The 57,671-nt window shown below is 33.7% G+C and carries 48 protein-coding genes, 3 tRNA genes, 1 pseudogene and 1 riboswitch (2 of these 53 running past the window's edge); of the genes and pseudogenes, 40 read left to right on the top strand and 12 right to left on the bottom strand.

Annotated elements, in window-relative coordinates; genetic code table 11:
• From FS935_RS16165 to FS935_RS16140, 6 genes are all read left to right on the top strand, one after another.
• Nucleotides 1-41 (top strand) — tRNA-Leu (locus FS935_RS16165) (it extends 45 nt beyond the left edge of the window).
• A gap of 41 nt (nt 42-82) precedes the next feature.
• Nucleotides 83-164, top strand: a tRNA-Leu gene (locus tag FS935_RS16160).
• Between the two features lie 172 nt (nt 165-336).
• On the top strand, nt 337-1,317 hold the full coding sequence (locus FS935_RS16155; RefSeq protein WP_146949680.1) for a tyrosine-type recombinase/integrase: 981 nt from the start codon (nt 337-339) through the stop codon (nt 1,315-1,317).
• Nucleotides 1,318-1,407: 90 nt separating this feature from the next.
• Complete coding sequence (locus FS935_RS16150) at nt 1,408-1,983, top strand: helix-turn-helix domain-containing protein (RefSeq protein WP_146949679.1); 576 nt, start codon at nt 1,408-1,410, stop codon at nt 1,981-1,983.
• Nucleotides 1,984-2,362: 379 nt separating this feature from the next.
• Complete coding sequence (locus FS935_RS16145; RefSeq protein ID WP_146949678.1) at nt 2,363-2,695, top strand: hypothetical protein; 333 nt, start codon at nt 2,363-2,365, stop codon at nt 2,693-2,695.
• A gap of 23 nt (nt 2,696-2,718) precedes the next feature.
• Nucleotides 2,719-2,997, top strand: a complete 279-nt coding sequence (locus FS935_RS16140; RefSeq protein WP_146949677.1) for a hypothetical protein — start codon at nt 2,719-2,721, stop codon at nt 2,995-2,997.
• Between the two features lie 209 nt (nt 2,998-3,206).
• Here the strand turns inward: FS935_RS16140 and FS935_RS16135 are convergent, their stop codons facing one another.
• Complete coding sequence (locus FS935_RS16135; RefSeq protein WP_146949676.1) at nt 3,207-3,797, bottom strand: recombinase family protein; 591 nt, start codon at nt 3,795-3,797, stop codon at nt 3,207-3,209.
• A 339-nt stretch (nt 3,798-4,136) separates the two neighbouring features.
• Between FS935_RS16135 and FS935_RS16130 the strand changes: the two genes are divergently transcribed.
• From FS935_RS16130 to FS935_RS16125, 3 genes are all read left to right on the top strand, one after another.
• Nucleotides 4,137-4,535 (top strand): hypothetical protein, encoded by a 399-nt coding sequence (locus FS935_RS16130; RefSeq protein ID WP_146949675.1) that lies wholly within the window; start codon nt 4,137-4,139, stop codon nt 4,533-4,535.
• Nucleotides 4,536-4,811: 276 nt separating this feature from the next.
• On the top strand, nt 4,812-4,982 hold the full coding sequence (locus FS935_RS23460) for a hypothetical protein (protein ID WP_158638627.1): 171 nt from the start codon (nt 4,812-4,814) through the stop codon (nt 4,980-4,982).
• Between the two features lie 649 nt (nt 4,983-5,631).
• On the top strand, nt 5,632-5,955 hold the full coding sequence (locus FS935_RS16125; protein ID WP_146949674.1) for a hypothetical protein: 324 nt from the start codon (nt 5,632-5,634) through the stop codon (nt 5,953-5,955).
• 563 nt (nt 5,956-6,518) lie between these two features.
• Here FS935_RS16125 and FS935_RS16120 read toward each other — a convergent pair.
• Nucleotides 6,519-7,076, bottom strand: a complete 558-nt coding sequence (locus FS935_RS16120; protein ID WP_146949673.1) for a hypothetical protein — start codon at nt 7,074-7,076, stop codon at nt 6,519-6,521.
• Nucleotides 7,012-7,467, bottom strand: a complete 456-nt coding sequence (locus FS935_RS16115; RefSeq protein ID WP_146949672.1) for a hypothetical protein — start codon at nt 7,465-7,467, stop codon at nt 7,012-7,014. The genes FS935_RS16120 and FS935_RS16115 overlap by 65 nt, the downstream gene beginning before the upstream one ends.
• 549 nt (nt 7,468-8,016) lie before the next feature.
• Here FS935_RS16115 and FS935_RS16110 point away from each other — a divergent pair.
• The 4 genes from FS935_RS16110 (at nt 8,017) to FS935_RS16095 (ending at nt 13,402) form a co-directional block, all read left to right on the top strand.
• Nucleotides 8,017-8,448, top strand: a complete 432-nt coding sequence (locus FS935_RS16110; protein ID WP_338036929.1) for a helix-turn-helix domain-containing protein — start codon at nt 8,017-8,019, stop codon at nt 8,446-8,448.
• Entirely contained in the window at nt 8,445-9,620 is a 1,176-nt protein-coding gene (locus FS935_RS16105) for a macrolide family glycosyltransferase (protein WP_146949671.1), read from the top strand. The genes FS935_RS16110 and FS935_RS16105 overlap by 4 nt, the downstream gene beginning before the upstream one ends.
• A 171-nt stretch (nt 9,621-9,791) precedes the next feature.
• Nucleotides 9,792-9,871: riboswitch (cyclic di-GMP riboswitch) on the top strand.
• A gap of 78 nt (nt 9,872-9,949) precedes the next feature.
• On the top strand, nt 9,950-11,461 hold the full coding sequence (locus FS935_RS16100; protein ID WP_146949670.1) for a sensor domain-containing diguanylate cyclase: 1,512 nt from the start codon (nt 9,950-9,952) through the stop codon (nt 11,459-11,461).
• A 342-nt stretch (nt 11,462-11,803) separates the two neighbouring features.
• Nucleotides 11,804-13,402 (top strand): xylulokinase, encoded by a 1,599-nt coding sequence (locus tag FS935_RS16095; protein WP_146949669.1) that lies wholly within the window; start codon nt 11,804-11,806, stop codon nt 13,400-13,402.
• Nucleotides 13,403-13,842: 440 nt separating this feature from the next.
• Here FS935_RS16095 and FS935_RS16090 read toward each other — a convergent pair whose 3' ends face one another.
• Nucleotides 13,843-15,003 carry an ROK family protein gene (locus tag FS935_RS16090; RefSeq protein ID WP_146949668.1) on the bottom strand — a complete coding sequence of 387 codons (1,161 nt, stop codon included), beginning with the start codon at nt 15,001-15,003 and terminating at the stop codon, nt 13,843-13,845.
• Nucleotides 15,004-15,286: 283 nt separating this feature from the next.
• Between FS935_RS16090 and FS935_RS16085 the strand changes: the two genes are divergently transcribed.
• The 12 genes and pseudogenes from FS935_RS16085 (at nt 15,287) to FS935_RS16030 (ending at nt 30,930) form a co-directional block, all read left to right on the top strand.
• Nucleotides 15,287-17,437, top strand: a complete 2,151-nt coding sequence (locus tag FS935_RS16085; RefSeq protein WP_146949667.1) for a glycoside hydrolase family 52 protein — start codon at nt 15,287-15,289, stop codon at nt 17,435-17,437.
• A 240-nt stretch (nt 17,438-17,677) separates the two neighbouring features.
• Nucleotides 17,678-19,009 carry a xylose isomerase gene (xylA, locus tag FS935_RS16080; protein ID WP_146949666.1) on the top strand — a complete coding sequence of 444 codons (1,332 nt, stop codon included), beginning with the start codon at nt 17,678-17,680 and terminating at the stop codon, nt 19,007-19,009.
• A gap of 241 nt (nt 19,010-19,250) precedes the next feature.
• Nucleotides 19,251-20,750: a xylulokinase gene (gene xylB, locus FS935_RS16075; protein ID WP_146949665.1), complete on the top strand. Its 1,500-nt coding sequence runs from the start codon at nt 19,251-19,253 to the stop codon at nt 20,748-20,750.
• Between the two features lie 28 nt (nt 20,751-20,778).
• Nucleotides 20,779-21,931: pseudogene (locus FS935_RS16070) on the top strand (family 8 glycosyl hydrolase).
• 87 nt (nt 21,932-22,018) lie between these two features.
• Complete coding sequence (locus FS935_RS16065; protein WP_146949664.1) at nt 22,019-22,675, top strand: SGNH/GDSL hydrolase family protein; 657 nt, start codon at nt 22,019-22,021, stop codon at nt 22,673-22,675.
• Nucleotides 22,676-22,809: 134 nt separating this feature from the next.
• Nucleotides 22,810-23,430 carry a polysaccharide deacetylase family protein gene (locus FS935_RS16060; protein WP_146949663.1) on the top strand — a complete coding sequence of 207 codons (621 nt, stop codon included), beginning with the start codon at nt 22,810-22,812 and terminating at the stop codon, nt 23,428-23,430.
• A 597-nt stretch (nt 23,431-24,027) separates the two neighbouring features.
• Nucleotides 24,028-25,809 (top strand): sensor histidine kinase, encoded by a 1,782-nt coding sequence (locus FS935_RS16055; RefSeq protein WP_146949662.1) that lies wholly within the window; start codon nt 24,028-24,030, stop codon nt 25,807-25,809.
• A complete protein-coding gene (locus FS935_RS16050; RefSeq protein ID WP_146949694.1) occupies nt 25,778-26,563 on the top strand; it encodes a response regulator transcription factor in 786 nt (261 codons plus the stop codon). The genes FS935_RS16055 and FS935_RS16050 overlap by 32 nt, the downstream gene beginning before the upstream one ends.
• A 137-nt stretch (nt 26,564-26,700) precedes the next feature.
• Nucleotides 26,701-27,987, top strand: coding sequence for an extracellular solute-binding protein (locus FS935_RS16045; protein WP_146949693.1), 1,287 nt, complete (start codon nt 26,701-26,703; stop codon nt 27,985-27,987).
• A gap of 139 nt (nt 27,988-28,126) precedes the next feature.
• Nucleotides 28,127-29,005 (top strand): carbohydrate ABC transporter permease, encoded by an 879-nt coding sequence (locus tag FS935_RS16040; RefSeq protein ID WP_146949661.1) that lies wholly within the window; start codon nt 28,127-28,129, stop codon nt 29,003-29,005.
• Nucleotides 29,006-29,104: 99 nt separating this feature from the next.
• Entirely contained in the window at nt 29,105-29,920 is an 816-nt protein-coding gene (locus FS935_RS16035; RefSeq protein ID WP_240050930.1) for a carbohydrate ABC transporter permease, read from the top strand.
• Between the two features lie 290 nt (nt 29,921-30,210).
• The gene (locus FS935_RS16030) at nt 30,211-30,930 is read left to right on the top strand and encodes a sensor domain-containing diguanylate cyclase (RefSeq protein WP_338036932.1); all 720 of its coding nucleotides are present in this window, start codon (nt 30,211-30,213) and stop codon (nt 30,928-30,930) included.
• A 141-nt stretch (nt 30,931-31,071) separates the two neighbouring features.
• On the opposite strand, the gene FS935_RS16025 is transcribed toward FS935_RS16030, so the two are convergent.
• On the bottom strand, nt 31,072-31,524 hold the full coding sequence (locus FS935_RS16025; protein ID WP_146949658.1) for a DUF2269 family protein: 453 nt from the start codon (nt 31,522-31,524) through the stop codon (nt 31,072-31,074).
• A 301-nt stretch (nt 31,525-31,825) separates the two neighbouring features.
• Here FS935_RS16025 and FS935_RS16020 point away from each other — a divergent pair, with 301 nt between their 5' ends.
• The 7 genes from FS935_RS16020 (at nt 31,826) to FS935_RS15990 (ending at nt 41,022) form a co-directional block, all read left to right on the top strand.
• Nucleotides 31,826-32,503: a hypothetical protein gene (locus FS935_RS16020; RefSeq protein ID WP_146949657.1), complete on the top strand. Its 678-nt coding sequence runs from the start codon at nt 31,826-31,828 to the stop codon at nt 32,501-32,503.
• A gap of 153 nt (nt 32,504-32,656) precedes the next feature.
• Complete coding sequence (locus FS935_RS16015) at nt 32,657-33,505, top strand: STAS domain-containing protein (protein ID WP_146949656.1); 849 nt, start codon at nt 32,657-32,659, stop codon at nt 33,503-33,505.
• Nucleotides 33,506-34,386: 881 nt separating this feature from the next.
• The gene (locus FS935_RS16010) at nt 34,387-35,283 is read left to right on the top strand and encodes a carbohydrate ABC transporter permease (RefSeq protein ID WP_240050929.1); all 897 of its coding nucleotides are present in this window, start codon (nt 34,387-34,389) and stop codon (nt 35,281-35,283) included.
• Nucleotides 35,283-36,110 carry a carbohydrate ABC transporter permease gene (locus tag FS935_RS16005; RefSeq protein WP_146949654.1) on the top strand — a complete coding sequence of 276 codons (828 nt, stop codon included), beginning with the start codon at nt 35,283-35,285 and terminating at the stop codon, nt 36,108-36,110. The genes FS935_RS16010 and FS935_RS16005 overlap by 1 nt, the downstream gene beginning before the upstream one ends.
• Nucleotides 36,111-36,214: 104 nt before the next feature.
• A complete protein-coding gene (locus FS935_RS16000) occupies nt 36,215-37,504 on the top strand; it encodes an ABC transporter substrate-binding protein (RefSeq protein WP_146949653.1) in 1,290 nt (429 codons plus the stop codon).
• 169 nt (nt 37,505-37,673) lie between these two features.
• Nucleotides 37,674-39,458 (top strand): sensor histidine kinase, encoded by a 1,785-nt coding sequence (locus FS935_RS15995; protein WP_146949652.1) that lies wholly within the window; start codon nt 37,674-37,676, stop codon nt 39,456-39,458.
• Nucleotides 39,430-41,022, top strand: coding sequence for a response regulator transcription factor (locus tag FS935_RS15990; RefSeq protein WP_146949651.1), 1,593 nt, complete (start codon nt 39,430-39,432; stop codon nt 41,020-41,022). The genes FS935_RS15995 and FS935_RS15990 overlap by 29 nt, the downstream gene beginning before the upstream one ends.
• A gap of 307 nt (nt 41,023-41,329) precedes the next feature.
• On the opposite strand, the gene FS935_RS15985 is transcribed toward FS935_RS15990, so the two are convergent.
• The 3 genes from FS935_RS15985 to FS935_RS15975 all read right to left on the bottom strand — a co-directional run bounded on the left by FS935_RS15985 (nt 41,330) and on the right by FS935_RS15975 (nt 45,424).
• Nucleotides 41,330-42,940 carry an MDR family MFS transporter gene (locus FS935_RS15985; protein WP_146949650.1) on the bottom strand — a complete coding sequence of 537 codons (1,611 nt, stop codon included), beginning with the start codon at nt 42,938-42,940 and terminating at the stop codon, nt 41,330-41,332.
• A gap of 3 nt (nt 42,941-42,943) precedes the next feature.
• Complete coding sequence (locus tag FS935_RS15980; protein ID WP_158638625.1) at nt 42,944-43,807, bottom strand: TetR/AcrR family transcriptional regulator; 864 nt, start codon at nt 43,805-43,807, stop codon at nt 42,944-42,946.
• 405 nt (nt 43,808-44,212) lie between these two features.
• Nucleotides 44,213-45,424 carry a two-component system sensor histidine kinase NtrB gene (locus tag FS935_RS15975; protein WP_146949648.1) on the bottom strand — a complete coding sequence of 404 codons (1,212 nt, stop codon included), beginning with the start codon at nt 45,422-45,424 and terminating at the stop codon, nt 44,213-44,215.
• A 179-nt stretch (nt 45,425-45,603) separates the two neighbouring features.
• On the opposite strand from FS935_RS15975, the gene FS935_RS15970 reads away from it, so the two are divergent.
• Nucleotides 45,604-45,882 carry a hypothetical protein gene (locus tag FS935_RS15970; protein ID WP_146949647.1) on the top strand — a complete coding sequence of 93 codons (279 nt, stop codon included), beginning with the start codon at nt 45,604-45,606 and terminating at the stop codon, nt 45,880-45,882.
• Between the two features lie 134 nt (nt 45,883-46,016).
• On the opposite strand, the gene FS935_RS15965 is transcribed toward FS935_RS15970, so the two are convergent.
• Nucleotides 46,017-46,376, bottom strand: a complete 360-nt coding sequence (locus FS935_RS15965) for a hypothetical protein (RefSeq protein WP_193559370.1) — start codon at nt 46,374-46,376, stop codon at nt 46,017-46,019.
• Between the two features lie 330 nt (nt 46,377-46,706).
• On the opposite strand from FS935_RS15965, the gene FS935_RS15960 reads away from it, so the two are divergent.
• Nucleotides 46,707-46,780: transfer RNA gene (locus FS935_RS15960), tRNA-Gly, on the top strand.
• Nucleotides 46,781-46,997: 217 nt separating this feature from the next.
• Here the strand turns inward: FS935_RS15960 and FS935_RS15955 are convergent.
• Nucleotides 46,998-47,666 carry a B3/B4 domain-containing protein gene (locus FS935_RS15955; RefSeq protein ID WP_146949646.1) on the bottom strand — a complete coding sequence of 223 codons (669 nt, stop codon included), beginning with the start codon at nt 47,664-47,666 and terminating at the stop codon, nt 46,998-47,000.
• Between the two features lie 223 nt (nt 47,667-47,889).
• Here FS935_RS15955 and queG point away from each other — a divergent pair, with 223 nt between their 5' ends.
• From queG to FS935_RS15935, 4 genes are all read left to right on the top strand, one after another.
• Nucleotides 47,890-49,029 carry a tRNA epoxyqueuosine(34) reductase QueG gene (gene queG / locus FS935_RS15950; protein WP_146949645.1) on the top strand — a complete coding sequence of 380 codons (1,140 nt, stop codon included), beginning with the start codon at nt 47,890-47,892 and terminating at the stop codon, nt 49,027-49,029.
• A 153-nt stretch (nt 49,030-49,182) separates the two neighbouring features.
• On the top strand, nt 49,183-50,085 hold the full coding sequence (locus tag FS935_RS15945) for an amidase domain-containing protein (protein WP_240050924.1): 903 nt from the start codon (nt 49,183-49,185) through the stop codon (nt 50,083-50,085).
• A 90-nt stretch (nt 50,086-50,175) separates the two neighbouring features.
• Entirely contained in the window at nt 50,176-50,658 is a 483-nt protein-coding gene (gene trmL / locus FS935_RS15940; protein ID WP_193559369.1) for a tRNA (uridine(34)/cytosine(34)/5-carboxymethylaminomethyluridine(34)-2'-O)-methyltransferase TrmL, read from the top strand.
• A 527-nt stretch (nt 50,659-51,185) separates the two neighbouring features.
• Complete coding sequence (locus tag FS935_RS15935) at nt 51,186-53,081, top strand: PrkA family serine protein kinase (protein ID WP_146949643.1); 1,896 nt, start codon at nt 51,186-51,188, stop codon at nt 53,079-53,081.
• A 415-nt stretch (nt 53,082-53,496) separates the two neighbouring features.
• Here the strand turns inward: FS935_RS15935 and yhbH are convergent, their stop codons facing one another.
• Together yhbH and FS935_RS23455 are read right to left on the bottom strand one after the other, a co-directional pair.
• Nucleotides 53,497-54,672, bottom strand: coding sequence for a sporulation protein YhbH (gene yhbH, locus FS935_RS15930; protein WP_146949642.1), 1,176 nt, complete (start codon nt 54,670-54,672; stop codon nt 53,497-53,499).
• A 398-nt stretch (nt 54,673-55,070) separates the two neighbouring features.
• Nucleotides 55,071-55,214 (bottom strand): hypothetical protein, encoded by a 144-nt coding sequence (locus FS935_RS23455; protein WP_158638624.1) that lies wholly within the window; start codon nt 55,212-55,214, stop codon nt 55,071-55,073.
• Between the two features lie 192 nt (nt 55,215-55,406).
• On the opposite strand from FS935_RS23455, the gene FS935_RS15925 reads away from it, so the two are divergent.
• Both FS935_RS15925 and FS935_RS15920 read left to right on the top strand, forming a co-directional pair.
• Nucleotides 55,407-56,963 (top strand): response regulator transcription factor, encoded by a 1,557-nt coding sequence (locus tag FS935_RS15925; protein WP_146949641.1) that lies wholly within the window; start codon nt 55,407-55,409, stop codon nt 56,961-56,963.
• Nucleotides 56,964-56,978: 15 nt separating this feature from the next.
• Nucleotides 56,979-57,671: the start of a cache domain-containing sensor histidine kinase gene (locus FS935_RS15920; protein ID WP_146949640.1), read on the top strand. The gene runs 1,074 nt beyond the window's last position; only the first 693 of its 1,767 coding nucleotides appear in the window; the start codon lies at nt 56,979-56,981; the stop codon falls past the right edge of the window.

Here is a 57,671-nt window from a genome sequence, read left to right as displayed (position 1 = left end):
GGTAGGTGACTACCGTACCGGTTCGATTCCGGTCCTCGGCATCAAAGTTATTTTACCTTAGCAAAAATAACTTACTATCTTTGCCAGTGTGGCGGAATTGGCAGACGCGCACGACTCAAAATCGTGTTCCTTCGGGAGTGTCGGTTCGACCCCGACCACTGGTATCTAATTATATTATAGTCAATTAACAGTGAATTAAGTAATATCAACGTATTCAACGTCTATCTACAGAATTGTAGGTAGGCGTTTTTTGTTGTTTTTAGGGTTATATTTTACACGACAAAATATATTAAAATCGTGTTCACAGGTCGTGTTCACTGTTAAGGAGTGTTTAAAATGGCTAGACGTACAAATGTATTAAATGAAATTGAATTATCTGTATTGGAAAAGGAAACGAAATCCTATGTAGAAACATTTAATGTGGCAATTGATTTATTCATTAAAGACTGTGATTTACGTAATCTTAGACCCCATACTGTTAAATATTATTTGAATGAGTTTAATGCTTTCTTAAATCAACTTAGAGGTCAAGGAATAGATACAACATTGTTAAAGCCATATAACGTCACAGAGGAACATATAAAAGAAAACGTAATACTTTATATGCGAAATTATAAAGGAAATCGGATTGTTTCAATCAATACAAGATTACGTGCATTACGTTCATTCTTTAACTTTCTTTATAATCAGAAACAGATTCCTAATAATCCTATGGAGAATATAAAATTATTAAAGGATAGAAAGACGGTCATTAACACCTTTACTAAGGTGCAGTTACATAAGTTGTTTAAACAACCTGATTTAAAAACCTTTACAGGAGTTCGTGACTATACCATTATGTTACTAATGCTTGAAACAGGTATACGTGTTAATGAGTTAGCTGGACTATCCTTAAATGATATTCGCTGGGAAGATAGCATGATTATAATTAAACATGCAAAAAGTTATAGGGAACGCTTAGTACCTATCCAAACTACCATGAAAAAGCAGCTTAAGAAGTATATAGCTATTAGAGGATATGTCGAAAGTGAAGCATTATTTGTTACTATTGATGGTGGCAGATTTACAAAGAGAGGTATCCAACAAAGGATTACTAAATATGGAGAAATGGCTAATTTAAAAGATGTTCGTTGTAGCTGCCATACATTTAGACATACCTTTGCTAAGTTAAGTGTCCAACAAGGTGCTAACATCTTTGAATTACAGACTATACTTGGTCACACTAGTATGGAGATAGTTAAAACTTATGTGAATTTATTTGGAACAGATGTAAGGGAAAGACATAAGGAGTTTTCTCCATTAAAAGTACTAAAATAAATATTGTCCTTTTTCCTCTTTTTTCTGCAAGTAAGTAATTGAAGGTTTAAAATATTGAACTAACTATCAAAATGAAAAGAGGAAAAAGGAATGTTAAAAGTTAAAAGTAGTGGAATTATTTGCAAAGGAAATTTAGAAGGAAACTTTGAGTTAGTACCAATGGAATTATATGACTATTTAGAAATAGGGTTAATATCAGGAAATGACTTAGTGGTATATATTAGATTACTTAGGTACTATAATCCTGAATATGGATACGCATATCCAACAATTGCACAGTTAAGAATCGATACAGGAATTAAAGCGAAACCTTCAATTCATAAGTGCTTGAGAAATTTAATTTCCGTAGGGCTAATTAAAAAATCAAAGACTAGAAAAGGTAATAACATTTACCTTGTTTACAAGCCACTAGAAAGATCGGTCTTATATGCTTGTGTACCGGACAAAGTGAAGCAAATTGAAGAATTTAAAGCTAGAGTAACTAACCAAGAGGTAGAGGATAAGAATAGATTATTGCACTATAAACAGACGAAAGAGGATAATGAAAAATCAATAATTAAAGCTAAGCAAATTTCCACTGCCTTTAATATAGATATTAATAGTTTATTACCTGAGGAAATAGAGACATTGGAAAAACTAAATAAATTTAATTCTACTTGTGACTAATAGATTAGGAGACCCCTTGATATATATGGATTTATACTATATTTTAATCACAAGTATTTACTTTTAAAATAATGGAGTTCAACTTATTAACTTCTTGGAGTTCAGATTAAATACTTTGAAGGTTTACAATATGAACGTTAAACAGACTTACTTAAACAGACTTATAGTAATAAGACATAATATATAAAGATATTCCTACCTAAGATAAAAGATTAAAAGAAAACACCACTAAGAGAGAAGAGAGTAATTAGTTAAAGTAAAAGAGTAGTAACGTTCATATATTGAACTATGGTCTTAAACTTTTAAATAGACTTATAGTTACTAGCAGGAAATAAGTCTCAATTAGTCGAATTTAGTATGTGAAAGGAAGTGTTTAAATATGGAGATTTTACCTATTAGAGATTTAATTCAAGATGAATTAGGGAACTATTACATTGTAAAAGCTATTAATGGAAAGAAATTAACACTTGTAAATGCTATAATCCATCATTCATTTCGTAGAATTTTGAGTGAAGATTTTGTTGCAGAAGTGAACAAACAATACGATAAAGGCGTTGCAGTAGGTCAGTATTTTACTGATGCACTTAAAAGCAAAATTGAAAGTATATCTACAGGAAAAACTCCTGGGGGAATTTATAAGCTAAGCGATATACAAAAAGAGTATGATATTGAAGTGATTAGCCTTTATGAGAAAGACGTAAACGTAAATTAAGGTAGAAAAGTGAGGTAGAATTAATGGTACATCACAAAAAGCATGAATTAAATTTTAGTTGGGAACTTACAGCACATCCTGACTACAAAATATTTTCTAACAACGAAAATGCAAATGAAAATGAGTACATCCTCCTTGATTTTGAAAACACCGTTCTATTGCGTTTTAGTGTACAAGAAGAATCATTTGAAGTAACAGGTTCAAGTTGGGACACTAAATATAAGGTCACACGTAGTAGAAAAATTATTGTCCTTACTGAACCTGAGGTATATGAGGAAGACGAAGAAGAGGACGAAGAATAATCTGGCACCCATTAAAGGTGCCTTTTATTTTTCTCAAAGAATAGCTGAAAATCGGATGACTTGTGATAGAATATGCAACCCAGAATATCTTTTTGAAACAGAATTCTCATAGAAGTCAATCGTACCAGTTGTTTAAGCATTCTATTCTAAGAATGAAACAATGAACCGTGCACATATAATAATCGACACTATTAGAATGTCGTAAGTGGCTATCCTTTAGTAATACCATGTCTTTTCAATAATCTATAGAACTTCATACGGTTAATATTATGCTGCTCACAAATCAATGTAACAGGTATCTTTCCTTCTAGATATTTTCTAATAGCCTCCTGTACAGAAGGGTCCTCAGGTGTTAAATCTGCCTTTCTGCCTATATGCTTACCATTTTCTCTAGCTAATTGCATACCCAATTTACGCTTCTCATCTAATGTATTTATTTCAAGTTCAGCAACTGCACCTAGAACAGTAATCATAAATTTACCCATTGGAGTAGAAGTATTTACCCTATCTCCATTTAAATCTAAGATGACAAAGGTAACACCCTTAGCTTCAAATTCCTCAGCAATTAATAGTAAATCCTTTACATTTCTTGCTATTCGGTCAATACGAGTAATTACAATAGTATCACCGTCATGTAAAGTATTGAGTAGCTTGGTAAGTCCTTCACGTTCTCTTGTTCTCCCAGTAGCCTTGTCCTCAATTAATTTAACGTTCTCATCATATTGCCTTAATAATTGTCTTTGAGTTGATATGTTTTGCCCAGAGGTACTAACTCTACAATACCCGTATACTTTAGACATGTTCTCATTCCCCTTATCTGTAACATAATATTATGTACTTGTCATTACACACATAGTAACACTAATTTAATTACGTTACAACCTTCCGTTACTTATTTAACAATAGAAATCATTGAAAATAGTAAATTTATAATTGTCGGAAAATAGTGTTCTAAAAGTATACCTTTCGTTACAATATAAAACCTACTAAAGGGGTACATGGGGGAGGTAGGGGGTACGTTGGTGCCAGTCATACATTTGCTATAGATATGCACCAGATTGAAAATCCTTATGGTATAATATTCCTGTAAGTAAGGGTTTTAATAGATTAAGTTAATAATACAAATAAGGAATGATTTGATGAACCAATTAGTAGATTTAATATCTAGCATTTCTTTAAACCAATTAATAGATACTATGGTAATTAAGGTAATAGCTGGGATTTTACTTTTCTTTCTATCCTTGTTAATCAAGCCAATCAGAACACGAATTATTAATCTGTTTAAAAGATTGATTGGTAGGGAGAGACATTCCGTTATAGTAAAGTGCAAAGTTTATCCAAAAGGTAGATATAGAGAAAAGGGAATACCTTTTGAAATTGAATTACCATATGAAGATATTAGTGAAGATTCCATGCCTATAACTAAATCCAATGATTTGATTATTGCAGAAATAAACAGAAAGTATGGTCGAACTTTTAGTCCATATGAAAATGATTTAAATGAAGTATATATTACTAAGAAAAAGTATTATGTGTGAAAATTTAACTAGGGAAATAATGAAAAATCAAAATTTAAATTCCACCCTTTGCATAAATGAAATCATTGTATTCAAGTAAACTATCTTTTGGTAAATTGCTACTGAGTTTCCATTCGACTCGATTACTAGAGGGAAAAGTCCATAGATTAAGTACAGTTTAAAAACTAACTCAATCCCTTTCCACCTATATCTATGAACTTCCTTGGATAAAATAAATTCATATGTCCTAATAATTCATGAAACTGCAAGTACCTAAGTGAAAACATCAAGAAGGGAATGGATATAAAAGTGGAAAATCTTGAATTAGAAAATCAACGTTTACTTAATATAGTTGGTGTGTTAAAACTGGAAATCAAAGTATTAACTAGATTAATTGAAAAATCAAATTATGAAAGCGAATGTATAGACCGTTATATAACGGAAATGGAAGAGTATATGGAGATATAGCTGTAGAAGATGGATTTGGTGCTAATTAAAAATAGCAACAATTAATTCGTTGATAATAAGTATGACTAATAGTACAATGATAATGAATCGTGTGAATAGAATAAATCTTAAGAATTCAATTACTGTAGAATTACTTAATATCACAGTAATTAACTATAATATAAAAGTGATGAAAAGGAACTTTCTGACTCAAAATCGTGTTCCTTCGGGAGTGTCGGTTCGACCCCGACCACTGGTATCATAAAATGAAATAAACCCTTATAGGTCAATGCTTTGAGCAGTCAGAGTATTGACCTTTTTTATGCTTTATATAGGAGAAGAATATCATTAAGTAAAGGAATAATCGTGATGACAATAACTAACGATTATTCCAAGGTAATTTACGATGAAATCTAGAGGCGAGAAGAGGATCTTGCAAAATTGTCCATATAACTATCATTCCAACAAAATGAGAAATTTTCTAATTCTTTAATTCGACTCCAAACTTAAAGTGATAGCTACTGTATGATATCTTTTGGTTTTTAACTTTTTCGATTTCGTGCTGAGTTTCCATATAGTTAATAGTTTGTATCTAATTGTGAAACCTAAAACATTTTTGTACGTATTATAGGAAGAAGTATTTTTTATAATCATGAAAAAGGTGATCATAATGAATAGACAAACAGTGAAGACGTTAAAGTGGATATCAGGTGGACTTGAAGCTTTCCTAGGTATACCAATTATAGGAGGTAGTATTGTATTAGGCTTTGGATGGACTCCATTAGTCATAATGTTAGCTTTTCATATCCTAGTAGTGATATTCTCCAAAAAAGTTGGAGTGAAAGCAACGGGTAACATACTCGGAATTGTAACATCTGCTATCGGATGGATTCCTATTGTCGGTATGTTTATGCATATTATATCAGCAATATTTATTCTTTTGGATGCAGCAAGTAAGGATAAAAATCAGGACATCATCGAAATGACCAAATAAAGAAAAGCATTTGTTTTAAAGGAAGAGCTGTATAAAGAGTAAATAAGGCTAATATCCTGAAGATGGAACTCTGCTTAAAATAGGAGTTTCAATTTGTTCTTAATTTAACTATGAAGACGTTTAAGCTATTGCTGACAGTATTAGTGACGAATTGATTCAAGAATAATTTAAATCCAATTGGATTTTCAACTAGTTAAAGACCTTATCGTTTTAATCGATAAGGTCTTTTTTGAAAGGCTGTTTGCTGAAAGATTGTAGCTAATTTATTTAAATCTATTTGGCATAATACGCATGTCTAGAATCGTTATATTGGTTCAGCTACTGTATTAGCGTTTGTTGTTTATTTGCCGATAAATTTTTCAACCAACGTGGAATTTATATCGATGGATCAAGACAATTAATCTCAATGGTTCTCGTTGCTGTAGAGATTAGCGGTAGTTTTTCGTTATGTACTTATCAAGTACATAAAAAGTAAATGTGATATCGATTATCTTTTATGATCAAAAAAAAGAACTACCATTTTTAAAAGGATAGTCCATTAGTTTGGTTATATGAACTAGTTATCACTCAAAATCAAAAACACTTTTTGCTCCTTGTTTCTCTCTAACAGAAATAACATGTGGAATAAAGTAAATAGTGTCACCTTCATTATTTTCTTTTATCTCCATTGTGCCATTTCTAAGGAACTTTTTGATTGTTCGGTTACTCCTCCATCTTGAAAGAGGTGGCACATGAAAGTCTTCTTCTTTTACTATCCCTTTATTATTAAATGCCCGTTTTAACACAACACCCTCTAACAAACTGTCATGTTTTCGAGAATTCTTTTTTGTATAATGTATTATGATCGTTATACTAATAGCTTCCAAAAGCAATCCAATGATAAAAAGTGTTACATCAAAGGGTTCACTAGGAGAAAAAAAGCTTTCTATTGCCATGACGAGAGGGAATAGAGCAATAGTCATAGAGAAACTAATAGATAAAAATATGATAAAAAATGTCTTGTAGGAGTAAGATTGACCTGCTCCAGCTTTCACAACATTTTGCTGTTGTTGTTTCTTAAAATTCTGATACGCCTTTTGCGGTTTGTTTTTCTTGTTCTGTTGTAATTCCTGTGAAGTCATATATTAATGCACCACCTTCACTGACTTTTATCGTTACATATCCTTTGAGTGCCCATTTTTCAAGCAATGCTTTTGCTTCATCTAATGTTAGGTCTGTGTCCATTGCCAGTTCGATGGGAGTTAAGCGACCTCCTCTGTTTTCAGCTACTTTTAAAATAGTATTCTCTAATACTTCGTATTTTCTCCGTTTATTTTTTCCTGCTTGTATTGCCCACTTGCATAGAAAAAAGCCTCCTAAACCTGGCATGATACATGCAAAAATATAAAATAAGATATTGACCCATAAGGCTTCACTGCTTAAATCAGCAGTAATCCCAATAAAAGCAAACAAACTAAACAGACACAGTGCTATGCCTGATATTAATGCAAGTAATCTAACGACTATTTTCATATAAACCACTCCATACCTATGTAATTGTGTATTCTAATTTAGTAAACATGTTCCTCTTTTCTTTATTTTATAATAATAAGTTGAAGTATATGTCGTCACGAATGCTCCAAAACATATCCTTATTGAACTAACAATCATTTGGTAAAGAAAAATTAAGGATATTGTAAGTATAGAAGTCAATATTTCAATTTTTCACCAGCTGTTTAATAATACAGAAGAATTGACTCAGTCGTCACTCTAACTAAAGTGCTATATACATACTACATTTTCCCTAACATCTTGTTTAAATTATTATAAAACAATATAGACAAATAAAGGAAGACTTTACGGGCATTATTTGAGTTAAAGCTTTCTCATCACCTTTTGTATTGCTAATATATCTACGTTTCTCTTCATAGTATGGTTTCTAGTTAATAACTCCTATTTATAATTTATGAATCTTAATAAAATGCCACAATTCTTAACATAAATTGTTTTAAAATGTTGATAGACTATATCAAATACCTTATATATATTAACTTTATAGGAGTTGATGAAGATATAATTGGAATGAATATACGTGTTTTACGGAAAAGATATAAAATGAGTCAGGAAGTCGTTGCTGAAAAGTTAAATGTATCACGACAAACTGTAGCCAAATGGGAAAATGATGAGGTGTTGCCTGATATTCATAAATGTAAAGTGTTGGCAGGTATTTTTGAGGTGACATTGGATCAATTATCAGGTGATTTGAGTGAAGCTGAAATAGAGCAGATTGCTCCAAAAGGTAAGCAGTTTTTTGGTGTTGTAAAGGTAGGCGAGCGAGGTCAAATTGTTATTCCAAAACAGGCACGTGAAATGTATCAAATTCAAGCTGGTGATAAGCTAGTCGTTTTAGGAGAAGATGCAACAAAAGGAATGGCCATTTTAAAAAGTGATAGCTTTTTAGAGTTTGCCGATATGATTCGTAGGGCGGAATTGGCAGAAGAGGAATCAGAATGAGTAAAATTGTCTTTTTTTCTATTCCAGCACATGGTCATACAAATCCGACTCTTCCGGTGGTATCAGAATTAGTAAGGAAAGGCCATGAGGTATGGTATTACTCCTTCAATGAGTTTCAAGAAAAAATAGAAAACATCGGTGCCGAATTTCTTTCTTGTGATGAGTTTTTACCGCCAATTTCACAGGAGGAATTAAATCGCAAAGTAGGAAAGGACTTTGCGGCATTGATTGAGATGATTGTGGATACAACCATTTCTTTAGATGAAAAGGTATGTAAAGAATTAAGAGAATTTAAACCTGATTGCATTGTGTCTGATTCTTTATGCTTTTGGGGGAAGTTATTTGCTAGTAAGCTAGGAATTCGCTACATTTGTTCAACAACAACTTTTGCATTTAATAAGCATACTGCAAAACTGATGAAACGTAGTTTAAAAGAAATTGTGAAAATGATAACGGGTATGCCACGCATTAATAAAAAAATGCAGCTATTACGATCACATGGGTATGAAGTGGATAGTTTTATCTCAATTGTTCAAAATGATAATGAAACAGACACGATTGTTTATACATCAAAAGAATTTCAACCAATGGCTGATACGTTTTCTGAACGATATACTTTTGTTGGTCCTTCGATCCGACAATCTTGTGATGGAGATCAGAAAGAAAATCGTGAAAAGGTCATTTACATTTCATTAGGAACTGTACTTAATCAAAATTATGATTTTTATAAAAATTGCATGAATGCTTTCTCAAACAGTGATTATAAAATAATCATGATAGTTGGTGAAAAAACAGAGATTGACAACCTTGGCCTCATACCTGACAATTTTACAATTAAACACCATGTGGATCAGGTTGAAATATTAAAGAAAGCAGATGTATTTATTACACATTGCGGTATGAATAGTGTAAATGAAAGCTTGTATTATAAAGTTCCTATGGTTTTATTTCCACAGCATAGTGAGCAAAGAGTAGTAGCTGATCGAGTTGCAGAACTTGGTGCAGGGATAAAACTAAAAGGAAACAAACCTAAACATATAGCCATAACAGTAGAAAATATTTTAAGTAATAGAATATATTCTAAAAATGCACAAGAGCTTTCCGAACAATTTAAAAATGCAGGCGGTGCTGTAAAAGCAGCGAATGTTATACTGAAAAAAATTTCGGGATAATCAATGAACTGAGACCATTGATTATCTTTCTGGTGATATTTAACACATTTCTAAATTGAAATTCTGTTGTATAATAAGTTATTATTTCTATTTAGTTGCATTACATACGAAAAAAGCTAGATAACAAAAGTTGTTTAAAAACTAGGAGAAATGAACTATACTTATGATAACTAAATAGTTTGGCAAACTATGTGAAAGCATAGGACGCAAAGCCACGGGTCTAAACACAGTATGACAGCCGGGTTACCTATAAATTAATGGAAACTGCTGTGATAAGCAGTTTTTTTATTATTGTTTGATCATGAATACATAGTTGGAAGGTGAGTTTTTTGAAGTTATTATTTTATTGCATCTTGTACCTGATTCCAGCATGTATCTTTATTTATATGGCGGGGATGGTGTATAGCCGAAATCGCCATAGTGCAAAGCATATTACATGCAGTTTATTGTATGTGTTCACATCGATGTGGTTCTTAGGGGTATTTACTACTTTTATTGCCTATCCAAAATATTTTGATGGAATTACAATTTATTGGGTGAATGGAGCTATTACTATCTCTTCTTTATTATCCCTTCATCTTTGGTTAATGAATGCTAATATGTACGCTAAGAAAAAAGGAAAATACCTTAAGCTTTTATTTGTCCCTGGTGTTGTGATGTTATTAACGTTACCAATTGATTCATGGATGTTAAGAAGTGATACAAATCTTTTAGAGCCAACATTCATTCCAGGACCTGGTTTATATTTGTTATGGATCGTTGATTTCTCCTATCTTACGTTTAACCTTATTTTAACCGTAATTGAAATGAAAAAGGGAAATAATGCCGCTAAATTATGGTATAAAGGGATGCTATTATATTTCGTGTGGACGTTCATTATGTTAGTGGCAGCTCTAATCTTCCAAAATACAAATCTATATTTCTTCATTTACTTTATCCCTCATGGATCTCTATTTTGGGCAGTTGCTATCTTTCTTAGTATGTCTAAATTTGATTATTTATCATCTTATGAGAAGCGGTATAATATTTTATTTCAACGCTCCCCTCTAGGAATACTTATTATGGATATTGAAGCAAAAGTCCTTGAGGCTAGTCCACAAATCTTTCAATATCTTGGTGTGAAAAGAGAAGAACTTGTTAACAAATCTATTGTTCCGTTTTTAGGTGAGGTTGACAAAGAGATATTTATTAAAAAATACCAAAAGGTATTTATGGAAGAAACAAAAGTCGAAAACTTAGAGTTAACATTTGTTAATAAATTAATAGAAAGAAAAACTTTACTGGTTGATTATGAATTTATTTTGGTAGAAGGAAAAACACTACAGTTTGTGATGTTAAAAGATATTACCGAAGCTAAAACAAAAGAGGAGAGAGTACGGTATTTAGCTTATCACGATATATTAACAGGGTTATCAAATCGTGCTGCATTCGAAAAACAAATATCAGAGCTTTTGAATAGAAAAGAGAAGTTTAATCTGCTATTGATGGATCTAAATAAATTAAAGAGGATTAATGATACATTTGGTCATCAAGCTGGAGATTATGCGATAAAACATATCGCAAACATCTTACAGGAATTTGCGTCAGAGAACGATCATGCAGCACGACTAGGTGGAGATGAATTTGTTATGTTACTTAGTGCTGATGGAACAGAGAACATCATCAAAAAAATTCAGAAGCAGCTGGCGACACCGTTAACGTTATCAGATCAAAATCAACTACATCTATCTGCTAGTATTGGTGTTAGTTCTTACCCTGCCGATGGTGTAACGATGGATCAGCTGTATAGTGTAGCAGACAAACGTATGTATGCAGAGAAACATAAAGGGAAGAACTCATAATCTCAAAAAAACTTAATATCATATTACTGGGGACTCCATTTAAAGTATGGTAGTCTTTTTTTTGTTTTTATAGAAAATAACTTAGCACAGTTAAAGGGAGAAAATAACTAAACATGATCTTGATTGTACGTACAAATTGGAGTATTATAGAGTTATGACAATATACGTGCGTACAAATTATAAGGGTAGTAGATGTGTAGTTAAATAGTTACGTACAAACGTTTCGTAAAGGAGTACATAAAGTTAAGGTTCGTGAAACATGGTGTATTCACGTTATCTACACTTTTAAGTCCATTATATTTGTAAACGGTTACTACTATTATGTTATCGGGGGGAAACAAAATGAGTTACGATGTAAAACATATGATTGAAAATGGTAAAACAGCACTTGGTATTGAACTTGGTTCAACTAGAATTAAAGCAGTTCTTGTTGGTGAAGATAATACGCCAATCGCATCTGGTAGCCATGATTGGGAAAATAGCTATGAAAACAATGTATGGACATATAGTGTTGAAGATATTTGGAGAGGATTACAAGATAGTTATCAAAAAATGTCCAGTGATGTCAAACAGCAATATGGCGTTACATTGAAAACAGTAGGATCAATCGGTTTTAGTGCCATGATGCATGGATATATGGCATTTGATCAAGATGGTGAACTTCTTGTACCTTTCCGTACTTGGAGAAACAATATCACTGAACAATCTTCAAAAACTTTAACAGAGCTATTTAATTATAATATTCCACAAAGATGGAGTATTGCTCACTTATATCAAGCAATTTTGAATCAAGAAGAACACGTTGCTAACATTCATTTTCAAACAACATTAGCTGGTTATATTCATTGGAAATTAACAGGTGAAAAAGTTCTTGGAGTTGGGGAAGCATCTGGTGTATTTCCAATTGACTTAAACACGAAGAATTATAATCAAGAAATGATTAATCAATTTAATGAGTTGGTTGAAGCTGATAAGTTACCATGGAAGCTAGAAGATATTCTTCCTCAAGTTTTAGTAGCAGGAGAAAAAGCTGGCGTTCTTTCAGAAGAAGGGGCAAAACTTCTTGATGTGTCAGGAGAGCTTCAAGCAGGTATCGCACTATGTCCACCTGAGGGTGATGCAGGAACTGGTATGGTTGCAACAAATAGTGTAGCAAAACGTACTGGAAATGTTTCTGCAGGTACTTCTGCATTTGCGATGGTTGTGATGGAGAAAGATTTGTCGAAAGTATATCCAGAAATTGATCTTGTTACAACTCCAACAGGTAATCTTGTAGCAATGGCACATTCTAATAATTGTTCTTCTGACTTAAATGCATGGGTAGGATTATTTGAAGAATTCACTCAAGCATTAGGAATAGAAGTAGATAAAAATAAATTGTTTGAAACGTTATTTAAGAAAGCACTTGAAGGTGATGCTGATGCTGGCGGTCTGTTATCATATGGCTATCTTTCTGGAGAGCATATGACTCACTTTGAAGAAGGTCGTCCATTGTTTGCTCGTTCTTCAGGAAGTAATTTTAATCTAGCGAACTTCATGCGTACACATTTATTTACGGCATTTGGTGCAATGAAGATCGGAATGGATATTCTTATTAAAGAAGAAAAAGTAGAACTAGATGAAATTTTAGGTCATGGTGGAATCTTTAAAACGGAAGGTGTAGGACAGAGCATTTTAGCTGCAGCTTTCAATACTCCTGTTTCTGTTATGACAACAGCAGGAGAAGGTGGGGCATGGGGAATCGCACTGCTTGCATCTTATATGAATAACAAAGAAGAAAATCAAACATTAGAAGAATATTTAAACGAAAAGGTATTCGCAGGTCAAGAAGGAAAGACAATGTCTCCTGATCCTAAGGATGTTGAAGGCTTTGAGAGATTTATGGAACGATACAAAAAAGGACTTGCAATTGAAAGAGCGGCAGTTGAAAATCTTAACTAATGTAAAGAACGCGTAATGAAAATGCGATTGGGACATAAGTATTTAAGCTAAAGATAAACCCGAATTATTAGGTGATATGTCAATTTTACATTCGCCTAATAATTCGGGCTTTTATTTGCAGTCTTCAATAGCTTTTTTGATTTTGTAACCTATTTTTAAGAATTAGTGGAATGGAGTGGAAGACATTTGACTCCTGCGGGTGCTGAGGAAAGGCTGAGACCCCACAGGCGCTTGCGCCGAGGAGGCTTAGCTTCCTCCCCGCGGAAAGCAAATGTCTGTAGCGCAATGGAACGAACTTGTTTCTTTCAGCTTAACTGAATTTAGATTTATTCGTTTTTTTATGACTTCTTTAATTATGTCACATCCTCTTTATTGCATGTCTGCATAAGAAAATCCCTGCTATTCATAAAAAGCAAGGGTTTCTTAAGTACAGAACTTTGTTATATATTTTTTGCTTCTCCCTTAATAAAACTTTCAACAACAAACGCAGATACACCTAATGCAGTTGAATATTTTCCAAGCTTTGAGAAATGTAGCTGTAGTTCTTTTTGATGGTGTGATAATGTGTGATTTTTTATCGTTGTGATAACTGGTTGCTCTATCCAGTTTTTTGCTAATGCCAATCTATTACCGATAATCACTTGATCAGGATTAAACGTATTAATAACATTATTAATCCCAAATCCTAAATATTGACCGATTTTTTCAAATAGTTCTTCGGCATTTTTGTTTTGATTTTCTGCTAATTTTATTAGCGATTCTAGTGTTTCTGACGTTTCACCAGCCATCTCTAATAATGCATTTTCTGATGCGTATGCCTCCCAGCAGCCTTTACTGCCGCAGTTACAGAGCTTGCCGTTAACATCAATAATCATATGGCCCATTTCACCTGAAAAGCCATCTTTCCCTTGGTATAGTTCTTTATTTAAAATAATTCCGACACCAATTCCGATACCAGCACTGATGTATATAATGTTTTGATAATCTTGACCTGCTCCAAACTGTTGTTCACCAAAGGCCCCGGCATTTGCTTCATTTTCGATGATAACTGGTACTTGAAATAAATCCTCAAGGTCTTTTTTCAACATGATGTTCTTCCAGCCTAAGTTAGGTGCAAGAAGGACTGCACCTTCTTTGTTTACAATTCCAGGAACACCAATTCCGATACCGACAATTCCATACTTGCTACTTGGCATTTCATCAATTAGAGAATGGATCATGTTCTGAACGATTTTAATAATGGCATGGTAAGGAGTTTCTTTTACTAATTGATTTTTCTCAATGATGATATTGCCTTTCAAATCTGTTAAAACACATAGTACATAATTAACTCCGATATCAATACCAACGGCATAACCGGAAGCTTTATTAAAATGAAGAATAACCGGGCGACGACCACCACTTGATTCTCCTGGTCCTGATTCAAATATAAGTTCTTCTTCTAATAATTCGTTAACTAGAGATGAAACGGTTGCTTTATTTAAACCAGATACTTGAGCAATGTCAGCTCTTGAAATAGGTTCTTTTTCGATAATTAATTGTAAAACAAGTGCTTTATTGTTTTTCTTTACAACTTGTTGATTCCAGGTAATAGACGCCACTTCTAAAACTCCTCATTTATTAGTAATTATATTTTAACATAAACTTAGTTTAATGGATATACAAACTTAATGTGTGGTGTTATAATGACAAATAGTTAGCTAGTAAGTTTATACTTCAACAAAGGAGGTAAGAATTTTTCTCCACTTTATTGGATAAAAATCCATAACAAGGTGCTTAACAAATAAGATAAATGAAGCCGTTTACATGATGATTCTAACTACTTTATATAGCAATAGTATTTATATTGCTTTCTATATTAATGATAGGAGAGTGAGTAATGATATGACAAAAAATATGTTTTTCAATGCACATCATTCACCAATTGGTGCGTTTTCTAGTTTTACTCTAGGGTTTTATGGTAATGGGGGAGGATTGGATTTAGAGCTTGGTCGATCTCCAAGGAAAAATGTTTATGTTGGTGTTGAATCGATAGAGCAAGAAGGAATGTATCATGCACTTCCTTTTTTTGAAATGGAAGATGACGAAAGTAAGCGTTATGATATTGAGAATATGGATCCTGATCAAGATAAACCAAAAATAGTTCATCCATATTCTAAGGATGAAATAGAAAGAGACTTTCAATTAGGAACAGACTCCTGGAAAGCTAGGGATTTAACTTTCACTATTTATTCACAAGCACAATCTGTTCCAGATCCAGCTTCTGCTTCTGATGAAGAGTTAAAAAAAGCATTAATACCAGCTGTATGGGCAGAGCTTACGATTGATAACACAAAAGGATCAAAAAGTCGCCGTGCATTCTTTGGATATCAAGGAAGTGATCAATATAGCTCAATGCGTCGTTTAGATGATACATGTGACAAAATTGCAGGTGTTGGTCAAGGACGTTTAACTGCTATTACTTCAAATGATTCTGAAGTAAAATCAGCTTTGCATTTTAGTTTAGAAAATATTTTAACGACTCCTTTTGAGGAGAATTGGGCATTTGGGTTAGGACCTGTTGGCGCTCTTATAATGGATGTTCCTGCAGGAGAAAAACGAACATATAAATTTTCAGTATGTTTCCACCGTTCAGGATATGTAACTGCTGGAATGGATACATCTTATTATTACACGAAATATTTTCCAAATATTGAATCAGTAGCAGCTTATGCTTTGGAAAATTTTAATGAATTTACAAGTAGAGCTGTACAAGCAAATAAATTGATAAGTGAATCTGATTTATCTGATGATCAAAAATTCATGATGATCCATTCAATTCGCAGTTATTATGGATGTACGCAATTACTTGATGCTGATGGTGAGCCTTTCTGGGTTGTTAATGAAGGGGAATACCGCATGATGAATACATTTGATTTAACGGTTGACCAAATTTTCTTTGAATTAAAAATGAATCCATGGACTGTTAAAAATGAATTAGATATGTTTGTTAGTCGTTTTAGCTATGAAGATAAAGTTCGCTTTCCAGGTGATGAAACTGAATATCCTGGTGGTATTAGTTTTACACATGATATGGGTGTGGCAAATACGATTTCAAGACCACAATATTCATCATATGAGCTTTATGGTTTAGACGGATGTTTTTCACATATGACTTACGAGCAGTTAGTGAACTGGGTACTATGTGCGTCAGTATATGTGGAGCAAACGGGAGATCAAGATTGGTTAAAAGCGAATTTAGATATTTTTGTTCGTTGCTTTGAAAGTATGTTAAATCGTGATCATCCTGAAGCAGATAAACGTGATGGAATTATGGGACTAGATTCAACTCGTGTAATGGGTGGAGCGGAAATTACAACTTATGATAGTTTGGATGTATCTCTTGGGCAGGCAAGAAACAATATTTACCTTGCAGGAAAGACTTGGGCATCATATGTTGCATTAGAAAAGCTATTTAAAGAAAATGATTATGCTGATTTATCGAAGCAAGCTGGTCTTCAAGCTGAAAAATGTGCAGAAACAATTGCTTCACATGTGACTTCTGATGGCTATATACCTGCTGTTATTAAAGAAGGAAATGATTCTAAAATCATTCCAGCAATTGAAGGATTAATTTTCCCTTACTATACAAATAACCGTGAAGCTTTAGATCTCAATGGTCGTTATGGAGCTTATATGCAAGCATTGAGTACACATTTAAAAACTGTATTAGTTGAAGGTGTCTGTTTGTTTGAAGATGGTGGCTGGAAGATTTCCTCTACTAGTAATAACTCTTGGTTAAGCAAAATTTACCTTAGTCAATTTATTGCTCGTGAGATATTAGATATGAAGTGGGATGAACAAGGAGCTAAGGCAGATGCAGCACATGTTGCATGGCTAACACATCCAACATTATCTGTGTGGAGCTGGAGTGATCAAATTATCTCAGGTGAAATAGCTGGTAGTAAGTATTATCCACGTGGTGTTACGAGTATCTTATGGTTAGAAGAAAGCAAGAAGTTGTCTAACTTAGTTACATCTTCACAAAATGTATGATAGAAGTTTAAGAGGTTATCTATGAAGAGACCTAACCTGAACGTAACCCACATTATTGTGAGGGTTAGGTAATTAATTTTATATAGAATCTAGAGTGTAAAAATAAAAAACATAAAATAACTTAGTTTATTGGATAGACAAACTAAGTGAACGGTGCTATAATCTGATTAAATAATAGTATTGTAAGCAGTTACATTATTTATATATTAAACTAATAACCTACTAATAGGAGGAATAACAATGGCATATTTTGAAACAGTAAATAAAATTAATTTTGAGGGTGCTTCATCAACTAATCCTTTTGCATTCAAATATTATAATCCTGAAGAAAAAATAAACGGTAAAACAATGGAAGAGCTTTTACGTTTTTCAGTTGCTTATTGGCACACATTCACTGCAGATGGCTCTGATCCATTTGGTGCTGGTACAGCAATTCGTCCATGGAATCATTTATCAGGATTAGATCTAGCAAAAGCACGTGTTGAAGCAGCATTTGAACTATTTGAGAAATTAAATGTCCCATTCTTTGCATTTCACGATGTTGATATTGCTCCAGAAGGTAGTACTTTAAAAGAAACAAATGAAAATCAAGATGTTATTGTTGGTATGATTAAAGAATACATGAAAACTAGCAAAGTTAAATTGCTTTGGAATACAGCTAATATGTTTACAAATCAAAGATATGTACACGGTGCAGCAACTTCTTCAAATGCAGATGTATTTGCTTATTCTGCAGCAAAGGTTAAAAAAGCACTAGAAGTAGCAAAAGATCTTGGTGCTGAGAACTATGTATTCTGGGGTGGACGTGAAGGTTATGAAACTTTACTAAACACAGATATGAAGCTTGAACAAGATAACTTAGCACGCTTTTTCCATATGGCAGTAGACTATGCTAAGGAAATTGGCTTGAATGTTCCTTTCTTAATTGAGCCAAAACCAAAAGAGCCAACAAAACACCAATATGACTTTGATGTTGCAACAGGTCTTGCATTCCTACAAAAATATGACCTGACAGACTACTTTAAGTTTAATATTGAAGCTAACCATGCAACATTAGCAGGTCATACATTTGAACATGAATTAAGAACAGCACGTATTAATGGAATGTTAGGCTCAGTTGATGCGAACCAAGGTGATACACTTCTTGGATGGGATACTGATGAATTCCCAACTGATTTATATACAAACACTTTAGCTATGTATGAAATTTTGAAAAATGGTGGCCTAGGTAAAGGTGGCTTGAATTTTGATGCAAAAGTAAGAAGAGGATCATTTGACGCAGAAGATCTTTTCCATGCACATATCGCTGGAATGGATGCATTTGCTATCGGATTAAAAGTAGCAAATAAATTAATTGAAGATAGAGTTCTTGATGGCTTTGTTGAAGAACGTTATAGCAGCTACACAAGCGGAATTGGCTTAGATATTGTTGAAGGAAAAACAAATTTCCGTGAGCTAGAAGCATATGCTCTTCAATTAAATGAAATCAAAAATCAATCTGGTAGAACTGAACGTCTTAAAGGGTTGGTAAATCAATACTTATTAGAAACTCTTTCAGGAGCAAGAGTTTAATCACGGCTCGTTTCTGAATAATTGTTGCTAATATTCCAATTTAGCAGTTGTAACTTTGTTTTAATAGCATAATAGGTACTCATTTAAGAAGAAAAGATGCCACCATGCTTTATGCAATGCTGTTTACTTGGAGTTGTTAGAGCAAGATAGTTTACGATAACAACCTAAATCATTTAAATAATACCAAGTATGCTGGATGTATTTTACTCCAGCATATTTTCATAGAAAAGGAGAATGATAGATGAAATACGTAATGGGTGTTGATCTTGGAACGAGTGCAGTAAAAATATTACTTGTAAATCAAAATGGTGAGGTTTGCCATGAAGTGTCAAAATCGTATCCTTTAATTATTGAAAAGTCAGGTTATAGTGAACAAAATCCAGAGGAATGGGTGGAAAAAACAACTGCTGGATTAGCTGAATTAATTGATGTTTTTGACGGTGATGTGAGTGACATCGAAGGCATTAGTTTTTCAGGACAAATGCATGGATTAGTTTTAGTTGATCATGAAGGTCAAGTTGTTAGAAATGCTATTTTGTGGAATGACACACGAACAACACCGCAATGCGAGGAGATTTATGATGTTGTTGGTAAACAACGTTTATTAGAGATAACAAAAAACCCTGCTTTAGAGGGCTTTACCTTACCAAAAATTCTTTGGGTTAAAGAGCATGAACCAGAAATTCTTGAACGTTCTAGCTTGTTTATGTTACCAAAAGACTATCTTCGTTATCGGATAACTGGACATATTCATATGGAATATTCAGATGCTGCAGGAACATTGCTATTGGATATTGCTAAGCGTGAATGGAGTCAAGAAATTTTAAATTTATTTGATCTTTCAACTGGATTTTGCCCTCCATTAATAGAATCACATGATTTTGTTGGGACAGTTACAGAACAAATTGCAAAAGAAACAGGATTATCCGATAAAACAAAAGTGTTTGCTGGTGGTGCAGACAATGCATGTGGTGCTATTGGCTCTGGTATTTTAAATGAAGGGAAAACACTATGTAGTATCGGAACCTCTGGTGTTGTACTTTCTTATGAAGAGCGAAATGACCTTGATTTTGAAGGAAAGGTTCACTACTTTAATCATGGTGAAGAAAATGCTTACTATACAATGGGAGTTACACTTGCTGCTGGTTATAGCTTAAGCTGGTTTAAAGATACATTTGCAACAGAAGAAGATTTTGATCAATTTTTAGATGGTGTTGATGAAGTAGCGGCTGGTAGTAATGGGTTATTATTTACACCTTATATAGTTGGAGAAAGAACACCTCATGCTGATTCATCGATACGTGGAAGCTTTATTGGCATTGATGCTGCTCATGAGCGAAAGCACTTTGCTCGTTCTGTGCTTGAGGGAATCACTTTCTCATTAAATGAGTCTATTGAGATTTTTAGAAATAGTGGTAAAACAATTGATTCTATTATCTCGATCGGTGGCGGTGCCAAAAATGAAACGTGGCTACAAATGCAGGCAGATATTTTCAACGCAAAAGTAGAGAAGCTTGCAAGCGAACAAGGACCTGGAATGGGAGCGGCAATGTTAGCGGCATACGGCTGTGGCTGGTATCCTTCACTTAAAGATTGTGCACAAGAATTTATTCAAACATCCAAAACCTATTATCCTATTAAGGAAAATGTTGAAGTATATAAAAATCTATTTAAAATTTATCAGCAAGTTTATACGCAAACAAAAGAGTTAAATGATCAGTTAAGAGAATATAGAAAGTAGTTGAAATTTTTTTTAGCGGAGGTGGCAGATGAAAGAAGTAGCGAAAACAAGTGAGGGGTCTTTTTTTACAGGGGAATATCGAAATCTATTTAAAGAAATTGGATTAACAGATGGAGAGATTACTAGAAGAATTAACACTAATTGGGAAGAGTTATTTAGCGGAAACAAAAGTACACGAATTTATCATCAAGTTGATGATGACTTTGGCTATATGCTTGATACGGGTAATCTTGATGTTCGAACAGAGGGAATGTCATATGGGATGATGATGGCCGTACAAATGGATCAAAAAGATATTTTTGATTGTTTGTGGAACTGGACTATGAAATACATGTATATGACAGATGGAGAGCATGCCGGGTATTTTGCTTGGTCATGTCAGCCTGATGGAAAAAAATGCATATGGACCAGCTCCAGATGGTGAAGAGTATTTTGCATTAGCCTTATTTTTTGCTTCACATCGATGGGGAGATGGTGTTGAGCCTTTTAACTATAAAACACAAGCCAAAGATATTCTCAGAACTTGTATTCATAAAGGAGAAGATGGAAACGGCTATCCTATGTGGAATAGAGACAATAAGTTAATTAAGTTTATTCCAGAGTGTGAGTTTTCTGATCCATCGTACCACTTACCACATTTTTATGAATTATTTGCATTGTGGGCTTATGAGGAAGATCGAGAGTTTTGGAAACAAGCAAGTGCTGCTAGCCGAAACTATATTAAAATTAGCTGCCACCCACAAACAGGTCTTGCTCCAGAATATGCTTACTATGATGGGACCCCAAATGATGAAAATGGTTTTGGTCATTTTTATAGTGATTCCTATCGTGTTGCGGCGAATATTGGTCTTGACTTTGAATGGTTTAGAGGAGATATCTCTGAAACAGAAATAGCGAATAATCTTCAGAATTTCTTCTCAGATAAAGAGCCTGAAGATTATCGTCGTTATAAGGTTAATGGTGAACCATTTGATGAAAAATCTCTGCATCCTGTGGGGTTACTTGCAACAAACGCCATGGCGTCGTTAGCAGCAGATGGTCCAAACCGGTTAAAATGGGTAGAACTACTATGGAACACCCCAATGCGTACGGGAAACAGAAGATATTATGATAATTGTCTCTATTTTTTTAGTATACTAGCTTTAAGTGGTCACTTTAAAATATGGATGCCAAAAGATTAATAATAATGAATTGGAAGCCAAACAAGGTATCTATACTTTTGGCTTCCAATATCTATACATTTTGGCGAAAGTTCAGGAGGCAAAAAGATGAAGCTTGAGCAAGGACAGAAATTGTTGTTCATTGGAGATTCAATAACAGATTGTGAAAGAGCTAAACCAGAAGGAGAGGGCTTATTTCAAGCTCTTGGCAAAGGGTATGTTTCATATATCGATGCACTTTTGCAAGCTGTTTATCCTGAAATCGGTATCAGAGTTGTGAATAAGGGGATTGGTGGTCATACTGTTCGAGATCTAGAAAACAGATGGCAGGAAGATGTGGTGAATCAAAAGCCGGATTGGTTAGTGGTGATGATTGGTATTAATGATGTGTGGCGCCAATTTGATACACCTTTCATAAAAGATTGGCATGTGCTAATTGGAGAATATGAGGTGACTCTTAGAAAGCTTGTTGTGGAAACAAAGCCCAATGTGAAAGAAATCGTGTTAATGACTCCATTTTATCTGGAAAGCAATGAGCAGGATAAAATGCGTCAGAAAATGGATCAATATGGACAAGTGGTCAAGAAAATTGCAGAAGAAACCAACTGTTTATTTGTTGATACTCAGGCTGCATTTAATGTCGTTTTGAAAGAACTTTATTCAGCAACATTGGCGTGGGACAGAGTTCATCCAACTGCTGCTGGACATATGGTTTTAACTAGAGCATTTTTAAAAGAAATTAGCTTTAACTGGAATCGTACTTAACATGAGTTACAATCAAGACACTTGTTTTAAAAGATAAGTGTCTTTTAGCTAGATCCCTCAGTGTATCATAATCAACAATTCATCAGTAGTGAGCTCTACATATAGAAGTGGAGGATAGTCAGTTGAATGAAAACATGATAATTAACGAAATTCCTACGGTGGAAAAGGTTATAGCTTTTACATTTGATGATGGACCTGATCCTATATATACAACTCAATTACTAGAGATTTTTCATAGAGTAAGAGGTAAAGCAACATTCTTCATGATTGGTGAAGAAGTGGTTAAATATCCGGAGATTGTAAGAAAAGTTACACAACAAGGGCATGAAATCGGAAATCACACATTTTCTCACCCTAAACTATCAAAGCTAAGTACTGCAAAATGTTTAGCGGAAATTGAGTTAAACGAGATAAGTATTGAGAAAGTTATCGGTCAAAAACCCGTTGTTTTTCGCCCACCTTACCTTGATTATAATGAAGACACACGATCAATCATTATTCAGAAGGAATATCCTCCTATGATAGGTGCTTTAAATTTGGAAGCTCGAGACTGGGAACAGCCTGGCGTTGATCATATTCTTGCAAAATCTAGAGAATGTGTGAAGAACGGTAGCATCTTAATTTTTCATGATGGCTATGGAGACCGCTCACAAACAATCGAAGCAGTGAGAAAACTTGTTACTGAATTAACCCTACAAGACTATCAATTTGTAACTGTAAGTGAACTATTAAAACTTTCTAAAAACCCTATTTAAGTGCTCTCAGCTAGATTTAAATTAAAATCCTCCAAGTATAGAGCAATATCTATATTTAATATCATCCACTTCTAAAGCTTACACTCTCATTTGCATTGGCTACTATTAGTAAATTAGCTGTATTTATTGAAGGATTTACTAATCTATACAATCTAATAGCTTGTTTACTTAGAATAGAATTCTATAAGATTTAAGATAAAGACTATTCTCTGAAAAGGTTACTAATTTAGTAGTAAGAACCTTATAAAAGAGCCCTTCAAGAGGTTGTTGTTATTAAACTAGGTTTAAAAACCATAGTGGAATGAAGCGCAAAACACTCGACTCCTGAGGGTGTAGAGGAAAGGTCGAGACCCCACAGGCGTAGCCGAGGAGGCTCGACTTCCTCCCCGGTGAATGGAGTGTCTGGAGCGCAATGAAACGAACTAAGTAATAAGATATTCTCAACAAGTAAAAGGTTTAATCGTTTACTTACAACAAAAAGACAGTAGAAAAAATGCCTAATAACATTATAATAGTAGAAAGGTTGTAAAACCGTTATCTCCAAAACTATGATAACGTTTCCAATCGCTATCTCTAAATAAGAAGGGTGTTTCAAACATGCTCAAAAAACTCCAAAGATGGAACACACTAAGAAACCAAATCCTAGTTGTTTTTTTAGTTGTTATGGCAGTAGTGTTATTAATAGTAAGCTTACTAACTTTTAATAGAGTATCAACGCTGCTAAAAGATAACGCAGATAAACAAATAAAACAAACAGCAGTTGAAGCTAATGGCAGATTAGAATCTTTATATAAACAAATCAGCACAGCCTCAAAACTAGTGATGACCAATTATAATATTCAACGAGTTTTAACAAAGGGGTATGAGGGAGAAGAAATAAGCTTCTCTGAGCGACAACAAATAGATGGAATTGTTAACACAATTCAGGCCAATACAGATGGAATATTTTCATTTGAGTTATATACAGATGATTTGAATCGTTTACTACCACTAGATAATGCAAGCTTGTTTTCCAGAATTGATAGTAAATGGATTCGTCAGGCTAATAGAGAAAATGGTGGTTTGGTTTGGATAGGTGATGATCCACGTAATTCAGATAACATATTGGCACTGAGACGGGTGAATCTTATGAGTCATGGCTATGCGAATGGTGGATATCTCCTAATTAGTATATATCGAAGTTATTTTGAATTTGCAGATGAAACAGAGAAAAACAATTATAACCAATATTCTATTTTGTTAGATAATAACCGAAAGCCTATCTTATCAAACTATCAAAAGTCTATTCAACCAATCATTAGTAATACTTCACCAACTGTTACATTAGACAATCAAGAATATATGGTGACAAATCAAACCTCGAATGAAACTGGTTGGACAATTATGATTTTAACTCCAATCAAAGCACTTACAGAAGGGGTTAGTGTGTTGAAGGCTGGGATAATTATCTCTGGTATTATCGGATTTATTATTTTCTCGATCTGTTCGTTATTTTTATCAACCTTTATTACAAGTCCAATCCTGAAATTAACTAAAACCATGCAACAAGCTAGCACAGGTTCTTTATCGATGAATCCTAGTGTGACAACCATTAATGAAATAAACGAATTAAATAGTACGTATAATCAACTTGTTAAAGAAACGAATCATTTAATACAAATGGTCTATCAAAAGGAAATTACTCGAAGTCGGAGTGAACTAAAAGCACTTCAAGCTCAGATTAATCCTCATTTCCTCTTTAATACATTAGACGCTTTAAAATGGGCATTAGAAGATAAAGATGAAGAAGAGCTAGCAGAGTTTGTTATTGCTATGTCTGATTTATTTCGCTATACCATCACAAAACAAAGTGATGGTGATTGGGTAACAATTAAAGAAGAAATTCACCATATCGAAAATTACATGGAGATTATGAAAATGAGATTTGGTGATCATTTACAGTGGAATCTTAGGATTTTATCAGAGTTAGAAAATGTTAAGATACCGAAATTATTGATTCAGCCAATTGTTGAAAATGCTGTTCTCCATGGTGCAGGTAACACATTACAACCTTGTATGGTTACTGTTTCCATAGAACAAATAGATAACGAATATTTGCAAATACTTGTGGAAGACGATGGTCCTGGAATTCCTAAAGAAAAGCTAGAATCTATTAGAAACTCGATACAATCAGGAGGAATAACGTCAATAAACAAAGGCAATGGTATGGCCATTTCGAATGTACACAAACGCCTAGAATTATACTATAAAGATCGCTTACAAAAGGGACTTACCATTATTAGTGATGAAGGCAAAGGAACAGTAGTTTCTTTTGTGATACCTGTAAATGGGGAGGAAGAAAACGATGGTGAATACAAAGACAATGCTAATAGTAGATGATGAACCAAGAACACGTCAGGGGTTAAAAAAGACTTTAGATACATGGTCTGATGGAAAATACGACATTTTTACAGCTGCTAATGGTGAAGAAGCCATTGAATTTATGCAAAAACAAAAAGTCCATATCTTAATCACTGATATTAGGATGCCTGAGATTACAGGTTTACAATTACTAAAAGCAGCAAAAGAACAAGATATCAATCCAGTTATCATCGTTATTTCGGCATACTCAGAGTTTGAATATGCACAAGAAGCACTTCGGTTAGGTGTTACCAATTATTTACTAAAGCCAATAAGTAAAAAAGTATTAATTGAGGCAGTCGAAAGTGCTGAACATTCAGTTGCTAAACAAGAGCAGGCTGGGATGATTGAAAAAGTGGTAGATAAAAAGCTTGTTCATTTGTATTCACAAAATCCTTCTAATCCAGAACCGATAAGAGAGGCCATTGAATACATTAATAATTCTTTAAAAAATGAGATCACTCAAAAAGAAGTGGCAGATCATGTTCATTTAAATCCTAGCTATTTAAGTGTGCTATTTAAGGAGCATGTAAAACTAACTTTTAGCGAATATGTAACAAGACGAAGAATACAAAGAGCAAAAGAACTATTGATTACTACAAATCTTCCGATCTATGATATTGCAGAAGAATCAGGTTATAAAACGGCTAAATATTTCATCAAGATTTTCAAAGAAATGGAGGGAGTGACACCAAGTGCATATAGAAAAAACAACAATGAAAGGGCTTTCTAAAAATAGTAGTATTTCTTCTAATCACTGTGACCTATTTTAGAAACAATCGTGATGCTACACTATAAATGTAAGAAGGAAATCAAAAAAGGTCATAGGGGGTAATTATTTTGTTTAAAAAGAAAGCGGTTGCAGTGTTTATGTCTTTACTCATGCTAGTATCTTTAGCGCTTGTAGGTTGTTCTTCTTCTTCAAGTAGCTCTGATGAAGGCAGCACAGAAGATGAAAAAGTAATCAAGTTCATGCATTTGTGGCCAGAAGGTAGTTCAAATGCACAGTTCTCAATTGTTAAGAACATCATAAGTGATTATGAGAAGGAAAATGAAGGAATAAAAATTGAAACAGAAATTCTAAGTCCTGATCAGTACAGAGAGAAATTGAAAATTTTAGCTTCTTCAAATGAATTACCTGATATCGGAATGACTTGGTCAGATGGATTTATTAAGCCCTATGTTGAAGGTGATATGTTAGCTCCTTTAGATGATGTGGTTGAAGGAAATCTTAAGGATGCATTTATCCCTGGTGTAAAAGAATCATATGCTGTTGATGGGAAAACATATGGTCTTCCTCTAGAATTAAATATTTCATATGTATTTTATAATAAGGAAATTTTCGAAAAATATAACCTAGAAGTACCTCAAACATTTAGTGAATACAAAAATGTTGTTAAAACATTAGCAGATAACGGCGTTGTACCAGCGACTGTTGGTGCTAAAGATGGTTGGCCAGCATCATTCTGGTTTATGTATATGGCAGACCGTATTGGTGGATCTACTATCTTAACAGATGTTATTCAAGGAAAAGCAAAAATGGATGATCCATCTATTGTTAAAGCTGCTGAAGAAGTTCAAAACCTTGTAGATATGGGTGGTTTTGTTAAAGGTGCAAGTGCTTTATCAAATGAAGATGCAAAAGGTTACTTTATGAATGAACAGTCAGCTATGTTCCTTACAGCTACATGGGAATTGCCAAATTACACAACAAGCCCTGATGTTACACAGGAATTTAAAGATAAGATCGGCTATTTTAAATTCCCAACATATGAAGGTGGAAAAGGCACTGATATCAATAGTTATGTTGGTGGACCTGGTGTTGGATTATTTGTTGCTAAAGACTCTAAAGTTCAAGATGAAGCAAAAGATTTTGTTGGATACTTAGTTGAAAAATGGGGAGAAAAATCAGTAACTGAAGCAGGAGTTATCCCAGCAACGAAAGTAGATACATCTAGCTTAGATCTTGCTCCGATGTATATTGATATTTTAAAAGATTTAAGTGAAGCATCTAATGTTACAACTTATTTTGATACTCAATCAAGCCCTGCTGTTTCAGAGCTTCACCACAATTTAGTAACTGCATTATTTGGAAAGCAAGTTACTCCAGAAGAGTTCGTTAAACAGCATGTAGATGAACTTGCAAAAGAAGAATAGTCATAAGTGAAATAAGTTTCACTTAATGGAGAGGCTGAATAATAGGTACCAGGCCTCCACATATTACCTTTATAGGGTAGTGGGGTTTGGTACTTTAAATTTGCGATAATCTCCATAAATTTAGAAGGGAGTATAGAAAATGAAAAGTGTAATGTCAAACAAATTAGTAATCACCCTTTATGTACTTCCTGCCTTAATTCTCATTCTACTACTCATATATATCCCTATAGTTTTAACAGGTTATTACGGTTTAATGGATTGGAACGGAATTGGCGCCATGAAGTTTATCGGATTAGATAATTACATTGAATTAGTCCAGGATAAACTATTTTGGAAAAGTACATGGCACTCCCTATTACTGGGAATCTTTTCTACTGCTAGCTTAATAGGATATTTAATTTTATCTCTTATCTTAGCAAGCAAAATAAAGGGAGCAAATTTTTTACGGAAAATATATTTAATCCCAATGTTATTATCATCAGTTGCTATTGGTCAGCTGTGGGCGAAGATCTTTGATCCTACGAATGGAATGCTCAATAGATTATTAGTAATGGTAGGTGTTGAGAATCCACCGCTATGGTTAGCTGATTCAAAAATCGTATTATTCGCAATCTTTATACCGATAGTTTGGCAATATGCAGGATTTTATATCATTATTTTCTATGCTGCATTAAAAAATGTCCCAGAGGAATTAATAGAAGCAGCAAAAATCGATGGTGCAACGCCGATCCAAATTGCTTATAAAATAAAGGTACCACTTATCTCAGATGTTATAAAAGTAATGGTCATTTTAGCTATTGTTGGTTCTTTAAAGTATTTTGATTTAATTTTCGTATTAACCGGTGGTGGACCTAACCATTCAAGTGAGGTTATGGCATCTTATATGTATTCTGAAGCATTTAGTAAATATAACTTTGGTTATGGTAGTGCGATTGGATTTGGATTATTAGTTATCTGTCTAGCTATGACTTGGCTTATTCAAAAATTGCTTTCTTCTAAAGAAGAAGTTGGACATTAATAAAGGGGAGTGAAAGAGTTGACAAAGGTTGAATATGAAACACAAAAAAATACGACCCTACCACCTTCTCAAAAAACGAGTAAAACACTTAGCACAAGAATTGGATTTGGAATTCTATACCTTATACTAAGTGTTATTGCGATTATTCAGGTTTATCCGTTGGTATGGTTATTTCTATTTTCTTTAAAAACCAATCAAGAAGTTTTCGGTATGTCCCCGTTCTCACTTCCGCAAGATCCTCAATGGGGCAATTATGTGAAAGCATGGACAAAAGGTAATATTGATGTATACTTCTTTAACAGTGTGTTGTACACAGTTGTCTCTGTTGTACTAACAGTTATCCTAGCTAGCTTTGTAACATTTGCAATTACAAGAATGTACTGGAAATTAAGTGGAGTTGTTCTTGGATTGTTTATGGCAGGGTATATGATACCACTTCATTCAACATTAATTCCTTTATTCAATTTCTTCAAATCAGTGAATTTAATTGATAATCCGATTTCGATTATCTTATCTTATGTAGCATTTAATTTGCCGATAACAATTATGATTTTAAGCGGATTTTATAGGTCATTACCAAGGGAAGTTGAAGAAGCTGCTGTTATGGATGGCTGTTCGATTCATACAATTTTCTTTCGTATAACACTTCCGATGACAGTACCAGTGCTTTCAACAACTGTTATTATCAACATGATTTACAATTGGAATGAGTTTGTTTTCGTCAATACGTTTATGAGCTCTGACAAGTGGAAGACAATCACTGTAGGTGTAAATAACTTTGTTGGTCAATATCTAACCGATTGGGGAGCTATTGGTGCAACACTTATGATCAGTATTATCCCGGTATTAATTGCTTACTTCATTCTTAGTGATAAGATTGTTGAAGGAATTGCAGCTGGATCAGTTAAAGGATAATGTTATAAACAGAGCTGACTTTTTGAATATTGTGCTCAGTTTAAAGGTAAAAATAATTTAAAATGTATGAGAAACCGCTATTGATGTTCCAATCAACAGCGGTTTTTTGTATTTAGGCTGCTTTCGTTAACACTTATAAAATCTAGATGCAATATAGATAAGGATACTATTGAACACCTTAATGAATGGAAGTAATAACCAATCGAAGTAAAATGGGATAATGTGCAACAAAGGAGATGACGAAAAGAACAAAAGAATCACTTTTCAATTTTTAACAGGTTTTTAACCGCATAAGTTCGGAAGTTGCATTTACAGATATTCACCCGGAGGATTATGAGATACTTATGAAAAAGGTAAATGGTGAGCTTGATTATAGTAAACCAATTATCCAAAGGTGGAAAGATAAAGATGGTCATTATAGGTGCTTTGAGGAATATGCCACACCAATTTATAAAAAGGGAAAGTTAGTTGCTCTTCAAGGTGTGTTAAGAAATATTGATGAAAGAATCGTTCTACAGGAAAAACTCCATTATCAGTTGTATCATGATGCGTTAACTGATATACATAATAGAGCTTATTTTGAATTGATTTTTACTAAGTATAATGAAGAAATCAACTTGCCTGTTGCCATCATTTTGTGTGATTTAGATGAGTTAAAGTTTATTAACGATCATTATGGTCATAAACAGGGAGATACCCTAATAAAAGATACTGCCCGGCTATTAAATGAAATTTCTTCTAATAGTATCTCTGTAGCAAGAATTGGTGGAGATGAATTCATTTTATTTGTAGATGAAAAAAATGATAGTGAAATTAACGTGTTAATATCTACTATTAAAGAAAAGCTAGAACTACATAATGAATATTCTGAGTTTGAAATAATGATATCAATTGGCTATGCTTATACACCGAGATCACAGGGTGAAATGTCACGTTTATTTTCTCAAGCTGATAAGAATATGTATAGTGATAAAAAGAAGAGAAAACAATCATTAATAAAGCTACATTAAACTATGAGCCGGGACAAAAGTTTTTAACAAAATAGTGGTAGCTGTAGTTAAGACACTCCTGAAAATACTCCGCTAAGCTATTAGTCTGTTTGGAATTTTTGTTAATCACTCAAGTCATGTCCCAGCCTAAATTAATAATGTTTAAAATGGTTTCAAGGTCATTAAGATGATTAAAACGATTGCAGAAGCACTTAAAATGTGATTAAGAGGAGCAGCCTTCTTTGCAAGAATAAGATAATCTTCTGGCAGTTCATGACCGTCATGTTCTTCAAGTACCTCGATTTGCAGATTAGCATTTTTAGGAAGTAAGCCTGCAGCAATTGGTTGAACTGCAACATAAATAATGAGGGATGCAATATACCATACTTCCTTGAATAAATATGGCTGGATAATTCCCATAATAATGCCTGTTAGTAACAGGGTAATGCTCCCTATCTTGGCATACTTCTCGATGCCTTGAGATACTTTATGGGCGAACTTTGCTTGTGATGTGTTTTTAACATTTCCTAATAGTACAGGTAAACCAAATGTAGCGCCAAGGCCAACGACTGCTGCTATAAGATGAATAACCAATAAAACTGAGTAAAACGTCATATGTATTCCTCCTCCTTTAAGACTATTTTGTATAGTATGCTGATAATAGATAAAATTAGAATTTGTTTTTAGAGATTAATTGACTATTAGTGAATTATTTTTATATACATAATAAGTAAATACAGACCCATTAGTTCAATTTGTCCTGTATAATGAAATGCATACTGTAATTTATATATCCTACTTATGAGATACAAAAAGCACTAGTTTTATATTCTTTTATTGTAATATGATCTTTAGTTTGTATCTTTTTTACTTTAATCATTTTACTAAGATATGAAATGAAGGAAGGAAGTCAACAGTGAAGAAGAAGGTTCTTATCAGTGTATCTGCTATTGTCATCATATTTATTTCACTTTTTGTAGTAAACCTTATTTCAAACGGAAAAGAAGAACAAGAAGCGCTCAATAGATCTTTATCAACTAAAAATGTGAATTCGGAAGCTACAGAAGAAGAAACACTTGAGCAAAAGAAAAAGAAAGAATATGAAGAAGATGTTAAGAAGCTTGTTGCTAGCCAGTTTGAGTATTTTGATTCAATAGTAAATGGTGACTTTTTTTATCAATCTAGAATTAGTCAATCTTCAGATAATTTGTCAGATGGATGGTTAACAGAACAAATCAAGAAAGAACTATATGAGCGTGCTCTAGAAATTCATCAATTACTTCCAGAGGAATTGAATGAGAATGATCCCAACTCACAAAAGTTAATGCAAGTTTTAATAACAATTAACACAGCAACAAGCTCTAAGGAAAGTCAAAGAAATATATATAATATCCATAAAACACTATACGAGTTAAATGTTCAATTAAATGACTATGAATTAGAAAAATATAATTCAAATGGTAAAGAGAATTTTAATCCAGTAACAGATTGGGTTAGTTTATTCGGAGAAAAAGAGGATCAAAGTGTTAAGACAGAAGCAGAACTAAAGGCAGAGCTTGCTGAGGATTCTGATGGTTCAGATGAAAATGAATAATAATTCCTATAGTAAAAACTGTATAATTTAGGGTAAAGTAGCCATATTGATGCTAACTACTTTCTAACTACTTAAACTCAACGCTTTGAATAGATGAAGTGTTGAGTTTTTTGCTTCTAGAAATGAAAAAACATACCAAGGGGATATCATTTTATGAAGGATGAATTAAGTTATATAGGCAAGAAGATTGTGGACAATTCTTTAGAGCTTGCTAAAAAGGTGATCTTTCATAAGGATACTTTATTAAATGAACAAATTATCCGATCAAGTATGCCTATTACCGAGAGGGTCGATTATCGAGCTAAATTAATTGGCTATTTTGGCGAAGCCTTATATGAAGATTTTGATATAATATCAGATAAAGTAACAGCATGGGCAATCAGAGCTGCAGAAATTGCTATTAATGACCATATCTCACTAAGTAGTACCTTGAGAGGTATTCATGCATATCGAACGGTTATATGGGAGCTATTTACAGAGGAGTTAGAGAAGAGGGAATTTGCACCTGTGACAATGCTGGATGTGTCAAAAATCATTGATCCACTATTAGATACTGTTTGCGGCATTATTGGTGAAGAATACGAAAAGCATAATCACAAATTAATGCAAATAGCATATACAGCACTTGAAGAGTTATCAGTCCCAGTTGTTCCAATTGTTGAGGGAGTTGCTGTTGTCCCACTTGTAGGGGGAATAGATACTCACCGTGCAAAATTAATAATGGATATAACTCTTCATGAATCAGGTCATTTAAAATTAACAAATCTTATTTTTGATGTATCAGGAGTTCCGATAATCGATACAATGGTTGCCAATCAATTATTTCAAATCGTGTCCGCCTTAAGATTAACTGGAGTCGAGGTTAGTATTACTGGAATTAGGCCTGAAATTGCTCAAACAATCGTAAATTTAGGTGTGGATTTTGGTGGGATTACCACTATGGCGAATATGAAGCAGGCATTATCAGAGTTAGGTATTAAACATTATAGAGTGAGTAGTTGATATAAATAAATGCTCTTTTCTGAAAGATAGTTGCTAATAGACGTCATCATCTGTTGTAACCAGTGTGTGATTGCATAAAAGGTACGATTTGTAGAAGAAAAGATGCTACTAGACTTTATACAGAGTTGTTTCCAACATGATTCTAAAAACAACCAAGTATACGAAACAGCCTAAATAAAAAACGTTCCTTAAACAGGGACGTTTTTTTTATGTTTACACTCATCATAAAAAATGAAGCTTGATGGAAGATAAAAGGAGAATTTTATTTTTGTGCATAGAACCAAAATGAAATGGAAAATATACTTTTGACTAAGTATTTCCCTAGCTAATGTCCTATGGTTGATAATTCAAACAAGAAAAGTGAAATGCATTACTTAGCCAGCAAAATAGAAGTGAAATTAGAAGGTGATCATTTTCTTTCAGTTCCTAATTAGCGATTTATGACTTAGGAAAAAAAGAGGTTATTTTTCCTCGGGGCCCCTAATATGTCGTGATAAGCTTGATGATGATTCAGCATTTTAAGGAAGAAAGTACATAATCTTTGGAGTTTACTATCAACAACATGATTTTCAAAGAAAGAGTTTTATCCTTACCATGTAAATTATTAACCATTCATGATCCTAGGGCAAAGTACTGTTTTACTGCTGTGCGAACCAAGTCTAGCCTATGTGATCAAGGCACTTTTGTTTTTTTATGGTCACAATTATTGACCCCTTTTTAAATTTAAAGGTCACAAAAGTGCACCTTATTAGTCAATTTTGTTGATCGTAATAGTTTAGGGGAAGCTCTATAATAGGTATTAGAAAGCGTTTACAATATTGTTAGTAAGGCGGTGAAGGACAGTGAGCAAAAATTCAGATTCACAAGAAAATACTTTAAATGTGCACTCAAAGGCTAAGAAAAGGGCAAAACGAAATAAATTTTTATCGTATGCGGCTTTCGTTGGTCCAGCACTTTTATTCTTTATCTTAATTCAAATTATCCCATTCATTATGGGAGTTTATTATTCCTTTACATCATGGAACGGAGTAAGTTCTGTTGTGGAATGGGTAGGCTTAGATAATTATATTAAGATCTTTACGGATGATAAGAAATTCTTCAACTCTTTTATGTTTACAACAAAATTTATGCTTGCTGCAGTTTTAATTAGTAATATCATAGGTTTCGGATTAGCGTTATTACTAAATGCAGCATTAAAAACGAAAAATATCTTGCGTACAGTATTCTTCATACCAAATGTAATTGGTGGTTTATTACTAGGATTCATTTGGCAGTTCATTTTCGTTAAAGGCTTTGCTTCATTAGGTAATATGACTGGAATCGGCTTTTTCAAACAACCTTGGTTAGGTGATGAAACAACTGCATTTTGGGGAATTGTTATTGTGTTTGCATGGCAAATTAGTGGTTACATGATGGTAATCTATGTAGCTGCACTTCAAGGACTTGATACTTCATTATTAGAAGCAGCTAGAATGGATGGAGCTTCAAGCTTAGATATGTTAACAAAGATTATTGTTCCATTAATTTTACCAGCATTTACAATTTGCTTCTTCTTAACAATTTCTATGGCATTTAAGATTTTTGATCTTAATATCTCACTAACAGGTGGAGGGCCATTTAATTCAACAGAATCTGTTGCAATTAACATTTATCAAGAGGCATTCCAGAATAATAGATATGGTTTAGGAACAGCAAAATCAATCCTATTCTTCTTGATTGTAGCAGTATTTACAACATTCCAAGTTATGTTTACGAAGAAAAGGGAGGTCGAAGCATAATGAAAAAAGGATATACAGCACGAACATTTGTGCTTGAGATCTTTGGGATACTTCTAGGAATCATATTCCTCATTCCCTTTTACTTTGTACTGGTTAATTCAGTTAAAGGATTTGCAGAAATCTTAATTGATGCAGCTGCATTACCAAAGGAAATTTTATTTAGTAACTATAGTAAGGTTTGGGAAATTTTAAATTTCCAGGATGCTTTTCTTAACTCATTGATCATAACTGTATTCAGTATTGCAGGTATTGTTGTCATAAGCTCAATGGCTGCATGGAAAATGGTTCGAACTCCTGGAAAGCTTAGTAAGTTCCTGTTTATCTTCTTTGTGTCAGCAATGGTTATCCCATTCCAAACAGTGATGATCCCACTTATGAAATTAGGGGGAACACTTGGAATTATGAATAGTATTCCAGGTATTGTAATTATGTACTTTGGTTTTGGTGTATCACTATCACTCTTCCTCTTCCACGGATTTGTTAAAACAATTCCTGCAGAAATTGAAGAGTCAGCTAGAGTCGATGGTTGTAGTCAGTTTGGAGTTTTTTGGAGAATAGTATTTCCACTTTTGAAACCGATTACTGTAACCGTTATTATTTTAAATACACTTTGGATTTGGAATGATTATTTACTACCACTTCTAGTGTTACAAGATTCAGCGTTAAGAACAATACCTTTAGCTACAAGTTCATTCTTTGCTCAATATACAAAGCAATGGGATATGGGTCTAGCAGCACTAGTGCTTGGTATTGCACCTGTAATTGTATTTTTCTTATTCCTGCAAAAGCATATTATTAAAGGAATTGCAGCAGGATCTATTAAATAACGTAGCTCATTAACTTCGCTATATAATGATTTGTAACTTGAAAAAATCTTGCTACAAATCATTTATATAATAAAAAACAAAGATACTAAGGGGGTAAATTAGTAATGAAAAAAGGCTTACTTTTATTCATGTCAATGCTATTAGTTCTTGGGATTATTGCTGGCTGTGCTAACAATAATACTGAAGGTAATGAAGGTGGAGAATCAGATGCTAACACTGAAGGATCTGAAGAAGTTGTAACATTAAATATGTATCAATTTAAAGTAGAAATTGCTGATCAGCTTAAAGCAATGGTTGAAGAATTCAACAAAGAATATCCTAATATTAAAGTCAATATCGAAACAGTAGGTGGCGGTGCCGATTATGGTGCTGGTTTAAAAGCTAAGTTTGCTTCAGGCGAAGAGCCAGATATTTTTAACAATGGTGGATTCAAGGAATTAGAGCTTTGGAAAGAGCATTTAGCAGATCTTTCTAATGAGCCTTGGGCTGAGCATGTTCTTCCTATTGGTAAAGTTCCAACAACAGATGAAGATGGTAAGCTATATGGTATGCCAGTAAACCTTGAAGGTTATGGATTCATTTATAATAAAGATTTGTTTGAAAAAGCAGGAATTACAGAAGCTCCTAAAACAGTTAGTGAACTAAAAGAAGCTGCACAAAAGCTTCAAGACAATGAAATTACACCTTTCGCTGCAGGATATGCTGAGTGGTGGGTAATTGGACAACATTTACTAAACGTACCATTCGCACAACAAGATGATCCAGAAGCATTTATCGCAGGATTATATGATGGATCTACTTCAATCGTAGGTAATGAGAAGTTCAAAGAATTTAAAGAAGTTCTTGATACAGAAATCAAATATGCAAATGAAAATCCTTTAACAACTGATTATAACACTCAAGTAACATTATTTGCTTCAGGTCAAACAGCAATGCTACAACAAGGTAACTGGACTGAAAACATGATTTATGAAATCAATCCAGACATGAACATGGGATTCTTACCAATTCCACTTAACGACACAGAGGCTTCAGATGCTTTACCAGTTGGTGTTCCTAATAACTGGGTATTAAATAAAGATTCTAAGCACTTAGAAGAAGCAAAAACATTCTTAAACTGGATGGTTTCTTCTGAAACAGGTAAACGTTATATTACTGAGGAATTTGCTTTCATTCCAGCGTTTGATAACATCGAAGCAGCAGGACTTGGTGACTTAGGTCAATCAATTCTTGAGTACTCTAAAGCTGAAAAAACAATTCCTTGGACTTGGTTCAGATGGCCAGATGGAGCTAACAAAGAATTTGCTGGTTCTATCCAAGCTTACTCTACAGGTAAAATCGATTATGATACAATGTTAGAGCAATTCCAAGCAACATGGGATAATATGAAATAAGAAATAACAATTCAATGTAGAAGACCAAATCCATAGAGATTTGGTCTTTTTATTAACTATTTATTCCGCACTTGTAAGCTATATCAAGCAAAGTAAATAGGGATTGAACTCCCGTTTCATGAGAATTTCATTTATACTATAAAATAAGCTAGAAAGGGAGGTTCCAAATATGCGTGTGAAAATGAGTATAAGAAATAAACTAATTATTTTATTGCTACTAATAACAATTGTCCCATTTGGAACTTCCATTGTTGTTACCTATTTATATACAAAAGAATCTCTTAAGGACCAATATGTACAAGAAAATGTAAATCTCTTATACCAGGGTAAAGTGAACTTAGAAGAATATATAGATGAATTAAAAAATTTAACAATGCCATTTTACAATAATATTGCTTTTATGAATTATCTAAGATATTCCTATTTAAATGAAGATTATATGACAAAAGGAACAGTTAATGATGTTATTCAAACCATTTTATATTCAGAAGAAAATATTAAAAAGGTTAATATTGCTTTAGTTGATGGAAATAGAAATATATCTGTTTCAAAACATACGATTGCCCTGTATTCTACGATTCCTGACAATTTAAACAGAGAATATTATCAAAAAGCCAAGAATAGTCCATATAATATTTATGTAGAGCCAATGAATAGTCAAGGTGCTAACAGAGATGTTTTTACAATACACAGAACAATCATAGATGTCCCATCTGATAGAATTTTAGGATTTATGTCATTGGATATCGGGGATGATAAAATATTAGACATTAGCCGAAAGCTTTTTGATAAAGACCGAGCAGAATTTTTCATTTTTTCACCAGATGGGGAATTCATTTTTCAATCTAATGAAATATCAGCTGACGAAGATTGGGTTTCTTCTCTAATTAGGACAGAAAATCAAAGTGGGACAATTGAGATAAATTCGGATTCCTTTAAAGGCTTAATGATTTATGAGAAGGTTGCAGATTCTTCCGGCGGTTGGATCTTAGCTAAGAGAATTCCTTATATCACTGTATTTGAAAGTGCATTAGGAGTAGCGAAAATTAATATAGTCTTTGGAGTTATCGGTTTAATTTTAGTTGTTTTAGCAACACTATTTGTATCATTTAAGATTACTTCTCCAATTCGAATTTTATTACAGAATATTAAGCAAGTTGAAAAGGGAAATATGAATGTTGATTTCGACTCTTTAGGTAATGATGAAATAGGTGTATTAGGTGATCGATTTAAAGAAATGGTAGGCAAAATAAATAGACTGATTAATAGGGAATATAAGCTTGAGATTGAGAATAAAACAAATCAACTAAAGGTCCTGCAATCTCAGGTTAATCCACATTTTTTATACAATGCATTACAATCTATCGGAACTTTAGCCCTGAAAAATAATGTTCCACAGGTGTATACTCTTGTCACACATCTTTCTAAAATTATGAGATACAGTATGAATATGAATGAAGATATGGTTCCTTTAATGAAAGAGCTTGATTATACGAAAGCCTTTCTATTATTACAAAAAGAAAGATTTGGAGATCAATTTGATTATACATTGAAGTTTGATGAAGCAATATTGTATATCCCTGTTCCAAAAATGATATTACAGCCAGTTATTGAGAACTATTTTAAACATGGTTTCGAAAGTAATGATGAGTCATTGGGCAATTTGACAATTGTCGGAAAAAAGCAAAAAGAGCATTTACTTATAACAATAAAGGATAACGGAAAAGGGATTAGTCAAGATAGACTAAATGAAATCTATGAGACCTTTCAAATGGACAATAGTAGTGCACCTGGTGATTTAAATATCGGATTAAAAAATATCTTTTTACGTTTAAAGCTCTATTATGGGGAGAGTGCAAATTTTATTCTAGATAATAATCCAGACCGAGGAATATGCGTCACTATAAGTCTGCCTTTAATTGGGGGTGAAGAAGCTGAAAGCGATCATAATTGATGATGAAAAGCATGTAAGAGAAGGAATCATGCTATTAGCAAATTGGGATCAATATGGAATAACAGATATATATGAGGCAAAAGATGGTGAAGAGGCAAAATCAATGATCTTGAAGCATCATCCAGAAATTATCTTTACAGACATGAACATGCCTAAGATTGATGGAATTGATCTTTTAAAGTGGATTCATACTTCAGGTTTTACTAGTAAAACAATTGTGGTGAGTGGATATGATGATTTCAATTATATGAGAAATGCTATTGCTTATGGAAGCTTTGATTATATTTTAAAGCCAATCGAACCGGAGATATTAAATGAAACATTAGAACGTGCCGTAACAGAATGGCATAAACAAGAAACAAAAAGAAAATCCTCTGAGCAAAATAATAAAGCAATGAATGAAGCAAGATCGGTATATTGGGATCATCTTTTTACAGGATTATTAGATAAATCTTTCATTTCAAATGATACTAAGGTGAAGATTCATCAGGAATTTAAGGTGGATTTAACATTAACACAACAATATACGATTTCATTATTTTCTGTAAGATGTTTGCTATCTAGTGTTTATGAGGGAGATCGCGATCTAGCTTTTTTTACAGTGTTAAATATCTGTAATGAAATTACACAATTAAATAAATCAGGAGTTTGCTTCAGGAATATTAATAAAGATGACGAAGTGGTTGTTCTGTTATGGAAACAAGATGAAATAGAGACAATGAATAAAAAAATAAAGAGTGCTCTTCAACAGATTTCTAAATCCGATATTATTATTGCAATAGGGAAGACATCTCAACAGCTTGATATGACTTATCACACAGCACTACAAACAATGTTAACGTTTGATCTTCTATCAACAGATAAAAAAGAGTTAATTAAGTATCAAGAAACAACAGCAGGCCCTCTTTTTCATTTATTAGATTACATGGAAGATATTATGTGGACATTACAAAGTGGACGTATAGAAAATTTAGATAAAGTACTTGATGGAATATTTAACATGCTAAAATCTGATTATTGTATTTCTTATGAACAAATCATGCTGTGGGAAGATCATTTTAAAATATTAAGGAAGAATTGGCTAAAAGAATATAATGTGAGTAAACAAACATCCTTTTATAAAGGTTCGAATTATTGGGAGAATGACGGATCATTTTCTTATAGCAAATTTATGAGTGAAAAACGTAAGGAATTTCATGAGCTTATTGAAATTCTTTATACAGCAAAATATCAAAAAGAAAAAAGCAGTATTCAAGAAATCGAAAGCTACCTTCGGAAAAATTATGATAAGGATATTACACTACAGGAGATTGCTGATAAATTTTATTTAAGCAGAGAGTATATATCAAGGCGCTTTAAACAAGAGTATCATGAAACAGTAACGAATTATTTAACAGCGATAAGAATAGAAAAAGCGAAGGAATTATTGAATAATCCACATTTGAAAGTATATGAAATCTCGTTTAAGGTCGGTTATCAAAATGAGAAATATTTCAGTAAGGTGTTTAAAAAGATTGTCGGACTTACTCCGAATGAATATAGATCTCAGGTTTTAGACAAATAATAAAGAGCTATATTTTTAAGAATTAGTGTAATGGAGCGAAAGACACTAGGGCACCTACGGGAACAGAGTAGAGGATGAGACCTAAGCTGGAGACTTGTTTTTTCAGATAAACTAATTAAATAACAGTAGTATAAGTTGAATAATTTTTCTCTATGGATGACTCTTCGGTTATGTCATGCGAAATTCAAAATTCTATTGAAGACAGCAAAAAAAGACCCAAGTTATTAGGCGAAAGATTGGACTATCACCTAATAATTTGGGTTTATTATTAGCTTAAAAACTTACGTCACAGCCTCTTTTACGCTGTTTAATGACTAACACTTTGAACTTTCTCTTTTTCTTTATTCGGTTCTTCTTCATTATCATTTGTTGTTCGTAGAGGTATTTCTTTTAAGAATAATGTTACGATAAAAGCAAGTGTGATAATACCTGCACTAACTAAGAAAACTACTGTTAATGATGTATTTAGTGCTTCTTTAAGAACGTTGATAAATTGGTCAAATACTTGTAACATATCAGGTGGAAGATCTGCACGTATTGCCTCTAGTTGTTCTGTATCCATTAATATTTGTGGATTTTGTAGCTTTTCCATTGTTTCAGCCATTTCTGGTGGAGGTGTAGGAATATTTTCTCCTTGATTATCAGCCAATTCATTCATCATTTTATTCCCCATAACAGATCCAAGTAACGCAACTCCTACTGTTCCACCTATTTGTCTAAATGTTTGCATAGAAGCTGTCGCAACACCTAAATATTTATGGCTCACAGCATTTTGAACAGTGATATTAAATACAGGCATATTCACTCCAATACCAATACCCACTACAATCAATTGCAGAATTAACCGTGTTAATGAAGAGTCTACTTCTAATGTAGAATTAAGGATAAGGCCTATCGCCATAATGACTAAGCCAAGTAAAGCAAAGATTTTGTATTTACCTGTTTTAGTAATTAAGTTTCCAACAATGATGCTAGATGTGACCATTGAAACTGTCATGACCATTTCAACTAATCCGGATACAGTAGCAGATTCCCCCTGAACTCCTTGTACATAAAATGGTACGTACATAATTGTGCCGAACATTCCCATTCCTAAGAGCATCCCAGCTATATTTGATACAGAGAAAACACTGTTTTTAAATAGGAAGAGAGGTAAAACTGGACTTTTAGCTTTAAGTTCGATAAAGATAAATCCTATAATTGAAAAGATGGTTACAGAGAACAAGCCAATAATTTCTAAAGAGAGCCAAGCATACTTATCTCCTGCCCAAGTGAAGCCTAGTAAAAGGCTGATAATAGCAATTGTTAATGTAATCGAACCGAGAAAATCTATTGGTTCTTTTTCTTTTGCTTTTTGAGACGGATATAACCGCAGAATTAAAGCAAAAGCGAAGAATCCAATCGGTAAGAAAACCCAAAAAATCCAATGCCAATCAAAGTTATCAACAATATAACCGCCAAGTGTTGGTCCGAATAAGCTTGAAAGTCCGAAAACACCACCTAGCAATCCTTGCCATTTTCCACGTTCACGAGGAGTGAATAAGTCTCCTACTGTTGTAAAGGCACTCGACATAATCATTCCGCCGCCAAATCCTTGTAAACCACGATACAAAATTAATTGGATAATGTCATTAGAAGTTCCACTTAAAAATGCACCAAGCATAAATATCCCAATACCGATTAAGATAAAGATTTTGCGCCCATAAATATCGGATAATTTACCAACTAACATTGCTGTTATTGTTGATGTTAGCATGTAGACGGTGAAAACCCAGTCAAAATACTCCATTCCACCAATTGTTGAAACAATTTTAGGTAAAGCTGTTCCAACAATGGTCATGTTAACAGCTGCAAAGAACATGGCTGACATTATAGCAACCATAATCATGACCTTTTGTTTATGTTCTAAATGATACATGTTTTATCCTCCTAATATCAGTGACTGAAGTTCAATAATAGTCATTTTTAACTGCTCTTCTTGTTTAAAATAATGTAATAAAGCCTCAATAAGAAAAACCCTTTGTTGTGTTGTATTCAGTTCCTTTTTTAACATCTCCAAAGAGTTAGCTAATTTTTCACGATGTGTTTGATCTTCTAAAGTTTGAATATATTTAGCAATTTTATTCAGGTGATTATAAATATGATCTGAATGAGAAGGGAAAGACTTCAGTATTTCCTCTGTAAATAAAGGTTTAGGTTTTGCGCTAATTAAGTCATTTGAAATGATATCTAAACGGTCAACGATATAAGTGGCAATTTCAAGAGCTGCATGACGATCAACATGCTTATGTTCACTTGCCTGTAAGATGTATTCTTTTAAGATTCCATGTAATGTTATGGTTATATCCCAAATATAAGGCTCAATTTCATCTCCATATGCACCGATGAGCATATTTTTTTGCCACAATACAATACGAGACCTTACTTTAATCAAGATATCCTTAAGCTTGTTGTTTTCAGTTACTGGAATTTCCTTTATTTGCATCATGATAAAATCCTTGCGATCAATAAAGTCTTCGATCTGAGTACAAAGTTGCTTAATTAAAAGCTCCTTAGGTGTTAACGAAGGATCAAAAGAGTAGGTAGAAGCTTTTTCAAACATGATGTTTTGATGGTATTCAAATACGGCGATAAACAGATCTTCCTTTGAAGTAAAAAGCTTATATAGAGAAGCTTTAGACATAGAGCATTTTTCAGCAATTTCCTGTACGGAAGTTGTATGGTAGCCTTTCTCAGCAAAAATAGTGGTTGCTGTTTCAATAATAAGTTTTCTTTTAGCGTCCAAAAAAATCACATCCTCGTGAGGGAAACTCAGTAGTTACTTTAAGAACTTGAAAGTATCCAAACGTTATTTTAGTGTAATTTATTGTATTAGTCAATGATGATGCCCTAGTAAATGAGGCTGGGACATAATTAAAGATGTCATACAAAAAGACGAATAAATGTTAAATTGAAAGAAACAAGTTCGTTCCATTGAGCTGCATACATAAGATTCGCCGGGGGCAGCCTTTCCTCTGCACCCGCAGGAGTCAAATGTCTTCTGCTCCATTTCACTAGTTCTTAAAAATAGTATGCAAAATCAAAAAATCTATTGAAGACAGCAAATAAAAACCCGAAATATTTCCTAATATTTCGGGTTTATCACTAGCTTAAATACTTATATCCCAGCCGCATTTATATTTTTATGTAATCAATCATTATAAATAGGTAGACTAATTGAAAACTGTGTTCCATTAACATCGCTTTCTACAGTCATTGTTCCCCCGTGATTTTCAATAATTTTTCTGGATACTGATAATCCTAATCCTGTTCCTTCTTCCTTTGTTGAGAAGAAAGGGTCAAATACATGAGATAAAATTGACGTGTGAATTCCAATTCCATTATCAATGAATTGTATTTGAATATGTTGAGCTCTAACAGTAGTTTTAATTGTAATTTCTAAAGGTGCATGATTCTTTGCTTGCATTGAATTACGTAGTAAATTCATAAATACTTGAAGCAATTCATCTTGATGACCTTTTATTGAGAGCTTCCTTGTTAAAGGATGCAGCTCATAGTGTAACTTGGCATTATATAATAATGCTTCACTTTTAAGGAACTTCCCAAGATACTCTGTCAAAAATTCATAGATATTTAGCTCTTTCGTTTTAGTGTGGGCTGGTTTTGCAATACTTAAAAAATCACTAATTATCTTATTGGCACGATCCAGTTCAGGGATAAGTAAATTTGAAAATAATTTAGTATGCTCGTTATCATCACTTTCACTTAGAAACTGTAAGTAACCTCTTACAGTTGTTAAGGGATTTCTAATTTCATGAGCAATTCCAGCAGCAATTCTTCCTGCTAAAGCTTGTTTTTCAGCTTCTTTAATCACATTTAAAAAATAAAATGTGCCAATCACTCTCTTTATAGAGCCATCAGGATTCCATAGTATCCTTGTGTTTATTATTCCATAATTCATATCTAACACTTCTTTGTTTTTTAATTCTGTTCCTGATTTGATTGATTCAAGTACAGCAATTTGTTCATCAGGGATTTGGAGTAACTCTCGTATATGCTTTCCGATTATTTGATCTCTTTCAACATTCAAATCCTTTGCAGCTTGCTGATTACAAAAAGTTATGATTCCTTTAGCATCGACAAAGACAATATGATGTGGAACAAAATCAAGAATAGCCGGCAAAAAACCTTCGCTCTCTTTTAGGCCACCATAGTCGCTTAGAAGATGGTTGTCCATCTTTGTTATTTCGATGTTTTGTTTCTCATCTTTCTTCACAGTTAAACCAAGCTGTTGATCGTGATATGTAAAAGTGCCTTTAATCTGCCCAAGTGTTCTGCGAAGCAAATCGTTCTCTTTTTTTAGTTGTTCAAGTTCATTATCGTCTGAAACGTTACTAGTCATTTAAAGACTCCTTATGTTAACAGTAATGATTGCTCTTTTCTAATTAATATTATACGCTACACAATTTTACATTTACTAGGTTAGATAATTACTTTTTTGAATAGTTATGATACAAGTTTTATCACAAATACTCACTCGTGAATATGATAGAAGAAGGGGTATTAAAAGGAGGCGGAATTATGAAGGAAAAAGAATTCGAAGTTGGCCTCAAAGAATTAGAGCTTACAGTAAAAGAGTTAGAATATCAGCTTGAGAACTTCGAAGATCATCATTCAAATACCTTAGATGAAAATGATGTGAGGGCACTTGTTGATAAGATACTAACAGAAAAAGAATATGTGACAAAAAAAGAAATGGACAAAAAAATATATGAAAGTCAGCTACAGCTAACGAAGTGGATTGTTGGAACAGGGATTAGTGTAGCAGCGGTTGTTGTAGGTATTCTTCGCTTTTTTTAGAAGGTGCTTTATTAAAGAGAGGATATCGTAAAAGGGGAAAGTCTTGGAACCATTTTCATATTTATTATGGTATTTAAACGAATATATTATAGTAGAAAAGGGGCCAGAAAGTAGCCCCTTTTGCTGATTAATTATTATCTATAATAGTAGCCACGATTAAATGGACCATCATCTAAAGCTGCTCCACCGAGTAATCCTGCACCTAGGCCTAATAATCCAGTTGTTAGTGGTCCTACGCCACCACCATAGCCACCAAATCCAGGGGTACCGTATCCTGCACCATAACCAGTTCCGTATCCAGCTCCAGGATAACCGTATCCACCACCAAAGCCTGTTCCGGGATAACCGTATCCACCACCGTAACCAGCTCCAGGGTAGCCACCATAGCCAGCACCATAATTATATCCACCAAAAGGACTTACCCCAGGACCGCCTGGGTATCCTCCAAATCCGCCGCCATATCCAAAGGGTGCTCTTTCTGTTCTATATGTCATTAGTCATTCATCCTTCCCAAATGTTAATGTTTCACTGTACTATATGTATTTACCTATTAAAATGGGAATGAGGTTTTGCAGAATGGGCTAATGTCCATAGTTAGATGAAATGACAAGAATCATCTTATGTTAAAGTTTTGTAAATAGATGAGAACTAGGAATGCAAATTACTAAATTATAATAAATATGAAGAAAGCTATTGATTATCCTTTAGAAGAGTAATATACTAAGGGAGTGATTTTTTTTAGGTTTATCGACAAAAAACGACAAAATTCTTTTTTTATCTTGCTTCTTTTCAAAAGCCTTGTTATAATCAATTACATATCCTAAGCGGGTGTAGTTTAGTGGTAAAACCTCAGCCTTCCAAGCTGATGATGAGGGTTCGATTCCCTTCACCCGCTCCATACATATGGTTACAACGCAGTGTTTCGTTTCTTAGATAAACGAGGCATTGCGTTTTTTAATTTTTCAAACCATATATTTTCAAAATAGAATAGTGACCACTAATTGTAAATGGGTTATTCCACTGGTTCATGTACCAGAAGTTTTCTAGGTAAAGCTTGGGCATAACAAATTCCTGTATGGGGGAAAATCGACAATCATAGAATAAGCCCTTCACAATTAAGTGATAACGCTATAATTGCTAACTCCTCCATGGATTTGAGTGAACATTTTTGATAAACTTTGTAATAATTGATTAGCTTCTTCACTGTGAAATGAAGGCTGAAAATAAATAAAATGAATTGCATTGACAGTGCTGGATGTTACAGCGGTTCGTTTAGAATCGAGATATGGACTGCCAAATGCTCCAATATCGTCTTGAGTAAGTATTTTATTTGATAATGTTATATCACGTTCATTAATGGCGGTATATGAATCGCTGCTTGTCCCAATTTTAATTGTAACCGTATCACCTGACAGTTTATCGTAATCATAAATTCCAAGAGGAAGCTGATATTGAAGAGAAAGAAAATTATTCAGATCAACTGCTGAATTCACATTACTAAGAAATTGCTGTTTTTGTACTCGACGATATAAAGCTTCATTAGATGGTCGATAACGACTTGGATCAGCTCCTACTAATTTAAATAATTTTCTCCATTCAGCTATTGCTGGGATTTCAGTGACTTTTTTATCAACATAATCAAAATAAAGGGATTCCTGAAACAAATGAAGTCTTCCTTTAAGCATTTGTGGTGAATCTGATACTTGAATATCTTTATAATGGACAACACCAACCTTAAAGTCTGGACTTAATTCCTTTAATATATGATCGATTGCAATTTCCATTATTTAAACCTCCACAACTATAGTGGTGTTATTTTACCATAGTAGAAGTGATATTTCGTCACCTGAGCTTCGTCTAGCTTCTAAAAAGAATGTTCTAATGTGATATTTTTGTTTAGAGGTAACGTTGTTCATGTCGAGAAAAGTGTGACCAAGCTTAATACAGTGCGGTTTCTTCAAATTATTAATAGTAAAACTTCAATTTAAAGAGAAGGGAGGAACTAGTATGAACATTGAACAATTTAAACAAGAAGTAATTGAATATAGTAAAGAAATTGGTATAGATAAAATAGGTTTTACAAGTGCAGGTTTGTTTGAAGAGCTAAAGCAGCGGTTAATAACACAACAAGAGCTTGGCTATCAATCAGGATTTGAAGAACCTGATATCGAAAAAAGAGTTACACCTGTGAAGCTTTTGCCAAAAGCAAGTTCGATTATTTCAATAGCTCTTGCATACCCTTCAAAGCTTAAAGATGCTCCTAAAAGCACTAAAGAAGATCGACGTGGAATTTTTTGTCGAGCTTCTTGGGGACAAGATTATCATACCGTTTTACGAGATCGGCTAAAGAAGCTAGAGGAGTTTTTAAAAAAGAGAATACCTGATATTCAACTAAAATCAATGGTGGATACAGGAGAATTATCAGATCGTGCAGTTGCAGAACGAGCTGGTATTGGTTGGAGTGGAAAAAACTGTTCGATTATAACCCCTGAGTTTGGTTCTTATGTTTACTTAGGAGAAATGATTACAAATTTCCCTTTCCCACCAGATCAACCTATGGAAGATCAATGTGGAAGCTGCCGTAAATGTATCGACGTTTGTCCGACGGGTGCTCTAGTTCAACCAGGTCAGCTTGATTCATCAAAATGTATCGCCTTTTTAACTCAAACGAAGGGCTTTTTAGCTGATGAATATCGAACGAAAATTGGTAACAGAATTTATGGCTGTGATACTTGTCAAACTGTTTGTCCAATTAACAAAGGAAAGGATTTTCATTTTCATGAAGAAATGGAGCCTGATCCTGAAATAGCAAAGCCAAAATTGAAGCCTCTTTTAACGATTAGTAACCGTGAATTCAAAGAGAAATATGGACATATTTCTGGTTCGTGGCGAGGAAAAAAACCACTTCAAAGAAATGCTATATTAGCTCTAGCACATTTTAAAGATAAAACTGCTACGCAAGACTTAATAATGTTAGTTCATCAAGATCCAAGACCTGTCATTCGTGGTACAGCTGCATGGGCTCTCGGGAAAATTGGAGATGCTTCTGCTGAAGTTGAGCTTCTAAAGGCGTTTGAAAAGGAGAAGGATGAACAGGTAAAAGAGGAAATACAAAAAGGTTTAGCATTACTTCATGAAACAAGTTGACGGTAGCTTCTATTATAAATAGAGTGCTGCCTTTTTTATTGCTCTAAAACTCTGAGTTCTTCTACTTCTTAGAACAATCTGCGTTTCGCAAGACTAATTCTCATTAAAAGTCATATATCTTGTAGTAATACATGATGATGGTGGTGATTGATTTTGAAGCAAATTCTGTCAGAATTGAATCAAGCAAAATTAGAAATGCTTGTAAATAAGAAGCTAATTAAAAATACCCGCAATAATCAAGAATTACATGCACTGGAACGTAGATATCTTTCAAATGAAAAGCGTAATGCTGAAATAGTCAAAGGTAGTGCAGAGGTGAAGATCTCAAGTGTTGAGATAACAGCAAATAATCTACAGGAGGCCTTATATTTTTGCCATTATAAATGGTTGAACAAGCAAAAGGATTTCTTTTATATAGAAGAAAGAATAGATCATCGAAAAGCGACATTTTACCATGATGAGCTTATTGATGATCAATTAATTGAAATCTTTAATGGAAGCGAGGGAAATCAGTCTTTAGTAGAAGTGAGTGATCATGACCTAAGAGAAAAAGAGGAGTTTAGCTATGACCGACTTGCAGCTGTACAATATGCTGAGAGATGGTGGAATGATGAAAATCCTAAATATAAAAATTTTGATGTGAATTGTACAAATTTTGTTTCTCAATGCTTACATGCTGGAAATGCCAAAATGCGTGGCTATCCAAATCGCTCAAATGGTTGGTGGATGCAAAATAATAATTGGAGCTTTAGCTGGTCAGTCGCAAATGCGATGACAAGCTTTCTTAAAAACTCTAAAATTGGATTACACGCTGAGAGGGTTACAGACGCAGAGCAATTAAAGCCTGGTGATGTTATTTGCTATGATTTCCAAGGTGATGGCCGGTTTGATCATACAACTTTTGTTGTGGCAAAGGATCCTGAGAATATGCCCTTGGTAAATGCACAAACTTATAATAGTCGAATGAGATATTGGGCGTATGAAGATTCATCAGCATACACTCCGAACATTAAGTATGCATTTTTTCGAATTTTAGATGATACGAGTTCAAAATAACAATGGTATAATGTTTTGTAGAAAAGTGGGTGAATAACCCAAATTAAGTGAACGGGCATTATTGCTCCGTTTTTTATAGAAATAGATGAGGTGACTATTATGGCTTTACACGTAGTATTATATCAACCAGAAATCCCTGCAAATACTGGGAATATTGCACGTTCTTGTGCAGCAACAAATACAACTCTTCACTTAATACGTCCATTAGGATTTTCTACGGATGATAAGATGTTAAAAAGAGCAGGCTTGGACTATTGGGAGCATGTTAATGTTATTTATCATGATTCTTTAGAGGAATTATTTGAAACATATTCATCAGGAGAGTTTTTCTACCTAACGAAATTTGGTCAACAACCACATACTACATTTGATTATAGTGATGTGGAGAAAGACTATTTTTTCGTATTTGGTCGAGAAACAACTGGACTTCCGAAGGATCTTATTTCAGCAAATATGGATAAGTGCTTACGTTTACCAATGACTGAGCATGTTCGCTCATTAAATTTATCAAACACAGCTGCAATATTGATATATGAAGCATTAAGACAACAGAATTATCCTGGGTTATCATAAAAAGGGCTACTATAGTAATCTTTTGCTTTTTAAAAACCTTTATAAAAATGATAAACTTTTGTGATGAAGACATCGTTTTACTAACTAGAAAAGAGTTCCCAAAAAAGAGGGTCAAACATTGTGATGTTTGACCCTCTTTTATTCTTTTGACTTATTATTTTTTTACACCTGGCTTACTATCATAACCTGCAGTGAAGATTGCAGTTATGAACGCTAAACTCACACCTAAAATTAATAAAAAGTTCATTGCTGTACCTCCTTAAAATAAATCTATTCAAGTACATAAGGAGCTATCCTTTAACCAGTTGTGAGAAAAGTCTCACTGTATGTATAGCATCCCTTTAATAACTAGTTTTATTATACCTTAAACCATATGTGATGTGAATGTGCAACATATTTTCCAAAGAAAATTTTTGTTGTTTATCTGCTTTTTGTCATGTAAAACGAATGTTAAAGGACATCCTCGCATAAAGTGTATTAATCTGCAAGTGCAGTTTATAGTTCGACCAATGATGAAGGAGGTCCTTATGGATATCTTAAAAAAGATTGAAAAGTACAGGGAAGATGAGCAACGTTTAAAGTGGGAAGGTACCTTCGTAGAGTATTTGGATATTGTTAAGGAAAAACCTTGGGTTGCCCAATCAGCCCATTCGCGGGTTTACAATATGATTAAAGATGCAGGGATTGAAGAGATTGATGGCAAAAGACGTTATAAGTTTTTTGATCATCAGCTATATGGATTAGAAGATGCATTAGAAAGATTAGTGGAGGAGTATTTCCATCCAGCTGCCAAACGTTTAGATGTAAGAAAACGAATTCTGTTACTGATGGGTCCAGTAAGTGGTGGTAAGTCTACACTTGTGACAATGTTAAAAAGAGGACTTGAGGCTTATTCATTAACAGATCGAGGTGCAGTTTACGCGATTAAAGGCTGTCCAATGCATGAAGATCCATTACATTTAATTCCACATCATTTACGAGAAGATTTTTATGATGAATATGGCATTCGTATTGAAGGGAATCTATCTCCATTAAATGTAATGAGGTTGGAGCAGGAATATGGTGGACGTATAGAGGATGTTCGAGTAGAACGAATTTTCTTATCAGAAGATAAACGTGCTGGTATCGGAACATTTAGTCCATCTGATCCAAAATCACAAGATATTGCGGATCTAACTGGAAGCATTGACTTTTCAACGATTGCAGAATATGGATCAGAATCAGATCCCAGAGCATATCGTTTTGATGGTGAATTGAATAAAGCCAATCGTGGAATGATGGAGTTCCAAGAAATGTTAAAATGTGATGAGAAATTTTTATGGCATTTGCTTTCATTAACACAAGAAGGTAATTTTAAAGCCGGTCGTTTCGCACTTATTTCTGCAGATGAACTGATTGTCGCACATACAAATGAAACCGAATATCGTTCATTTATCTCCAACAAAAAAAATGAAGCCCTCCATTCTCGAATAATCGTAATGCCTGTTCCTTATAACTTGAAAGTAACTGAAGAAGAACGAATTTATGAAAAAATGATTGGTGAAAGCGATGTTTCTGATGTTCATATTGCTCCACATACATTAAAGGTGGCAGCAATGTTCACAATCTTAACTCGCCTTAAAGAACCAAAACGCGGTGACATTGATCTTGTGAAGAAAATGAGATTATATGATGGTGAAAATGTTGAAGGCTTCAACTCTGTAGATGTAAATGAATTACAAAAAGAATATAATGATGAAGGTATGGCAGGAATTGATCCACGTTATGTGATTAACCGGATTTCTTCAACAATTATCCGTAAGGAAGTTCCTTCAATCAATGCACTAGATGTATTACGTGCGTTAAAAGAAGGATTGGATCAACATGCTTCGATCTCAAATGAAGATCGTGAAAAATACTTAAATTTCATATCTGTGGCACGTAAGCTTTATGATGATATGGCAAAGAAAGAAGTGCAAAAAGCATTTGTATACTCTTATGAGGAATCTGCTAAAACACTTATGGATAATTACCTTGATAATGTTGAAGCATATTGTAATAAAAACAAGCTTCGTGATCCATTAACAGGTGAAGAAATGAATCCAGATGAAAAATTAATGCGCTCAATCGAAGAGCAAATTGGAATTTCAGAGAATGCGAAGAAAGCGTTCCGTGAAGAAATCTTAATTCGTATTTCTGCATATGCACGTAAAGGGAAGCGATTTGATTATAATTCACACGAACGTCTTCGTGAAGCTATCCAGAAAAAGCTATTTGCGGATCTGAAGGATGTTGTCAAAATCACAACATCATCAAAAACTCCAGACGAGCAACAGCTTAAGAAGGTGAACGAAGTTGTTGCACGCTTAATCGATGAGCATGGCTATAATTCATCATCTGCTAATGAATTACTAAGATATGTGGGAAGTTTGTTAAATAGATAATGTATCAGGGAATGGGAGCTGGCGGAAATTTTGTCAGCTTTTTTTGTGTATATTGGTGGAAGAAGAGGTCAGTTTGTTTAGAAGCGTATAACGTTGAATAGTGGCAGATGGTCGGGTAAAAGTGTGAGGATGACGTGAAAAGATAAGAGAATGACGTGCAAAGTGAGATTAATGGTCGATAAAGTGGTGAATGGCGTGGAAATAGTGGCAGATGGTCGGGTAAAAGTGTGAGGATGACTCGAAAAGATGAGAGAATGACGTGCAAAGTGAGATTGATGGTCGATAAAGTGGTGAATGGCATGGAAATAGTGGCAGATGGTCGGGTAAAAGTGTGAGGATGACTCGCAAAGATAAGAGAATGACGTGCAAAGTGATTATTATGTAAAAGAGAGAGGGAAATCTTTCCCTCTCCTAGTTAAGCGTACATCTTATTTTCTTCTTCTTTTCTAAAGAAGCTCTTCATTGCTTGGAAAACATCTGATTTTTGCTTGAGGATATAGTGGCGGAATTTTTCATCATTGATATTTTTATAAGCGGACATTAAGGTTGAATGTCTGTTATACTGGTTGACTTCACCGTAGCCGAAGATATTAGAGACTTTCATAAGCTCGTCGACTAGTTTAACACATCTTGGATTATCTGAGGTTAAGTTATCACCGTCTGAGAAATGGAAAGGATAGATATTATATCGTGAAGGGTTGTATTTGCCATCAATAACTTCTAAGGCTTTACGATATGCTGATGAACAGATTGTTCCACCACTTTCTCCTTTTGAAAAAAAGTCTTCCTCAGTAACAATTTTTGCTTCTGTGTGGTGTGCAATAAATTCAATTTCAACTTTTTCGTATTTGGTTCTTAGAAATCTTGTCATCCAGAAGAAGAAGCTGCGAGCCATGTACTTTTCCCAAAGACCCATTGAGCCACTAGTATCCATCATCGCAATAACAACTGCTTTTGAATCAGGTTTGACTGTGTCGTTCCAGGTTTTGAATTTTAAATCCTCTGGATAGATTGGATGGAACTTTGATTTTCCTGCCATTGCGTTACGTTTGTATGCAGAAAGCATTGTTCTTTTTTTATCTACATTCCCCATCAATCCGGTTCTTCTTATATCATTAAATTCGATATGGTCAATCACAATATCGTCGCGCTCTTTTTGTTTTAAATTAGGTAGTTCTAATTCTTTGAAAAGGGCTGCTTCAAGCTCTAATATGGATACTTCTGCTTCATAATAGTCTTCACCAGCTTGATCCCCGGCTCCTTGACCTTTACCTGGTCCTTTTGCATCAGCCTGAGATCCGTCTCTTGCAACAACATCTCCGACTTCACTTTCTCCATCACCTTGACCAACATGTTTGTTTTTATCATAGTTATAGCGAATTTTGTATTCGTCAAGTGAACGAATTGGTATTTTCACAACATCTTTTCCATTTGACATAACGATACTTTCCTCTGTTATAAGATCTGGAAGATTGTTGCGAATAGCTTCCTGAACTTTTTCTTGGTGTCTTGTTTGATCATCCTGGCCTTTACGATGGAGGGTCCAATCTTCTTGTGAAATAACAAAATTTGTTTGTTCTTTACCCGTCATATTAAAATTCCCCCTCCAGATTTTAGTTAGTTTCAGTAGCTTGATCAATTAAATCAAAAAAATAATTCCTAAATGAAAAAAACTGTCACATTTCATGACCTTCACGCATACATTAACGTGGATGAATAAATTGGGACCAAGAACTGTTTGAAATTCTGTGGATTACTTTATCCTATGCAGCAGTTTTGTTTTATTGACAAATAATTTAGAAAATTATCGTGGAATTGTTAAAAATGAGACAAGTCCTTTTGAGGAATTTAGGATGAGGGATAGCTAAAAACATGAATGACTTATAATAGTGCTTTAACACCACCTTGATCCTATTAAACATGATTTTGACGGAATGTCTTGTTTAGGACATGTCAGACACTCTTGAGGAGCCATCCTTTTCATTCTTTCTACTTTTTAGAAGTATATTGGATAGGATCAGGCTTTTGCTCACTTTGTTTTATTTGTTGATTTGTACTCATGTTTTCCATTATTTTTGATTGCTCCTTTAAATCCTTCATATTGCGAACCATTGTGTTTTCTATTTTTTTCATAAAATTCACCTCGTAACTCGTTTGAGAATATTATTCCCGAAATTTTTTATTGAAAAACATTGGAATAATACTCACTAGGTAGTATTATTTCTTTTTATAGACCGATTCTTCTTTCCATCATTCTGCTATTCATGTGTATAATGAAGTATAAATAAAATATATAAAGTCTACATCACTTAGGGGGGGATTGCTTTGAAATCGGGTGAACTATGTAGAATTTTAATCGTTGACGATGAACAGCTAATAAGACAAGGGATAAAGCATTATCTTCAATGGGAACAAGAAGGTTTTCAAATTATTGGTGAAGCTTCAAATGGTCAGGAAGCACTGGAGATGGTTGAACGAACAAATCCACACATTATTCTTACTGATATTGTTATGCCGATTATGGACGGTGAAGAGTTAACAAGAATTGTAAAAGCGCAATATCCAAACATAGAAGTTATTATTTTGAGTAGTTATGGAGAGTTCGATTATGTGAGATCAACGTTTCAAAGCGGTGCGGTAGACTATATCTTAAAACCTAAGCTAGATGCTGAAAACTTACTGAACGTATTAACAACTGTGGCAAGCAGAATTTCGTCGCTACAAGCCAGTAAAGAAGAAACTAATCTTTCGTTGAATATAGGGCATATTATCGATAAATTTCTTTCTGGTTTTGAAACTGAGTATGATGCGCAACTTATTAGAAAAGCTTTTCCAGTTGATTGTTTTTGCTTATTAGTGGTAGATACACGAAGTCTCTCTTTCTCTAACAATTTATCTGATTCTGATTCACTTAAGAAAAGAATCAAGAATAAGATTGAAATAATGATGGGAGATACTGTTTTTCAACCTTATACAAGTGAAAAGAATGTAAGCGTATTCTTGGTTAATTTAGAGGAAAAGGACTTAATTGGCTGTTTAACGTTAGCAGATGAACTATTAAAAGAAGATTCTGAAGTTGCTATACTTATTACAGACTCATTTAAAGATTTCAGTCAAATAGGAAATAAATATAATTCTGTGATTAAGAAAATGTTACAATACCGTTTTTACTTTCCTGAAGCTAAGCTACTGACCGAAAAAAATCAACCAAAAGAAGTGCCACCAGTAGCTTCATTTAATTTGGACAAGTTTACAAATGATTTTAAGCATGAACGTTTTGATGCTGCCTTTAATTATTTAAACGACCATATTAAGGCTTTATCTGGTGGGTTTACTACTGATATTTTTGAGTTCAAGTCATTTTTTGGAAACATTATTTTTAATATAACCATACTCTTAAGCAATATGGACTATGACGTGGAAGAGTTAGAAAATGCTAAATTTACACTTTTTAATTCTATAGATGAAGCTACTTCTGCAAGTGCAGTTGTTGAGCAGTTAGAACAATTTATTGAAAAGGCTAAGAAAAGCATCTTAGCGAAGGGAAATCAGAGCGGTGGATCCAATATCAAAATGATCTTAGAGTACGTAGAAGACCATTATGCAGAACCGCTTAATTTAACTGGAGTTGCCAATCATTTTCATTTTAATCCCTCGTATTTATCAAGTTATTTTACTTCGCATAATGGAGAAGGGTTTAATGAATATTTAAATCGAATACGCATTGAAGAAGCGGCTAAACTACTAAATAGAGAATCTACTCCTATATCTGAAATTAGTGGAATAGTAGGTTATTCGGATCATAGTTACTTTTGCAAAGTTTTTAAGAAACTTAAGGGAGTATCTCCAAGCCAATATAGGAGAAGTCAAAAATTGAAATAAGCGATGTGATACCCTATGAAACATTTACCCGATCATTTTAGGCATAATGGGTTATTTGCTATTATGTTTCTAATAAGTGTGATCAGTATTATTTCTGTCTCAGTGATCATTACATGGACAACATTTCGTATGTCAGAGACGTTTTTTATTGATAAGTTCAGTATTACCAATGCGAAAGTAATGAATCAAATAAAAGACAGCTTTGAATCCTACAACTATTCAATTGTTCTCGCGTCGAACAATATTGTTCAAAGTGGGAAACTTAGAACAATAATGACAGAAAACCAAAGTAATGCACAAAAGATGAGAGCATATTTTCAAATGGGTGAGCAAATGAAGCGAACAAAATCAAATGTGGATGCCTATGAGACAGAGATACTGATCACTGGTATTAATGGAATTAGTTATGCGACAAATCGTACTTATTGGCCAATCTCGGATGATGAGCTAAAAGAACATAGTATTACTAAAAATTCGTTGGAGCAGCCTAAGAGGTTAATTTACCAATATGATCAACGAACTGAATATACTGCTATGGCAGGGGATGCTAAATTTATAGTTGCTTCTAAACCACTAATGGAGCGAATATCAGGTAGTATTTATGGAATGATGTATTTTACCATTCAGGAAAGTGAATTTAGAAAATTCTATAATAGCTATACAAGTACGGGAAACAATGTTTTTATCTTAGATAAAACTGGTATTATC

Source organism: Metabacillus litoralis, from assembly GCF_007994985.1.
Classification (GTDB): Bacteria; Bacillota; Bacilli; order Bacillales; family Bacillaceae; genus Metabacillus; species Metabacillus litoralis.
This window is presented reverse-complemented; position numbering and strand designations above follow the sequence as displayed.

Coding starts and splice junctions, on each gene's coding strand:
- FS935_RS16120 (WP_146949673.1), bottom strand. CDS start 7,076: ATGACTTCACAGGAATTACAACAGAACAAGAAAAACAAACCGCAAAAG.
- FS935_RS15975 (WP_146949648.1), bottom strand. CDS start 45,424: ATGACTAGTAACGTTTCAGACGATAATGAACTTGAACAACTAAAAAAA.
- FS935_RS16055 (WP_146949662.1), top strand. CDS start 24,028: ATGCTCAAAAAACTCCAAAGATGGAACACACTAAGAAACCAAATCCTA.
- yhbH (WP_146949642.1), bottom strand. CDS start 54,672: ATGACGGGTAAAGAACAAACAAATTTTGTTATTTCACAAGAAGATTGG.
- FS935_RS16060 (WP_146949663.1), top strand. CDS start 22,810: ATGATAATTAACGAAATTCCTACGGTGGAAAAGGTTATAGCTTTTACA.
- FS935_RS16000 (WP_146949653.1), top strand. CDS start 36,215: ATGAAAAAAGGCTTACTTTTATTCATGTCAATGCTATTAGTTCTTGGG.
- FS935_RS16040 (WP_146949661.1), top strand. CDS start 28,127: ATGAAAAGTGTAATGTCAAACAAATTAGTAATCACCCTTTATGTACTT.
- FS935_RS15995 (WP_146949652.1), top strand. CDS start 37,674: ATGCGTGTGAAAATGAGTATAAGAAATAAACTAATTATTTTATTGCTA.
- xylB (WP_146949665.1), top strand. CDS start 19,251: ATGAAATACGTAATGGGTGTTGATCTTGGAACGAGTGCAGTAAAAATA.
- FS935_RS15970 (WP_146949647.1), top strand. CDS start 45,604: ATGAAGGAAAAAGAATTCGAAGTTGGCCTCAAAGAATTAGAGCTTACA.
- FS935_RS16085 (WP_146949667.1), top strand. CDS start 15,287: ATGACAAAAAATATGTTTTTCAATGCACATCATTCACCAATTGGTGCG.
- xylA (WP_146949666.1), top strand. CDS start 17,678: ATGGCATATTTTGAAACAGTAAATAAAATTAATTTTGAGGGTGCTTCA.
- FS935_RS16065 (WP_146949664.1), top strand. CDS start 22,019: ATGAAGCTTGAGCAAGGACAGAAATTGTTGTTCATTGGAGATTCAATA.
- FS935_RS15955 (WP_146949646.1), bottom strand. CDS start 47,666: ATGGAAATTGCAATCGATCATATATTAAAGGAATTAAGTCCAGACTTT.
- FS935_RS16045 (WP_146949693.1), top strand. CDS start 26,701: ATGTCTTTACTCATGCTAGTATCTTTAGCGCTTGTAGGTTGTTCTTCT.
- FS935_RS15985 (WP_146949650.1), bottom strand. CDS start 42,940: ATGTATCATTTAGAACATAAACAAAAGGTCATGATTATGGTTGCTATA.
- FS935_RS16005 (WP_146949654.1), top strand. CDS start 35,283: ATGAAAAAAGGATATACAGCACGAACATTTGTGCTTGAGATCTTTGGG.
- FS935_RS16150 (WP_146949679.1), top strand. CDS start 1,408: ATGTTAAAAGTTAAAAGTAGTGGAATTATTTGCAAAGGAAATTTAGAA.
- FS935_RS16135 (WP_146949676.1), bottom strand. CDS start 3,797: ATGTCTAAAGTATACGGGTATTGTAGAGTTAGTACCTCTGGGCAAAAC.
- FS935_RS16015 (WP_146949656.1), top strand. CDS start 32,657: ATGAAGGATGAATTAAGTTATATAGGCAAGAAGATTGTGGACAATTCT.
- FS935_RS23455 (WP_158638624.1), bottom strand. CDS start 55,214: ATGAAAAAAATAGAAAACACAATGGTTCGCAATATGAAGGATTTAAAG.
- FS935_RS16095 (WP_146949669.1), top strand. CDS start 11,804: ATGAGTTACGATGTAAAACATATGATTGAAAATGGTAAAACAGCACTT.
- FS935_RS16145 (WP_146949678.1), top strand. CDS start 2,363: ATGGAGATTTTACCTATTAGAGATTTAATTCAAGATGAATTAGGGAAC.
- FS935_RS23460 (WP_158638627.1), top strand. CDS start 4,812: ATGGATATAAAAGTGGAAAATCTTGAATTAGAAAATCAACGTTTACTT.
- FS935_RS16115 (WP_146949672.1), bottom strand. CDS start 7,467: ATGAAAATAGTCGTTAGATTACTTGCATTAATATCAGGCATAGCACTG.
- FS935_RS16110 (WP_338036929.1), top strand. CDS start 8,017: ATGAATATACGTGTTTTACGGAAAAGATATAAAATGAGTCAGGAAGTC.
- FS935_RS16155 (WP_146949680.1), top strand. CDS start 337: ATGGCTAGACGTACAAATGTATTAAATGAAATTGAATTATCTGTATTG.
- queG (WP_146949645.1), top strand. CDS start 47,890: ATGAACATTGAACAATTTAAACAAGAAGTAATTGAATATAGTAAAGAA.
- FS935_RS15935 (WP_146949643.1), top strand. CDS start 51,186: ATGGATATCTTAAAAAAGATTGAAAAGTACAGGGAAGATGAGCAACGT.
- FS935_RS16105 (WP_146949671.1), top strand. CDS start 8,445: ATGAGTAAAATTGTCTTTTTTTCTATTCCAGCACATGGTCATACAAAT.
- FS935_RS16140 (WP_146949677.1), top strand. CDS start 2,719: ATGGTACATCACAAAAAGCATGAATTAAATTTTAGTTGGGAACTTACA.
- FS935_RS16130 (WP_146949675.1), top strand. CDS start 4,137: ATGAACCAATTAGTAGATTTAATATCTAGCATTTCTTTAAACCAATTA.
- FS935_RS15965 (WP_193559370.1), bottom strand. CDS start 46,376: ATGACATATAGAACAGAAAGAGCACCCTTTGGATATGGCGGCGGATTT.
- FS935_RS16025 (WP_146949658.1), bottom strand. CDS start 31,524: ATGACGTTTTACTCAGTTTTATTGGTTATTCATCTTATAGCAGCAGTC.
- FS935_RS16125 (WP_146949674.1), top strand. CDS start 5,632: ATGAATAGACAAACAGTGAAGACGTTAAAGTGGATATCAGGTGGACTT.